Annotated in this window: 50 protein-coding genes (2 of these 50 running past the window's edge); 36 read left to right on the top strand and 14 right to left on the bottom strand. The window is 63.1% G+C overall.

The window, feature by feature from the left end:
• A protein-coding gene (gene katG / locus F8197_RS16685; RefSeq protein ID WP_152882773.1) for a catalase/peroxidase HPI crosses the window boundary here: on the bottom strand, positions 1-373 show its start. The gene continues 1,871 nt to the left of window position 1, outside the view; the window shows 373 of its 2,244 coding nt (coding positions 1-373); the start codon lies at positions 371-373; the stop codon falls past the left edge of the window.
• A 187-nt stretch (positions 374-560) separates the two neighbouring features.
• On the opposite strand from katG, the gene F8197_RS16680 reads away from it, so the two are divergent.
• The gene (locus tag F8197_RS16680) at positions 561-1,067 is read left to right on the top strand and encodes a hypothetical protein (protein ID WP_152882772.1); all 507 of its coding nucleotides are present in this window, start codon (positions 561-563) and stop codon (positions 1,065-1,067) included.
• Positions 1,039-2,064 carry a L,D-transpeptidase family protein gene (locus F8197_RS16675; protein ID WP_227012280.1) on the top strand — a complete coding sequence of 342 codons (1,026 nt, stop codon included), beginning with the start codon at positions 1,039-1,041 and terminating at the stop codon, positions 2,062-2,064. Before F8197_RS16680 ends, F8197_RS16675 begins: the two co-directional genes overlap by 29 nt.
• Positions 2,065-2,116: 52 nt before the next feature.
• Here F8197_RS16675 and F8197_RS16670 read toward each other — a convergent pair whose 3' ends face one another.
• Positions 2,117-4,555 (bottom strand): mechanosensitive ion channel family protein, encoded by a 2,439-nt coding sequence (locus F8197_RS16670; protein ID WP_193333449.1) that lies wholly within the window; start codon positions 4,553-4,555, stop codon positions 2,117-2,119.
• A 245-nt stretch (positions 4,556-4,800) separates the two neighbouring features.
• On the opposite strand from F8197_RS16670, the gene F8197_RS16665 reads away from it, so the two are divergent.
• The gene (locus F8197_RS16665) at positions 4,801-5,151 is read left to right on the top strand and encodes an Arc family DNA-binding protein (protein ID WP_152882769.1); all 351 of its coding nucleotides are present in this window, start codon (positions 4,801-4,803) and stop codon (positions 5,149-5,151) included.
• 26 nt (positions 5,152-5,177) lie between these two features.
• On the opposite strand, the gene F8197_RS16660 is transcribed toward F8197_RS16665, so the two are convergent.
• Together F8197_RS16660 and F8197_RS16655 are read right to left on the bottom strand one after the other, a co-directional pair.
• Complete coding sequence (locus F8197_RS16660) at positions 5,178-5,645, bottom strand: DUF1854 domain-containing protein (RefSeq protein WP_152882768.1); 468 nt, start codon at positions 5,643-5,645, stop codon at positions 5,178-5,180.
• A gap of 5 nt (positions 5,646-5,650) precedes the next feature.
• Positions 5,651-7,927 carry an ABC transporter ATP-binding protein gene (locus F8197_RS16655; RefSeq protein WP_152882767.1) on the bottom strand — a complete coding sequence of 759 codons (2,277 nt, stop codon included), beginning with the start codon at positions 7,925-7,927 and terminating at the stop codon, positions 5,651-5,653.
• Between the two features lie 349 nt (positions 7,928-8,276).
• Between F8197_RS16655 and cphA (F8197_RS16650) the strand changes: the two genes are divergently transcribed.
• From cphA (F8197_RS16650) to F8197_RS16635, 4 genes are all read left to right on the top strand, one after another.
• On the top strand, positions 8,277-10,454 hold the full coding sequence (gene cphA / locus F8197_RS16650) for a cyanophycin synthetase (RefSeq protein WP_152882766.1): 2,178 nt from the start codon (positions 8,277-8,279) through the stop codon (positions 10,452-10,454).
• Positions 10,455-10,475: 21 nt separating this feature from the next.
• Complete coding sequence (cphA, locus tag F8197_RS16645; protein ID WP_152882765.1) at positions 10,476-13,040, top strand: cyanophycin synthetase; 2,565 nt, start codon at positions 10,476-10,478, stop codon at positions 13,038-13,040.
• A gap of 157 nt (positions 13,041-13,197) precedes the next feature.
• The gene (locus F8197_RS16640) at positions 13,198-14,661 is read left to right on the top strand and encodes a catalase (RefSeq protein WP_152882764.1); all 1,464 of its coding nucleotides are present in this window, start codon (positions 13,198-13,200) and stop codon (positions 14,659-14,661) included.
• 42 nt (positions 14,662-14,703) lie between these two features.
• Positions 14,704-15,819 (top strand): patatin-like phospholipase family protein, encoded by a 1,116-nt coding sequence (locus F8197_RS16635; protein ID WP_152882763.1) that lies wholly within the window; start codon positions 14,704-14,706, stop codon positions 15,817-15,819.
• On the opposite strand, the gene F8197_RS16630 is transcribed toward F8197_RS16635, so the two are convergent.
• Positions 15,816-16,706 carry a LysR substrate-binding domain-containing protein gene (locus F8197_RS16630; protein WP_152882762.1) on the bottom strand — a complete coding sequence of 297 codons (891 nt, stop codon included), beginning with the start codon at positions 16,704-16,706 and terminating at the stop codon, positions 15,816-15,818. The two genes, F8197_RS16635 and F8197_RS16630, sit on opposite strands and share 4 nt — an antisense overlap.
• Before the next feature lie 94 nt (positions 16,707-16,800).
• On the opposite strand from F8197_RS16630, the gene F8197_RS16625 reads away from it, so the two are divergent.
• The 3 genes from F8197_RS16625 to F8197_RS16615 are packed head-to-tail and all read left to right on the top strand — an operon-like array spanning position 16,801 to position 19,918.
• Positions 16,801-18,294 (top strand): acetyl-CoA hydrolase/transferase family protein, encoded by a 1,494-nt coding sequence (locus F8197_RS16625; RefSeq protein ID WP_152882761.1) that lies wholly within the window; start codon positions 16,801-16,803, stop codon positions 18,292-18,294.
• Between the two features lie 29 nt (positions 18,295-18,323).
• A complete protein-coding gene (locus F8197_RS16620; RefSeq protein WP_056143278.1) occupies positions 18,324-19,451 on the top strand; it encodes a M14-type cytosolic carboxypeptidase in 1,128 nt (375 codons plus the stop codon).
• Positions 19,452-19,453: 2 nt separating this feature from the next.
• Positions 19,454-19,918, top strand: a complete 465-nt coding sequence (locus F8197_RS16615) for a CYTH domain-containing protein (RefSeq protein ID WP_152882760.1) — start codon at positions 19,454-19,456, stop codon at positions 19,916-19,918.
• Between the two features lie 42 nt (positions 19,919-19,960).
• Here the strand turns inward: F8197_RS16615 and F8197_RS16610 are convergent, their stop codons facing one another.
• The 5 genes from F8197_RS16610 to F8197_RS16590 all read right to left on the bottom strand — a co-directional run bounded on the left by F8197_RS16610 (position 19,961) and on the right by F8197_RS16590 (position 26,940).
• Positions 19,961-21,226: a DUF2863 family protein gene (locus F8197_RS16610; protein ID WP_152882759.1), complete on the bottom strand. Its 1,266-nt coding sequence runs from the start codon at positions 21,224-21,226 to the stop codon at positions 19,961-19,963.
• Between the two features lie 264 nt (positions 21,227-21,490).
• The gene (gene acnA, locus F8197_RS16605) at positions 21,491-24,199 is read right to left on the bottom strand and encodes an aconitate hydratase AcnA (protein WP_056143291.1); all 2,709 of its coding nucleotides are present in this window, start codon (positions 24,197-24,199) and stop codon (positions 21,491-21,493) included.
• A gap of 84 nt (positions 24,200-24,283) precedes the next feature.
• Complete coding sequence (locus F8197_RS16600) at positions 24,284-24,805, bottom strand: hypothetical protein (protein WP_152882758.1); 522 nt, start codon at positions 24,803-24,805, stop codon at positions 24,284-24,286.
• Positions 24,805-25,812: a CoA ester lyase gene (locus F8197_RS16595; protein WP_152882757.1), complete on the bottom strand. Its 1,008-nt coding sequence runs from the start codon at positions 25,810-25,812 to the stop codon at positions 24,805-24,807. Before F8197_RS16595 ends, F8197_RS16600 begins: the two co-directional genes overlap by 1 nt.
• A 138-nt stretch (positions 25,813-25,950) precedes the next feature.
• A complete protein-coding gene (locus F8197_RS16590; RefSeq protein WP_026637038.1) occupies positions 25,951-26,940 on the bottom strand; it encodes a malate dehydrogenase in 990 nt (329 codons plus the stop codon).
• 207 nt (positions 26,941-27,147) lie between these two features.
• Between F8197_RS16590 and F8197_RS16585 the strand changes: the two genes are divergently transcribed.
• The 9 genes from F8197_RS16585 to F8197_RS16545 all read left to right on the top strand — a co-directional run bounded on the left by F8197_RS16585 (position 27,148) and on the right by F8197_RS16545 (position 34,122).
• Entirely contained in the window at positions 27,148-27,975 is an 828-nt protein-coding gene (locus tag F8197_RS16585) for a GntR family transcriptional regulator (protein WP_152882756.1), read from the top strand.
• 313 nt (positions 27,976-28,288) lie between these two features.
• The gene (sdhC, locus tag F8197_RS16580) at positions 28,289-28,711 is read left to right on the top strand and encodes a succinate dehydrogenase, cytochrome b556 subunit (protein ID WP_152882755.1); all 423 of its coding nucleotides are present in this window, start codon (positions 28,289-28,291) and stop codon (positions 28,709-28,711) included.
• Between the two features lies 1 nt (position 28,712).
• Positions 28,713-29,087: a succinate dehydrogenase, hydrophobic membrane anchor protein gene (gene sdhD, locus F8197_RS16575; RefSeq protein ID WP_152882754.1), complete on the top strand. Its 375-nt coding sequence runs from the start codon at positions 28,713-28,715 to the stop codon at positions 29,085-29,087.
• A gap of 2 nt (positions 29,088-29,089) precedes the next feature.
• Complete coding sequence (gene sdhA / locus F8197_RS16570) at positions 29,090-30,868, top strand: succinate dehydrogenase flavoprotein subunit (protein WP_373996895.1); 1,779 nt, start codon at positions 29,090-29,092, stop codon at positions 30,866-30,868.
• A gap of 9 nt (positions 30,869-30,877) precedes the next feature.
• Entirely contained in the window at positions 30,878-31,588 is a 711-nt protein-coding gene (locus F8197_RS16565; protein WP_070251569.1) for a succinate dehydrogenase iron-sulfur subunit, read from the top strand.
• A 91-nt stretch (positions 31,589-31,679) separates the two neighbouring features.
• Entirely contained in the window at positions 31,680-31,961 is a 282-nt protein-coding gene (locus tag F8197_RS16560; RefSeq protein WP_152882753.1) for a succinate dehydrogenase assembly factor 2, read from the top strand.
• 69 nt (positions 31,962-32,030) lie between these two features.
• Positions 32,031-33,332 (top strand): citrate synthase, encoded by a 1,302-nt coding sequence (gene gltA, locus F8197_RS16555; RefSeq protein ID WP_056143319.1) that lies wholly within the window; start codon positions 32,031-32,033, stop codon positions 33,330-33,332.
• Between the two features lie 179 nt (positions 33,333-33,511).
• Positions 33,512-33,715, top strand: coding sequence for a hypothetical protein (locus F8197_RS16550; protein ID WP_152882752.1), 204 nt, complete (start codon positions 33,512-33,514; stop codon positions 33,713-33,715).
• Entirely contained in the window at positions 33,712-34,122 is a 411-nt protein-coding gene (locus F8197_RS16545) for a YrzE family protein (protein WP_152882751.1), read from the top strand. The genes F8197_RS16550 and F8197_RS16545 overlap by 4 nt, the downstream gene beginning before the upstream one ends.
• 2 nt (positions 34,123-34,124) lie before the next feature.
• On the opposite strand, the gene F8197_RS16540 is transcribed toward F8197_RS16545, so the two are convergent.
• From F8197_RS16540 to F8197_RS16525, 4 genes are all read right to left on the bottom strand, one after another.
• Positions 34,125-34,577, bottom strand: coding sequence for a hypothetical protein (locus F8197_RS16540; RefSeq protein WP_152882750.1), 453 nt, complete (start codon positions 34,575-34,577; stop codon positions 34,125-34,127).
• A 122-nt stretch (positions 34,578-34,699) separates the two neighbouring features.
• On the bottom strand, positions 34,700-35,077 hold the full coding sequence (locus F8197_RS16535; protein WP_152882749.1) for a BlaI/MecI/CopY family transcriptional regulator: 378 nt from the start codon (positions 35,075-35,077) through the stop codon (positions 34,700-34,702).
• 32 nt (positions 35,078-35,109) lie between these two features.
• Complete coding sequence (locus F8197_RS16530; RefSeq protein ID WP_152882748.1) at positions 35,110-36,423, bottom strand: leucine-rich repeat-containing protein kinase family protein; 1,314 nt, start codon at positions 36,421-36,423, stop codon at positions 35,110-35,112.
• Positions 36,424-36,503: 80 nt separating this feature from the next.
• Complete coding sequence (locus F8197_RS16525) at positions 36,504-37,373, bottom strand: MBL fold metallo-hydrolase (RefSeq protein WP_152882747.1); 870 nt, start codon at positions 37,371-37,373, stop codon at positions 36,504-36,506.
• 100 nt (positions 37,374-37,473) lie between these two features.
• Here F8197_RS16525 and F8197_RS16520 point away from each other — a divergent pair, with 100 nt between their 5' ends.
• The 17 genes from F8197_RS16520 to F8197_RS16440 form a co-directional block, all read left to right on the top strand.
• Positions 37,474-38,394, top strand: coding sequence for a LysR family transcriptional regulator (locus F8197_RS16520; protein ID WP_152882746.1), 921 nt, complete (start codon positions 37,474-37,476; stop codon positions 38,392-38,394).
• A gap of 300 nt (positions 38,395-38,694) precedes the next feature.
• Positions 38,695-41,547, top strand: a complete 2,853-nt coding sequence (locus tag F8197_RS16515; protein WP_056143373.1) for a 2-oxoglutarate dehydrogenase E1 component — start codon at positions 38,695-38,697, stop codon at positions 41,545-41,547.
• A 126-nt stretch (positions 41,548-41,673) separates the two neighbouring features.
• A complete protein-coding gene (gene odhB / locus F8197_RS16510) occupies positions 41,674-42,924 on the top strand; it encodes a 2-oxoglutarate dehydrogenase complex dihydrolipoyllysine-residue succinyltransferase (protein WP_056143376.1) in 1,251 nt (416 codons plus the stop codon).
• A gap of 77 nt (positions 42,925-43,001) precedes the next feature.
• A complete protein-coding gene (locus F8197_RS16505) occupies positions 43,002-43,337 on the top strand; it encodes a PspC domain-containing protein (RefSeq protein WP_056143380.1) in 336 nt (111 codons plus the stop codon).
• The gene (gene lpdA, locus F8197_RS16500) at positions 43,330-44,760 is read left to right on the top strand and encodes a dihydrolipoyl dehydrogenase (protein ID WP_152882745.1); all 1,431 of its coding nucleotides are present in this window, start codon (positions 43,330-43,332) and stop codon (positions 44,758-44,760) included. The genes F8197_RS16505 and lpdA overlap by 8 nt, the downstream gene beginning before the upstream one ends.
• A 158-nt stretch (positions 44,761-44,918) precedes the next feature.
• Positions 44,919-46,016 carry a cell division protein ZapE gene (gene zapE, locus F8197_RS16495; RefSeq protein WP_056143385.1) on the top strand — a complete coding sequence of 366 codons (1,098 nt, stop codon included), beginning with the start codon at positions 44,919-44,921 and terminating at the stop codon, positions 46,014-46,016.
• A gap of 14 nt (positions 46,017-46,030) precedes the next feature.
• Positions 46,031-46,735: a hypothetical protein gene (locus tag F8197_RS16490; RefSeq protein WP_152882744.1), complete on the top strand. Its 705-nt coding sequence runs from the start codon at positions 46,031-46,033 to the stop codon at positions 46,733-46,735.
• Positions 46,736-46,810: 75 nt separating this feature from the next.
• Positions 46,811-47,011 (top strand): YdcH family protein, encoded by a 201-nt coding sequence (locus F8197_RS16485; protein WP_008450659.1) that lies wholly within the window; start codon positions 46,811-46,813, stop codon positions 47,009-47,011.
• A 146-nt stretch (positions 47,012-47,157) separates the two neighbouring features.
• Entirely contained in the window at positions 47,158-49,164 is a 2,007-nt protein-coding gene (locus F8197_RS16480) for an ATP-dependent DNA helicase (RefSeq protein WP_056144637.1), read from the top strand.
• A gap of 224 nt (positions 49,165-49,388) precedes the next feature.
• Positions 49,389-49,994 carry a toll/interleukin-1 receptor domain-containing protein gene (locus F8197_RS16475; protein ID WP_056143390.1) on the top strand — a complete coding sequence of 202 codons (606 nt, stop codon included), beginning with the start codon at positions 49,389-49,391 and terminating at the stop codon, positions 49,992-49,994.
• A gap of 20 nt (positions 49,995-50,014) precedes the next feature.
• The gene (locus F8197_RS16470) at positions 50,015-52,000 is read left to right on the top strand and encodes a KGGVGR-motif variant AAA ATPase (protein WP_056143394.1); all 1,986 of its coding nucleotides are present in this window, start codon (positions 50,015-50,017) and stop codon (positions 51,998-52,000) included.
• A gap of 85 nt (positions 52,001-52,085) precedes the next feature.
• Complete coding sequence (gene surE / locus F8197_RS16465; protein WP_019920474.1) at positions 52,086-52,823, top strand: 5'/3'-nucleotidase SurE; 738 nt, start codon at positions 52,086-52,088, stop codon at positions 52,821-52,823.
• Entirely contained in the window at positions 52,820-53,683 is an 864-nt protein-coding gene (locus tag F8197_RS16460) for a protein-L-isoaspartate(D-aspartate) O-methyltransferase (RefSeq protein WP_056143397.1), read from the top strand. The genes surE and F8197_RS16460 overlap by 4 nt, the downstream gene beginning before the upstream one ends.
• A 67-nt stretch (positions 53,684-53,750) precedes the next feature.
• Positions 53,751-54,716: a peptidoglycan DD-metalloendopeptidase family protein gene (locus F8197_RS16455; protein ID WP_152882944.1), complete on the top strand. Its 966-nt coding sequence runs from the start codon at positions 53,751-53,753 to the stop codon at positions 54,714-54,716.
• Between the two features lie 39 nt (positions 54,717-54,755).
• On the top strand, positions 54,756-55,760 hold the full coding sequence (gene rpoS, locus F8197_RS16450) for an RNA polymerase sigma factor RpoS (protein WP_056143403.1): 1,005 nt from the start codon (positions 54,756-54,758) through the stop codon (positions 55,758-55,760).
• Between the two features lie 90 nt (positions 55,761-55,850).
• Positions 55,851-57,191 (top strand): 23S rRNA (uracil(1939)-C(5))-methyltransferase RlmD, encoded by a 1,341-nt coding sequence (gene rlmD / locus F8197_RS16445; protein WP_056143407.1) that lies wholly within the window; start codon positions 55,851-55,853, stop codon positions 57,189-57,191.
• Positions 57,192-57,257: 66 nt separating this feature from the next.
• A protein-coding gene (locus F8197_RS16440; protein ID WP_152882742.1) for an alpha-2-macroglobulin crosses the window boundary here: on the top strand, positions 57,258-57,671 show its 5' portion. 5,394 nt of this gene lie beyond the right edge of the window; the window shows 414 of its 5,808 coding nt (coding positions 1-414); it begins with the start codon at positions 57,258-57,260; the stop codon falls past the right edge of the window.

The following is a 57,671-nucleotide window of genomic DNA, read 5'->3' as shown; positions in this document are numbered from 1 at the left end:
TGTCGGGCCAGCTGTTGAGCGGTGCGAAGCGCTGCTGGCCACGACGTGCGCCGCCACGGCCGTCGCCGGTGCGGTAGGTGCCCGCGCTGTGCCAGGCCATGCGGATGAACAGTCCTCCGTAGTGGCCGAAATCGGCCGGCCACCAGTCCTGCGAGTCGGTCATCAGGGCGGCCAGGTCGCGCTTGACGGCTGCCAGGTCGAGGCTCTCGAACTCCTTGCGATAGTCGAAGTCGGCGCCCATCGGGTCCGACTTGGCGGAGTGCTGGTGCAGCAGGTCGAGACGCAGCTGGTCGGGCCACCAGTCGCGGTTGGTGGTGCCGGCGTTGTTGGCCTGGCTGAACGGGCATTTCGATGCGCTATGGTCATTGCTCATGGTTGATCCTTGGTTGAAGAACGGACGGTTTCGTCGGTGGGCCTCATGGCACAGCAGTCTTATGATAGCTGAACGCGAAGGCGTTGCCTTCACCAGAAAGATGGGCATACCGTCAGTGATAAAAAATGCAACCGGTGGTTTATACTCGCCCGATAAGTCCGTATCCCTTCACCCAAGGAGACACCCGATGAACACAGCACCAAGCCTGCTCCTGCCGCTGATCCTGGCCTTGGCTACATCCACAGCCCACGCCCAGGACCGCCAACGGGACGACCGCGATGATCACGGCCCCGATCTGCAACTGGTCTGTTACGGCGGCGCCGAGAAAACCACCGCCGAAGTCCACTCGGGCTACGAGTGGGACCCGCAGCAGCACAAGTACGTGCCCAAGCAAAGCGTGGAAACCGGCAAAGCCGATTTTCAGGCCACCATCACTGTCTCCATTCACGCCGATCGCGGCGATATCCAGTTACCCAAAAGCCTGATTCCGCCGCTGCATGGCGACAACCGCGATGGCTGGTGGCGCATCGATGACCTGCTCGTGGGGCACGACGAGATTCGCGGCAAATTCCGCCTCAATGCACTGAACCAGCCGCGCCTGTCGATCAACCGCCGCAGCGGCGCCATCACCATCGATGGCATGATCAAGTTCAATGGCCGCTGCGATGCAGACGATGGCCATCGAAGGTTCTAGAAGCATGGCGCGTGTATCGTTCAAGCTGGCGACTCTCGTATTCGGCGCGCTGCTGGCCGGCGTCGTTTTGGCGCAAGGCGCGAAGGTGTCGTCGCCGGTGGAACTGGCGCGGCGCGCGGATGCGCTCAAGCCGGGGCAGTGGGTATGGGCGCCGCGCATTGCGCCCTCCGGGCCGGTGCTGGTGTACGTGGATTTGTCGCGCCAGGTCGCGACGATTTATCGCAACGGTGTGCGCATCGGCGTATCGACTGTCTCCACGGGAAAACCGGGGCACGCCACACCCACCGGCGTCTTCACCATCCTGGAAAAGAATGTGGAACATCACTCCAACGCCTACAACAACGCCAGCATGCCGTACCAGCAGCGCCTGACCTGGGATGGCGTGGCCTTGCACGCGGGCGGTCTGCCCGGCTACCCGGAAAGCCACGGCTGCGTGCATTTGCCGTATGCGTTTGCGCGCGAACTGTTCGACGCCACCCGGCGCGGCACCACCGTGGTGGTGACCGGCGATGCCAGCCACGCGGTGACCACCGACAGCGCAGATGTGTTGGCGCCGTCAGCCGTCGTCGGCGAACAGGCCGGGGAGTTTTGGGCGCCGGAGCGCGCTGCATCGGGGCCGGTGACGATCGTCATTTCGCGCAGTGACCAGGCGGTGGTGGTGCTGAGGAATGGCGTGGAAATCGGCCGCGCCCGCGCCGCCCTGCCGGCCGACAGCGATGCCACCCATGTGCTCACGCTGGGGACGGGGGCCACCGGCGCACCGGCATGGTTCTACGTTGGCGTAGCCGGACATGCCAACGAATCCGGCAGGCCGGTAGATGAGGCGGTGCGCAACCGGGTGCAGGTGGCGCCGGATTTTTATGCAAAAGTGGCGCCGCTGCTGCTGCCCGGAACCACCTTGCTGGTGACCGCCGAACCGCTGTCGCAGGGCGATGCTGGCACGCCGCTGACCGTACTCAATGGCCGCGAGGACGCGCCGCGTTCCGGAGAGAGATAAAGCATAGGTGTCGTCGCCAGTGATAGCGGCATACCATGGGCTCGCGGCGGGCTTATGCGGGCTGGTCTCCAGTCGGTTTGCGCAGATGGATATTGAGCTGTTGATACGGGATCTCGATGCCGGCTGCCTGCAAGGCAGCGAGGATTTTTTCCAGCAGGTCGCCGCGCACGTGCATCCAGCGGCCCACGTCGGTGGTCCATGCGCGCACGGAGAAATTGATGCCGTTGTCGCCGGCGCCGGTCAACAGCACCACCGGCGCCGGATCGGCCGCCACGCCGGCGGTGGCGCTGGTGGTCGCGTTCAGGATCGCGGTCACTTGCGACGGATCGGTGCCATACGCCACGTTGATCGTGATCTCGAAACGGCGGCTGCGGTCGTACATGGTCCAGTTGGTGAGGTTGCCGCTCAGGAGCAGTCCATTCGGCACGACCGAGTCTGCACCTTCGAAGGTGCGGATGGTGGTGGCGCGCAGGCTGATTTCGCGGACGGTGCCGGAGACGCCGGCGGCGTCGATCATGTCGCCGGGCTGGATTGGGCGCTCGAACATCAGCACCACGCCCGAGACAAAATTGTTGACCACGTTTTGCAGGCCGAAGCCGATGCCCACGCCCAGCGCGCCGAAAATAAACATCAACTGGCTGACCTTGAAGCCGGCAGCCGACAGCGCAAACAGAATCCCCAGCAACAGCACACCGTAGTAGCTGAGCGAAGCGATGCTGTTGCCCACGCCGCGCGGCAGCCTGCTGTGGCCAGGGAGTTCCTCGCGCAGCAGGCGCCGTACCGCTTGCGCAATCCACATCGCCAGCCACGTCGAGAACACGAACACCAGCACGTCGCCCAGATGGATCGATACTTCACCGACCTCGATGCCCAGGGCCAGCACCGAGCTGCCGGCGCTGTGCAATGGCCGCAGCAGGCGGAAACGGTGCAGGCTGTAGAGCAGCCAGCCGATCAGCGCGGCCAGCATCAGCAGGCGGTCCAGGGCCGCTTGCAGGGCGGGGCCCTGGCGGTGCACCAGCGAACGGCCGGCCAATCGTGATTGGCTCAGCACCACCCGCAGCAATCCCTGGCAGGCCGTGACGCTGGCGTATAGCAGCAGCGCCATGTAGCCGCTCTCGATCACGCCACTGGTCAGGGTTTCGGCCAGCGAGATGTTGCCGGCCACATTGCAGATGGCCGCCACCGCCAGGATCAGCAGCACGCTCCACTCCAGCGGGCGGCGGGCGCTTTTCAGTGCCTTGAAGCGGCCGATCGGCGGCGACCAGGGCCGGCGCAGCATCCACAGCGTCAGGCCCAGCGCCAGCAGGTTGAGCACCAGCGTAAACAACCGGTAGATGCCGACGTCGGCAACCAACGCCACGCCCAGGCGGTCGATCGCGTACAGGCCCACGGCGATGGCGGGCCGCATGCCGAGCCAGGCGGCAGTATCCCCGGGCAGCAAGCGCAGCACCGGGACCAGGGCCAGCACCAGTGCGAACTCCTGCACCAGTAATGGCGCGTCGGGTTCGAACACCAGCACCGCCAGCATGGCCAGCAGCAGCCAGACTGAGATCGGCCGTCGCAAGGCGCCGGTGTTGTTGCCCGTCCCGGCATCGGCGGTTTCACCGTGGCGCCGGCTGCGCAGCGCCAGGGCCAGGATCAGCGGCAGCAGCAGGATCTGCACCACGCGCAGCGCCTGCTGGTTGCCAGTGCCGGCGGCGTTGTAATCGCGCGCAAAGCGGGTTTCGATTTCCAGGCCGCGCTGCACCGCGCCTTGCGCGCCGGCGCCGATGCTCAAATCCTGCCACAGCGGCGGCACATCGATTTTCAGCAGGCGGCGGTCGATATCGTCGATGGCAGCGGCAACATCGTTTTTGCCGCTGCGGATGCGCGCCTTGATGGTGCTGGCGCGCTGGGTCAGTTCGAACTGGGCGGCCAGGGCCGCACCCAGCGCCGCCTCGCACTCGTCGATCTGCGCCAGCACGGCATCGACGCGGGTGGACATTACCGGTGGCAGGCCATCGAGCACGCCGGCACTGCGCGCCGCCGACCACGCCAGGCGCCGCTGCGCCAGTTGCATGGCGCTTTCCTCGTAAGGGGCGAAGGCCGCGCGGGACTCGGCTTCCCACCGCGCATAGCGGCGGGCGTCGAACTCCCAGTGCCGGTCGAGGCTCTCGAGCCGCATGATGGGCAACTCGCGCAGCGCGGCGCCCTGGGTGGTCAGCAGCTTGGCGTTGACCGGCTCGGCGATGGCGTCGAGGGCGCCGCGCAGGCGGTTGAACGGTGACGGTGCGGCCAGCAGCTGGCGGGAAAAATCGACCAGTTGCTGGTCTTCGTCGGCTTGCTTGAGGATGTCCTGGACGGCGATGGGGGCGGTTAGTGTGCCTCGGGCCGCAGGCTGCAGTGGCGCCGCTATTGCGGCCGGCAACCCGGCAATGGTCAGTGCCAGCAGCCAGATCGTCGCGGCGAGTAAACGTGCGGACGAGGTCACGACACGGACCAGCGTTTGCATGCAAGCCTTTCCCATGGGCAGGCGCCGGGTGCCGCCCGGCCGGAAGCGTCAGGCAGCGACGCTTCGGCTATGATACAGAGAGAAGTGCCGAATTGGTAAGATTCTTCTGCTGACCAGGACAGCCTTTGGATAGCGGCGGAAAGTGTCGCTGCAAGGCCGTCTTTTTGCAATTCCAAACCGTTTTGTCACTATTTTGAGAATTTCAGGCACTAGCGGGTTTGCCGCGTTGATGCCAAGATAGCGTCATGACAAACATCTATCGTAGTCAATTCCGCATGCCGTTTTCGCTGTTCGAAAAGTTGAAGGCAGAAGCTGGCAAGGCCGGCCGCAGCGTCAACGCCGAACTGGTGGGGCGGCTGGAGCGGAGCCTGACGGACAGCTCCAACGACATCGATATGCGCATCATTTTCGAGGCGCTCGAACGGCTGTCCCAGCGCAACCCCGAATTGCGCTACAGCTTTGGCGTCAACCTCGGTAACCAGCGCGACGTGCGTCCGTCCGAAATCGAAAGCGGCAACTGGACCCTGGCCGCCGATCCGGACAACCCGGTGGCAGACCTGCTGGCGAAAAAACAGGCCGGGGTGCCGGCCAAGTAAGCGCTGAACCCGGGCGCTGAATCGTCTTACAGGAAGCGATCCAGTAACTTCTTGCTGTGCTTGTCCAACTCGCGCACGTCGCGCACCAGGAAGTGAATCCCGTGGATGTCCGAGATCAGGAGCGTATCGGCCGTCAGCCGGCGGATGTCTTCTTCGCCGCGCAGCACGAATTCGGTGTCGCCCCGGTCGGTATTGACGGTCCAGGTGCAAGGCGTGGCAAAGCTGGTCACGGCCACGATGCGGCTGATCTCGGGCATGAATTCGCGCCCGCTCAATTCTTCGCGCACCAGCGCGCCCACCGCTGCCGGCAAATCCTCGATGCGGTCGATCCAGGCCACTTCCTTGCCGTCGTGATTGACCAGCGCGATGCCATCTTCCGGCGCCTGCACCGGGAAGGCGCGCACCGCTGCCACGCCTTCGTGGACCACGCCATCAAGCGTGGTCAGTACCAGTTTGCCGAAGGGGTTGCGTATCAGTTCAAAGTTAATGCTCATCTGCTTCAATCCTTGCTGCCACGGTCGTCGAGGTCCGTGTCCACGTTGCGGGCTTGCGCCTGTACCAGGCGGTAGTACGCGCCTTCCTTGGCCATCAGTTCATCATGGGCGCCTTCTTCCACCACCACGCCGCGATCCATCACCACCAGGCGGTCCGCTTTGGCCAGCGTGGACAGGCGGTGGGCAATCGCGATCGTGGTGCGGCCTTTGACGAGGTTTTCCAGCGCGCGCTGGATTTCTTTTTCGGTCTCCGAATCGACCGAGGCGGTAGCTTCGTCGAGGATCAGGATCTTCGGATCGATCAGCAGCGCACGCGCGATCGAGATGCGCTGGCGCTCGCCGCCGGACAGGCCCTGGCCGCGTTCACCGACCATCGAATCGTAGCCCTGCGGCAGGCGCAGGATGAATTCGTGGGCGTGTGCGGCGCGGGCGGCGGCCATGATCTCGGCGCGGGTGGCGTCCGGTTTGCCGTAGGCGAGGTTTTCGGCGATGGTGCCGAAGAACAGGAACGGCTCCTGCAGCACCAGGCCGATCTGGCGGCGGTAATCGGAAATCGCCAGCGAGCGGATATCGACGCCGTCGAGCATGATGGCGCCTTCGGCCACGTCATAAAAGCGGCAGATCAGGTTCACCAGCGTCGATTTGCCCGAACCCGAATGGCCGACCAGGCCCACCATTTCGCCGGCCTTGATATCGAGGTTGATGCCGCGATTGACCGCGCGGTTACCGTAGCGGAAGCCCACGTCGCGCAAGGTGATATTGCCTTCCACCTTGGCCAGCTTGACCGGGTTGACCGGATCGGGCACCGACGACACGTGGTCGAGGATATCGAAAATACGCTTGGCAGCCGACGCCGATTTTTGCGTGACCGACACGATGCGGCTCATTGAATCAAGGCGGCCGTAGAAGCGGCTCGAGTACGCGATAAACGCGGACAGCACACCGACCGTGATATTGCCCTTCGAGACCTGGTAGATACCGAACACCCAGATCACCAGCAGTCCCAGTTCGGTCAGGAACGACACAGTGGGCGAGAACAGCGACCAGATTTTATTCAGTTTGTCGTTGACTGCCAGGTTGTGCTTGTTGGCGGTGCGGAAGCGCGCCGCTTCGCGCGTCTCCTGGGCGAACGCTTTGACGACGCGGATACCGGGAATGGTATCGGCCAGCACGTTGGTCACTTCGCCCCACACGCGGTCGATCTTTTCAAAACCAGTGCGCAGGCGGTCGCGCACCAGGTGGATCAGCCAGGCGATGAACGGCAGCGGCGCCAGCGCGAAGATGGCGAGATACGGATCGATCGAGAACAGGATCACGCCGGTCATGATGATCATCAGGCAGTCGGACGCGAAGTCGAGCAAATGCAGCGACAGGAACACGCAAATGCGGTCGCTCTCGCTGCCGATGCGCGACATCAGGTCACCGGTGCGCTTGCCGCCGAAGTATTCGAGCGAGAGGCGCAGCAGGTGGTCATAAGTCTCGGTACGCAGGTCGGCGCCGATGCGCTCGGAGACCAGTGCCAGCACATAGGTCTTGGCCCAGCCGAAAATCCACGCCAGCACCGCCGCGCCCACCAGGCCGGACATGTACAGCGCCACCAGGCTCGAATCGACCGGCGTGCCGTTCTGGTACGGGATCAGCACCTTGTCCATCAGCGGAATGGTCAGATACGGCGGGATCATGTGGGCGCCGGTGGATAGCAGCATCAGCAGGAAGCCCAGGCCCAGTTGCAGTTTATAGGGGCGGGCAAAGCGCCACAGGCGGAACAGGGTCCAGGTGGACGGCGGCGTGTACACCACCTTGGTGCAGACCGGGCATTCTTCCTGGTCCGGTTCCAGCGGCGCCTTGCAGCTGGGGCAGACGTTGGTGTCGTCGCTGATGACCGGCTCGCCGCTGGAGTGGCTGTCGCGCTGGGCGGCAAAGTGCTCGACCAGGCGGATTGCCTGCAGGTTCTGGCCCAGCGTAAAACGCCAGGCAGCCAGGCGGCCGCGCGCGGACACCAGTTCCAGGTGGCCCACGCCAGCGTGATCGTGGTGTTCCAGCGACAGATCGAACGAGAACGGCCATGCCTGCCATTGCTCCTGGCCCGGCGCGCGCGCCAGCAGGCGGGTGTTGGTAATCACGACTACACCCTTGGCGAAACGAAGTTGCTGATCCAGGTCAACCTCCAGGGCACTTACAACGTTTTCCCCTTGGGAAAGTTGTGCCTGTATATCGGAACGCCAGCGGTCGGGCAGCTCGCCGCCGACGCTCGATATGGTGGAAAGTTGTTGGCTTGTCATTGTGTGGCGTACTCCGGATTCGGGAAAAAAGCGTTGTGTGCTTGGGTGCGTGGTTAAGTGCTTACTTACATGGCAGCGACAGTGCAGGAATTCAATCGTGCATTGTCTCTGGTAAAAGTAATGAATTACGGTATTCTGTCGCTAATAAATTGACAGAAGTTAAGTCAGTACTGACTTATTTGTTGTAGCGGCAAGTATAACGCACGGACAAAAACGCTGGTACTGCTTGATGAACTTGATCAGGACATGGGTGATGCCAAATGTGATTTGGCGACAGCGATATTACAGGGTTTAAAATACGGCGCGCGGCCACGGCCCGAGCCGATAACGAAGTTATAAAGTTCGAAACATGATCAAGAAGAAAAGCATAGAAATCCTCCGCGTCACCCATTTGCGCGGCCCCAATATCTGGACCTATCGCCCGGTGATCGAGGCGTGGCTGGACATTGGCGAGCTGGAACAATACCCGTCCAACCTGCTGCCGGGCCTGTACGAGCGCCTGACCACGATCCTGCCGGGCCTGCTCGAGCACCGCTGCGGCGTGGGCGAGGTGGGCGGCTTCCTCGAGCGCCTGCGCGACGGCACCTACGCCGGCCACGTGCTCGAGCACGTGGTGCTGGAACTGCAAAACCTGGCCGGCATGAAAACCGGCTTCGGCAAAACCCGCCAGATCGGCACGGACACCGGCTACTACAAGATGGCGTTCCGCACCCGCCAGGAACAGGTCGGCCGCGCCGCCCTGGCCGCCGGCCGCGACCTGCTGATGGCAATGATCGAGGATCAGCCGTACGACCTGGCCGCCACCGTGGCCGAACTGACCGACCTGGTCGAAACGCTGTGCCTGGGCCCGAGCACCGGCAACATCGTCGATGCCGCCACCGACCGCGCGATTCCGTCGATCCGCCTCACCGACGGCAACCTGGTGCAACTGGGCCACGGCGCCGCCCAGCGCCGCATCTGGACCGCCGAAACCGAGCAGACCAGCGCGATTGCCGAAGGCATCGCCAGCGACAAGGATTTGACCAAGTCGCTGCTGTCGTCGTGCGGCGTGCCGGTGCCCGAAGGTGAGCTGGTGACCAGCGCTGAAGCTGCGTGGGAAACCGCGCAGGACATCGGCCTGCCGGTCGTGGTCAAGCCGTACAACGGCAACCATGGCCGTGGCGTGTCGCTGAATCTGATGACCGAAGCCGACATCACCGCCGCCTATGCGCTGGCCTCCGACGAAGGCTACAGCTCGAGCGTGATCGTCGAGCGCTTCATCGTCGGTAACGAACACCGCCTGCTGGTCGTCGGCAAGCGCATGATCGCCGCCGCCGCCGGCGAAGCCTTGTGGATCACCGGCGACGGCGTCCACACCATCCAGCAGCTGGTCGATCTGCACATTAATATCGATCCGCGCCGTGGCGAGGAAGAAGATTTTCCCCTCAGCCTGATCAAGCCGGCGGAAGCCGGCGAAACCATCCTGGAACTCAAGCGCCAGGGCATGGACGCGTTTTCCGTGCCGCTGGACGGCCAGAAGGTGCTGATCCAGGCCAACGGCAACGTCACCACCGACGTCACCGACAAGGTGCACCCGGAAGTCGCCGCCATGGCCACGCTGGCCGCGCGCGTGGTGGGCCTGGACATTGCCGGTATCGACCTGGTGGCGTCCGACATTACCCGTCCGCTGCACGAGCAGGGCGGCGCCATCATTGAAGTGAACGCCAGCCCCGGCTTGCTGATGCACCTGAAACCCGAACACGGCGAGCCGCGCAACGTCGGCGCCGCCATCGTCGGCCAGCTTTTCAAAGAGGAAGAGACGGGCCGCATCCCGGTGGTGGGCATCACCGGCAAGCATGGCACTACCATGGCCGCGCGCCTGATCGCCTGGCTGCTGCAAGTGGGCGGCAAAAAGGTCGGCGTCAGCTGCGCCGACGGCCTGTACGTGAACAGCCGCCTGCTGTCGCGCGATGGCCTGTCCGACTGGGAAACCGGCGAGCGCCTGCTGCTCAACAAGAACGTGGAAGCGGCGGTGTTCGAATCGAGCGCGCGCATGATCCTCACCGAAGGCCTGGCCTACGACAAGTGCACGGTGGGCGTGGTGACCGATGTCGCCGGCCTGGAAGACGTGGCCGAGTTCCATATCGACACCGACGACAAACTGTATAACGTGCTGCGCACCCAGGTGGACGTGGTGCTGGCCAGCGGCGCCGCCGTGCTCAACGCCGCCGATCCGCAAGTGGTGGAGATGGCAGATTTGTGCGACGGCGAAGTGATTTTCTACGGCGTTGACGAGCACCTGCCGGCTATCGTCCAGCACCGCCAGGACAGCGCGCGCGTGGTCTTCCAGCGCACCCAGGGCGACCAGCGCACCATCGTGCTGGGTCAGGGCTACGTGGACATGGTCAGCCTGCCGCTGTCGCCCCTGGTGCCGCCCGAGGCCGTGCTGGCCGCGATTGCCGCCGGCTGGGCACTGGGCCTGACGCCGGAACTGATCGCCGCCGGTTTGCGCACCTTCGATGCGAATCCGAAGCGCATCCATCACTGATACGAAAGAACAAGCAGATTTATGGAAGTCATCCGCACCCGCGCCCTTCGTGGCCCGAATCTCTGGAGCCACCACACCGCCATGGAAGTGGTTGTATCGTGCCCGCCCGACCAGCGCGCCATCGCGCAATTGCCCGGTTTCGAGCAGCGCCTGCACGCTCGCTTCCCGGCGGTCGGCGCCTTGCACGCCACCGGTGAAACCATCTCGCTGGCCAATGTGCTCGAAGCCGCTGCCCTGAGCCTGCAGGCGCAAGCCGGCTGCCCGGTCACCTTCAGCCGCACCACCGTCACGCCGGAAGAAGGCGTGTACCAGACCGTGGTGGAATACTCGGAAGAAGCCGTCGGCCGCCTGGCCGTCACCATGGCCGAGAACCTGATCAACGCCGCGCTGAACGACACCGCCTTCGACCTCGACGCCGCCTTGAGCGAACTGCGCGACCTCGACGAAGACGTGCGCCTGGGCCCGAGCACCGGTTCCATCGTCAACGCCGCGCTGGCGCGCGACATCCCGATCCGCCGCCTGACCGAAGGCAGCATGGTGATGTTCGGCTGGGGTTCGAAGCAGCGCCGCATCCAGGCTGCCGAAATGGACACCACCAGCGCCATCGGCGAATCGATCGCCCAGGACAAGGAACTGACCAAGAAGCTGCTGCACGCGGCCGGCGTGCCGGTCCCGTACGGCCGCACCGTGGAAGACGAGGCGGACGCCTGGCAAGCCGCGCAGGACATCGGCATGCCGGTCGTGGTCAAGCCGAAGGACGGCAACCAGGGCAAGGGCGTGACGGTCAACGTCAATTCGAAAGAGCACCTGGAACAGGCGTTCCGCACCGCCAAGGAATTCCGCGACGACGTGATGGTCGAGCGCTATTTGCCCGGACACGATTTCCGCCTGCTCGTCATCGGCAACAAGCTGATCGCCGCTGCCCGTCGCGATCCGCCGCAAGTGGTTGGCGACGGCGTGCACACGGTGCGCCAGCTGGTGGACCTGGTCAATGCCGACCCGCGCCGTGGCAGCGGCCACTCGACGTCGCTCACCAAGATCCGGTTCGACGACATCGCCCTGGCGCGCCTGGCGCTGCAAGACCTGGAAGCGGACTCCGTGCCAGGCAAAGGTCAGCGCGTGATCCTGCGTAACAATGCCAACCTGTCCACCGGCGGCACCGCCACCGACGTGACCGACGACGTGCACCCGGAAGTGGCGGCGCGCGCGGTGGAAGCGGCGCAGATGATCGGCCTCGATATCTGCGGCGTGGACGTGGTGTGCGAAGGCGTGCTCGAACCGTTCGACGACCGACGCGGCGGCGTGGTGGAAGTCAACGCCGCCCCCGGCCTGCGCATGCACATCGCGCCGTCGTACGGCAAGGGCCGCGCCGTGGGCGAGGCCATCGTCAACACCATGTTCGCGCCGGGAGAAAACGGCCGCATCCCGGTCGTTGCCGTCACCGGCACCAACGGCAAGACCACCACCGTGCGCCTGATCGCGCACCTGCTCACGGCCAGCGGCCTGCGCACCGGCATGACCAACACCGACGGCGTGTACATCGAAGGCCGCCAGACCGACAGCGGCGACTGCAGCGGCCCGCGCAGCGCCCGCAACGTGCTGCTGCACCCGGACGTGGACGCGGCGGTATTCGAAAGCGCCCGGGGCGGCATCCTGCGCGAAGGCCTGGCCTTCGACCGCTGCCAGGTTGCGGTAGTGACCAACATCGGCGCCGGCGACCACCTGGGCCTGAACTACATCACCACCGTGGAAGACCTGGCGGTCTTGAAGCGCGTGATCGTGCAGAACGTCGCGGCAGACGGCTACGCGGTGCTGAACGCGGTCGATCCGATTGTCGCCGCCATGGCCGCCAACTGCAAGGGCAAGATCATCTACTTCGGCGCGGACGCCGGCCATCCCGTCATCGCCACCCACCTGGCGCAGGGCTGCCGCACCGTGTACGTCGCGGACGGCCACCTGGTGGCTGCCGAAGGCAAGCAGCAGGTACGGATTCCGCTGTCGGAAGTGCCGATCACCCGCAACGGCGCCATCGGCTTCCAGGTCGAGAACGTGATGGCGTCGGTCGCTGCCGCGTGGGGCGTGGGTATCAGCTGGGAGTCGATCCGCCTGGGCCTGAAAACCTTCGCCAACGATTCCGACAATGCGCCGGGCCGTTTCAACGTGTTCGACTACAAGGGCGCGACCGTGATCGCCGACTACGGCCACAATCCGGACGCCATCCTGGCGCTGGTGCAGGCCGTGGAAACCATGCCGGCCAAGCGCCGTGGCGTGGTGATCTCGGGCGCCGGCGATCGCCGCGATGAAGACATCCGCCAGCAGACCGAAATCCTCGGCCGCGCGTTCGACGACGTGCTGCTGTACGAAGACGCGTGCCAGCGCGGCCGCGTCGATGGCGAAGTGGTGGCGCTGCTGCGCTCCGGCCTGCAGGGCGCGCCGCGCACGTCGCACGTGCAGGAGATTTACGGCGAGTTCCTGGCCATCGATACGGCGCTGGGTCGCTTGCAGGAAGGGGACTTGTGCCTGATCCTGATCGACCAGGTGGAAGACGCGCTGGCGCATATCCGCAAGCGTATCGCCGAAGTCTGATCGTCGGAGCAAGCAATGAAACCGGGGCGCGTCCCCGGTTTTTTATTGTCGGTAGCTATTGGCGTTACCTATGAAAGCCATAGATATTTATAGTTTTTATATATCTTACCCAGCGTTTAAAATAGCCTCAGTCTATTAAACAACGAGGAGCCATAGCATGAGCCAGCCACCAATCACCACCGCCTCCGGCATCCCGGTTGCCGACAACCAGAATTCGCTGTCTGCCGGCCCGCGCGGCCCGCTGCTGCTGCAAGACTTCCACCTGCTCGAGAAACTCCAGCACTTCAACCGCGAGCGCATTCCGGAGCGCGTGGTCCATGCCAAGGGTTCGGGCGCTTACGGCACCTTCACTGTCACCCACGACATCACCCGGTTCACCAAGGCCAAACTGTTTGCCGGCATCGGCAAGCAGACCGAGACCTTCGTGCGCTTCTCCACCGTGGGCGGCGAAAAGGGCAGTGCCGATACCGAACGCGATCCGCGCGGCTTCGCCATGCGCTTCTACACGGAGGACGGCAACTGGGACCTGGTCGGTAACAACACGCCAATGTTCTTCATCAAGGACGGCATCAAGTTCCCCGACTTTATTCATACCCAGAAGCGCGATCCGCAAACCAACCTGAAGTCGCCGACCATGATGTTCGATTTCTGGAGCAAGACGCCGGAAAGCCTGCACCAGGTGACGATGCTGTTCTCGGATCGCGGCACGCCGGACGGCTACCGCCACATGGACGGTTTCGGCAGCCACACCTTCAGCCTGATCAACGAGGCGGGTGAGCGCGTGTACTGCAAGTGGCACCTGAAGACGCAGCAGGGCATCAAGAATTTGCCGGCTGCCGTGGCCACCCGCATCGCCGGCGAAGATCCCGATTATGCACAGCGCGACCTGTTCGGCGCGATTGCGGCCGGCGACTTCCCGCGCTGGGACGTGCGCCTGCAAGTGGCCACCGAGGCGGAGCTGGCGGCATGGGAGCAGCGCACCGGCTGGAACCCGTTCGACCTGACCAAGGTGTGGCCGCATGCGGACTTCCCGCTGATTCCTGTCGGCGTGTTCGAACTCAATCGCAATCCCGTCAACTACCACGCCGAGGTGGAGCAGGCCGCATTGTCGCCATCGAACGTGGTGCCGGGCCTGGGCTACTCGCCGGACAAGATGCTGCAGGCGCGCCTGTTCGCCTACCACGACGCCCAGCTGTACCGCGTGGGTGTGAATCACCAGCACCTGCCGGTGAACGCGCCACGCTGCCCGTTCCACAACCAGCAGCGCGACGGCGCCATGGCGATCGCCAACGGCGGCGCGGCGCAGAACTACCAGCCGGTCGATAGCAACGGCAGCAACCCGCAAGGCATGGGCCACGGCGAACCGGGGCTGGCGCTGCACGGCGCGGCAGGGCGCTACGACGGTCGTGGCAAGGAAGACGATTACACGCAAGCGGGTAACCTGTTCCGCCTGCTGCCGGCGCAAGAGCAGCAGAACCTGTTCGACAATATCGCCGGTCCGTTGTCGCAGGTGAGCGCCGAGATCATCGCCCGTCAATTGAGCCACTTCGACCAGGCCGATCCGGCTTACGGCGCCGGCGTGCGCGCCGCGCTCAAGGTGCGTGGTGTGGAAGTCGCTTAACTGCACTACAATCTCCACGTTGCCACCAACGTGGAGTGTCGTTTGAACCGCACCCCCGCATCCGTTTCAAACTCTGCCCAGCTTGGCCAGGTCGTCCTGGTCCTGCAGGGCGGCGGCGCTTTGGGCGCTTACCAGCTGGGCGTCTATCAAGCCATGCACGAGGCGGGGCTGGAACCCGACTGGGTGATCGGCACGTCGATCGGCGCCATCAACGGCGCCATCATCGCCGGCAATCCACCGGAGCGGCGCCTCGAGCGCCTGCGCCAGTTCTGGCAACGCATGGAGCGCAATGCGCTCGGCGTGACGTCCCTGCCGCGCAGCGTGGCCAATGCCCTCACGGTGGGGCAGGGCATTCCCGCCTTTTTCGAGCCCAACCTGTCGGCCTGGTGGAATCCGGACGCGAAAGTCGGCGTGGAACACGCGTCGTTCTACCAGACCGCGCCGCTGCGCGCCACGCTCGAGCAACTGATCGACTACGACTACCTCAATCATCAGCAACCGCGCTTCACGGTCGGCGCGGTCAACGCCCGCACCGGCGCCATGCGCTACTTCGACAGCAGCCGCGACGTGCTCACCGCCGACCACGTGATGGCCTCGGGCGCGTTGCCGCCGGCCTTTCCCGCCGTGCGCATCGATGGCGAACCGTACTGGGATGGCGGCATCTATTCCAACACGCCGATCGAAGCGGTGCTCGACGACGAGCCGCGCCGCAGTTCGGTGATCTTCTCGGTGCAGGTGTGGAACCCGGACGGTACCGAGCCGCAAAGCATCCTCGACGTGCTCGACAAGCAGAAGGAGATCCAGTACGCGAGCCGCTCCAGCAATATCGAGCAGCAGCGCAAGCTGCACCGGTTGCGTCACGTGATTCGCGAACTGAGCCTGCACCTGCCGCCCGACGTGGCTGAACTGCCCGAAGTGCGCGACCTGTCGTGCTGGGGCTGCGGCACCACCATGCACGTGCTGTCGCTGGTAGCGCCGCGCATCGGCGGCGAGGACCATACCAAGGATATCGATTTTTCCTCGAGCGGCATCAACGCGCGCTGGCAGGCCGGCTATGAAGAGGCGCAGCGCATGATCGCCCTGAGGCCGTGGGAATCGAAGGTGGATCTGATCGAAGGCGTGGCGCTGCACACGCTGCCACCATTGCCACCGGCTTAGCCCGCAGCGGCCCCCAGCACTTCCTCGCACACGTCGAGCCACGCGCGCGCCGCGTGCGACAGGTAGCCGCCTTGCCACACGTGGGCCGGCTGCCATGGCAGCGCCGGTTCCACCAGCCGTACCGCATCCAGCGGTCCGGACGCCAGCCGGCCGATGAACGGTTCCGGCAGCAGCGCCACGCCCATGCCGGCTGACGCCATTGCGACCAGCCAGTCCCATTGCCCGCTTTGCGCCGCCACCTGCGGCTCAAATCCGGCTGCGCCGAACGCCGCGCGCAGGCTGCGCGTGAGCGCGAAGTCGTCGGTGAGCATCACCAGCGGCAATCCGTCCAGCGCCTTGAACGGCAACGTGGCGCGGCCCTTGCGGAACGTGCCTTGCGCGGCCAGCGCCCACAACGGGTAGCTGGCGATGGTGGCCGTTTGCAGTGCCAGAGCCGGGTCGGCCGGCAGCACGGTCAGGCCGATTTCCACTTCGCCGTTGGCGACCTTGCGTTCGATGGCCTGGCCCGTGTCTTCCAGCAGCGTGAGGGCGATTTGCGGATGGCGTTCGCGGAATGCCTTCAACACGGGCGTAAACAGCAGGTTGATCATGGGCGGGATGCCGACCGTGAGCTGGCCGCGTTCCACGGTTTGCGTGTCGTGCACTTCCTGCGCCAGGCGCCGCATCGAGGCCAGCATGTCTTCGCCGCGCGCGTACACCACGCGGCCGATGTCGGTCAGCGCCAGTTTGCGGCCGTCGCGTATCAACAACTGCGCGCCGGCTTCCTGTTCCAGCTGGCGCACCATCTTGCTGATGGTGGACTGGGTGACGTGCAGCGACTCCGCCGCCTGGGTAAAACTGTTGAGGCGCACGGTTTCGACGAAATAGCGCAGCGAGCGGAGGTCCATGAATAAAGCGACTGGTGAGCAGGAATTTAAGTCATAAAGCGACTGACTCGGCAATTCTATACTGAAACTCTATAAGAAGATCGAGGAGCACACCATGTATGAAGACCGCATTCGCCTTGCAACGCTGATGGACAAGGTGATGACCGCCGACCGCGCCGCCGCGCTGTTCAGGGACGGCATGACCGTCGGCATGAGCGGTTTTACCCGCGCTGGCGACGCCAAAGCGCTGCCGCTGGCGCTGGTCGAGCGCGCGCGCCGGGCGCCCTTGCACCTGACCCTGCTCACCGGCGCCTCGCTTGGCAACGACAGCGACGGCCTGATGGCCAATGCCGGCGTGGTCGCACGGCGCATGCCGTTCCAGGCCGACGCCGCGCTGCGCCGCAAGATCAACACGGGCGAGGTGATGTTCATCGACCAGCACCTGTCCGAGACCGCCGAGCAGCTGCGCTCGGGCGATCTGAAAGCCGTCGATATCGCCGTGATCGAAGCGGTGGCCATCACCGAAGACGGCAGCATCATCCCCACCATGTCGGTCGGGAACACGGCCAGCTTCGCCCAGCAGGCGGCGCAGGTGATCATCGAGATCAACCTGGCCGCGCCGCTGGCGCTGGAAGGCTTTCATGACATCTACGTGCCGCAGGCACGGCCCGAACGCGCTCCGATTCCGTTGACGTCGCCGCTGCAGCGCATCGGCGCCACCGCGATCGCCATCGACCCCGCGCGCATTGCCGCCATCGTCATCACCGACAGCGCCGACAGCCCGTCCAACGCGCTGCCGCCCGATACCGAGACCGACGCCATTGCGCGCCACGTGGTGACGTTCCTGGAGGGCGAAGTGGCGGCAGGGCGCATGGGACCGCAACTGCTGCCGCTGCAGGCCGGTATCGGCACGATTGCCAACGCCGTGCTGCATGGCCTGTCCGCCTCGTCGTTCCGCGACATGACCATGTATTCGGAGGTGCTGCAGGACAGCGCCATCGCGCTGCTCGACTCGGGCCACCTGGCCGTGGCCTCGGCCTCGTCGATCACCCTGACGGCCGCCACCCACGAGCGCTTCATCGCCAACCTGGAGCAGTACCGCGACCGCATCGTGCTGCGCCCGCAGGAGATCAGCAACCACCCGGAAATCGTGCGCCGGCTCGGCATCATCGCGCTCAACACGGCGCTGGAGTTCGACATCTACGGCAATGTCAACTCCACCCACGTGGGCGGCACGCACATGATGAACGGGATCGGCGGCTCGGGCGACTTCGCCCGCAATGGCCAGCTGTCGATTTTCGTCAGCAAGTCGGTGGCCAAGGACGGCGCCATTTCGAGCGTGGTGCCGTTTGCCGCGCACGTGGACCACACCGAGCACGATGTCGATGTGCTGGTGACCGAATGGGGCCTGGCCGACTTGCGTGGCCTGGCCCCGCGCGAGCGCGCGCCGCTGATCATCGAGCAGTGCGGCCACCCCGACTATCGGCCGCAGTTGCGCGCGTATGTAGAACAGGCGCTGGCCGGCGGCGGCCAGACGCCGCACGTGCTGGAACAGGCGCTGGCATGGCATGCCCGCTATAAACGCGAAGGGACCATGCTGGTAAAATAGCGCGATCGATAATCATCTATTGGATCGACATGACCATCAAAATCAGCCAGAATTTCGACTCCGGCGCCATCGAAGTCGTGCGCGCGGAGACCGCCGACGCCATCGACCTCAAGCTGCGCAAGGACTCGCACGCGGACATCCATCAATGGTTCCACTTCCGCCTGCAAGGCGCGGCGGGGCAGGCGGTGCGCATGCGCTTCCTGAACGCCGGTGAAGCCACCTACGCCAAGGGCTACGAGAACTACAACGCCGTGGCCAGCTACGATGGCGAAACCTGGTTCCGCGTGCCCACCACGTTTGACGGCGCGGTCATGACCATCAAGCACACGCCCGATACCGACAGCATCTACTACGCCTACTTCGAGCCATACTCGTTCGAGCGTCACCTGCGCCTGCTGGGCGAGGTGGGCGAACACCCGCTGGCCAAGGTACAAGACCTGGGCAGCACGGTCGATGGCCGCGACATGAACCTGGTGGTGATCGGCCAGCCCGATGCGCCGAAAAAAATCTGGTTTATCGCGCGCCAGCACCCGGGCGAATCGATGGCCGAATGGTTCGTCGAAGGCCTGATCGACTCGCTGCTCGACGACGCCAATCCGATCGCGCGCAAGCTGCTGCAAAGCTGCGTGTTCTACATCGTGCCGAACATGAATCCGGACGGCTCGGTACGCGGCAACCTGCGCACCAACGCGGCCGGCGCCAACCTCAATCGCGAGTGGATGACGCCAACCGTGGAGCGCAGCCCCGAAGTGCTGGTCGTAAAACAGAAGATGCACGAGACGGGCATCGACATGTTCTTCGACATCCACGGCGACGAGGCGCTGCCGTACAACTTCGTGGCCGGTAACGAGATGCTGGAAAACTTCAGCGACGAACGCCGCGCCAAGCAGCAAGCCTTCATCGATCGCTATAAAAACGCCAGCCCGGACTTCCAGGACAAGTTCGGCTACGCGGCCAGCAAGTACAAGGAAGACATGCTCACGCTGGCCTCCAAGTACGTGGGCCACCACTTCGGCTGCCTGGCGCTTACGCTGGAAATGCCGTTCAAGGACAACGCCGATCTGCCCGACGTGCGCGTGGGCTGGAATGGCGCACGCTCCGCTGCGCTCGGCGCCGCCATCCTGCAACCGATCCTGCTGTCGCTGGACGACTACTGATCATGGGCGTCGAAATCGAGCGCAAGTTCCTGGTGCAGGGCGACGCCTGGAAGACGCTGGGCGAACCGGTATTCTTCCGCCAAGGCTACCTGTCGTCGCAGAAGGAGCGCACGGTGCGAGTACGCATCGAGGGCGACCGCGCGGTGATCACCATCAAGGGCAAGAGCGTGGGCGCTGTGCGCGGCGAATGGGAGTATCCGATTCCCGTGCAGGACGCGGCGGAACTGCTCGACGGCCTGTGCGAGCAGCCGCTGATCGAAAAGTACCGGCGCAAGATCACCAATGGCGCGCACGTGTGGGAAGTCGATGAGTTCCTCGGTGCGAATGCGGGGCTGGTGGTGGCCGAGATCGAGCTTGGTGCCGAGGATGAGGTGTTCGACAAACCCGAGTGGGTTGCGGACGAGGTGACCGACGATGCGCGGTACTACAACTCCAACCTGATCAGGCACCCGTTCTCGAACTGGTAAGGCAGAAAAAAAGGCCCCGACGATGATCGGGGCCTTTTTTTATCAGTGGAAGTGCTCGGTGCCGCTAGGCGTATCTTCCGGCATTTCGGCATGCGCCAATTCTCCGACCGGATCGGCAAACAGCGGCGCGCCGCAGTCGTCGCAGAACTCCACCACGTAACGCTCGGCATGGCGCTTGATCTGGGTGATGCCCGCCTCGTTCAGGTGGTTGACGATGTCGTCCATCGGCGTGACCGGCTTTTGCGTGGCCGGCAAAATCGCGGCCGGGCCTTCCGGTGGCGTGCCTTCTTCGTCTTCCTGGCCATACAGCGGCCACACCACGCCGTAGATCACGTCCGGCGACGAACGGCGCGTGAACGCCACGCGGTATTCGTCGATCTGGCCTTCGCCATTTTCTTCGCCAAAACCGGCGATCACGGCGCGCAGTTCCGACGGTTCGATCGACAGCGTGTGCGTCAGATAATGCACGGCAGCGCGGATCGAGACCGGGCGGATTTGCTTGTCCGCTTCGCGGCAGGCCATGTAATACGCTTCGGGCAGCAGCAGTTCCACGCCGCAGCCGGGCAGCAGGCGGTTGACGGTAGGCGTGGCCTGGGCGCGCCATTGTTCGAGCACGTTGGCGCGCTCGGTGGCGAAGTTGGCCTGGTGCGCCGGCATCTGCCAGCGGAACAGCGGGGCGCCGGCCGGCGCCACCACGGCCACCATCAGGTAGCGGGTGTCGGCCAGGAATGGCGCGGTTTCCGGCACCTTGGTGTCGGCCTTGAGCACGGTGCCCTTGAGGGCGGCCTGCGCCAGCTTGTGCACCTTGCCCCAGGTTTCCACGTGGCTGCGCGGCAGCTGGTCGATCGAGAACAGCGTGGGCGACATGGCCATCTGCGTGCCATCGGCCAGCAGGTGGGCCGAGAAGTGGGCCGACAGCGTATTCAAAATATCGGCCGGAATCGGGCCCGAGGCGATGGCAAAGCGGGTCCAGGCCAGGATCGGCGCGGCTACCAGCAGCACGTCGTAGGGCTTGGAGACGCCGTCGGCGGTTTCCAGAACGATGGAGCTCGATTCGCTGGCCGCTTCCACGCCGTCCATCAGGACGTCGTAGGCGTTGAGGTCTTCGCGGAACAGGGCGTTGAGGGTGGCGTCGATGGTGTCCTGGTGGCCGGTCTTGAGCAGCTTTTGCAGCTGCGCATCGAGGCTGCGCTCCCAGGCCCGCTCTTCGAGGCGGCTGGCAGCTTGCCCGACTGCCTGCGCATGGCTGACCAGGCGCTGGCTCTCGGCGGACAATTTTTGGGATGAATCTTTAGATGGACGACGCATAGCGCTATAAAGGTCTCAGGTAAGGGAAAGCAGATAAAAAAACGGATCGGTCATGCAGATCATAACCCTTATGCACCATATTGTAGATGAAACCCGCAAAACAAGGTCGCCGATGGTGCAGCCATAAAAAAAGCGCCGGACGAGTCCGGCGCTTTCCAATCACGAGGTTGTTTAAAAATGATCGCAGCGAGGCGCAGCGCCGCAGACAGTGCGCCTACACGGCAAGGCGCTGCAACGACGCTGCGATCTTTTTTTAAACGACCGTTACGCGGCCAGCAGCTGGCGCAGCACGAACGGCAGGATGCCGCCATGCTTGTAGTAGTCGACTTCGATCGGGGTATCGATACGCAGCAGCACTTTTACTTCGGTGCTCGAACCGTCGGCGCGGTGGATCACCAGGGTGGCGGTTTGCTGCGGCTTGATGTCGCCTTCGAGGCCTTTCAGGTCGTAGGTTTCCTTGCCGGTGATGCCCAGGGTTTCGACGCTGTCGTTGCCGAGGAATTGCAGCGGCAGCACGCCCATGCCCACCAGGTTCGAGCGGTGGATACGCTCGAACGAGCGCACGATCACGGCCTTGACGCCCAGCAGCTGGGTGCCCTTGGCCGCCCAGTCGCGCGACGAGCCGGTGCCGTATTCTTCGCCGCCGAAGATCATGGTTGGCGTGCCTTCGGCCACGTACTTCATGGCGGCGTCGTAGATCGACAGCTGTTCGCCCGATGGCTGGTGGATCGTGATGCCGCCTTCGACTGCCGAACCGTCCGGCTTGGCCGGGATCATGCGGTTCTTGATACGCACGTTGGCGAACGTACCGCGCATCATGATCTCGTGGTTGCCGCGGCGCGAGCCGTACGAGTTGAAGTCGGCTTTCAGTACGCCGTTGGCCAGCAGCCATTTACCGGCAGGACCGTCTTCCTTGATCGAACCGGCCGGCGAGATGTGGTCGGTGGTGATCGAGTCGCCGAACACGCCCAGCGCGCGCGCGTTGGTGATGCCCGCTTCGGTGACCACCGGCTCCATCGTGAAGCCGTCGAAGAACGGCGGCTCGGCGATGTAGGTCGATTCCGGCCAGTTGTACACCTGGCCTTCGGTGGTGGACACGTGTTCCCACAGCTTGCCCGGGTTGCCCTTGACGTCGGCGTAGTTGGTCTTGAACACTTTCGAGTTCATCGCGAACTTCATCAGCTTGGCGATCTCCTGCGAGGTCGGCCAGATGTCGCCCAGGTACACGTCGCGGCCGTCCTTGCCCTTGCCGACCGGCTGGGTCATCAGGTCCACGGTCATGTTGCCGGCGATAGCGTAGGCGACCACCAGCGGTGGCGAAGCGAGGAAGTTCGAACGGATGTTCGGGTGGATCCGCGCTTCGAAGTTGCGGTTACCGGACAGCACGGCCGAGGCGACGATGTCGTTCTGGGTGATGGCGGCGTTCAGTTCGGCGGTCAGGTCGCCGGCGTTACCGATACAGGTGGTGCAACCGTACGCAGTCACGCCGAAGCCCAGTTGCTCCAGGTACGGCAGCAGGCCGGCAGCGGTCAGGTACTCGGTGACCACGCGCGAGCCGGGGGCCAGCGACGACTTGATGTGCGGGGCCACGGTCAACCCGGCTTCCACGGCTTTTTTCGCCAGCAGGCCGGCGGCCAGCAGCACGCTCGGGTTCGAGGTGTTGGTGCACGAGGTGATTGCCGCGATCAGCACGTCGCCGTTTTTCACGTGCACGCCGTCGGTCGTAGTGTAGGTTTTTTGCAGGTCGTCCGGGTTCTTGTTGAAGCCGTTTTCGGTGGTGGGCTTGGAGAACAGCTCGGTGAAGTTGGCCTTGACGTTGCCGATTTCGATACGGTCCTGTGGACGCTTCGGACCGGCCAGCGAAGGCGTCACGGTGGTCAGGTTCAGCTCGACCACGCGGGTGTAGTCGATGTCGCCGGCTTTCGAGACGCCGTACATGCCCTGCGCCTTGAAGTAGGCGGCAAACGCGTCGATCTCGGCCTTGGTGCGGCCCGTGCCTTCGAAGTATTCGATGGTGGCGTCGTCAACCGGGAAGAAGCCCATGGTGGCGCCGTATTCCGGCGCCATGTTGGCAATGGTGGCGCGGTCGGTGACCGACAGCGTCTCGGTGCCTTCGCCGAAGAACTCGACGAACTTGCCCACGACTTTCTCTTTGCGCAGCAGTTCGGTGATGGTCAGCACCAGGTCGGTGGCGGTGCAGCCTTCGCGCAGCACGCCGGTCAGGTTGACGCCGATGACGTCCGGGGTCAGGAAGTAGACCGGCTGGCCGAGCATGCCCGCTTCGGCCTCGATGCCGCCCACGCCCCAGCCGACTACGCCGATACCGTTGATCATGGTGGTGTGCGAGTCGGTGCCGACCAGCGAATCAGGGTAGTACACGCCTTCGTTGTCCTTGTGGACGCCGCGCGCCAGGTATTCCAGGTTGACCTGGTGGACGATGCCGAAGCCCGGTGGCACCACGCCGAAGGTGTCGAACGCCTGCATGCCCCATTTCATGAACTGGTAGCGCTCGTTATTGCGCGAGAATTCCAGCTTCATGTTCAGGTCCAGCGCGCCCGGCTCGCGGAAGTGGTCGATGGTGACCGAGTGATCGACCACCAGGTCCACCGGCACCAGCGGCTCGATTTTCTTGGCGTTGATGCCCATCTTGTAGGCGACGTTGCGCATCGCGGCCAGGTCGGCCAGCAGCGGCACGCCGGTAAAGTCCTGCAGCACCACGCGGGCCACGACGAATGGAATTTCGTCGGTGCGCTCGGCGGTGGCGCCCCAGTTGGCCAGTTGCTTGACGTGTTCTTCGGTGACTTTTTTACCGTCGCAGTTGCGCAGCACGGACTCCAGCACCACGCGGATCGATACCGGCAGGCGGGAGATTTTGGTGCCCAGGCTCTTCTCCAGTGCGGGCAGCGAGTAGAACTTCGCCTTCTTGCCCGAAATGTTGAATTCCTTGAGCGTGTTCAAAGTGTTACGGGACATGACATCTCCTTCAGTGGGTATCGTCAAATGATGAACTAAATCGGTGCCGACCGTGCGCAAGCGTGCGCGGCCGGCCAAAACGCGTTACTGGACTGCAGTTGCTGGTGCTTCCGGCGCCTTTTCCGTGATGGCGACCGGCTGCAATTGTTCGGGGTTGCGGCACTCGTTGGCCAGCTGGCGATTGAGTTTCGAATCAAGCAGCATGCTCTTGGCCGGAATGCCGATCCAGATCAGGCCATACAGCTTGTTCTCGAAGCGCTGGGCGCCGGTGGTGGTGCCCACGCGCGTCAGGCGGTGCAGGCGCTTTTTCCAGCGCAGCGCGATGTGTTCGTCGTCGCCCACGTTCTGGTAGATCGCGACCTTGTTGCCCAGTTCGCAGTCGAATTCGGTGACGCTCGAATCGGTGATGACCGGCTCGTCTTCTTCCGGGTTCGGTTCTTTCGGCACGACCGGCTTTTCCACGGCCTTCTTGGCTTTGGCGGTGGCTTTCTTGACGGGTTTCTTGGCAGCCGGCTTGGTTTCGACGGCAGCAGCTGCCGGCGCGGTCGCCAGGCTCAGCGAGCCGAGGGCGAGTCCGCAGGCCAGCAGGATTTTGGAGATGGACATCAGTTTGGTTCCAGAGGGTGAACGGGAGTAGGCAGCATCAATGCGGCAGCCGACTCGGGCAGGGTAAGCCCCGCGAGTCTGGCGCGCTGCAAGATGGTCCAATAATATCGGTAGCTGGCGCGGTCGTGCAAGCGCCCATTTTGGGAGATGGGGCCCCATTGGACGTTCGCTGCTTCGTGCAGGATGGCAGCGGCCTCGTTCACCTCGGACAGGCGCGGCGTAAAGGTCTTGACGATGGGCTTGATCTGGCCAGGGTGGATGCTCCACATGCGCGTGTAGCCGAATTCGGCGGCAGCGCGCTGGGCGTCGTTGGCGGCCACGGCCGGATCCTTGATCTCGGTGGTGACGTTATGCGACGGCACCTTGCCGTGGGCGTGGCAGGCCGCTGCCATCTCGAGCTTGGCGCGCACCACCAGCGGGTGCGTAAACTGGCCCGGTGTGCGCATGGCCGCGCCGGGAATCGCGCCATAGTGGCTCGAGACAAAATCCATGATGCCGAATGACAGGCACTGGACCTGGGGCAGGGCGGCGATGTCGTAGGCGTCGCGCAGGGCGCCGTGGGTTTCGATCAGCACGTGTACCGGAAGGTCGCTGCGGCCGGCCTTGCCGGCATGGCCGTTGATGAAGGCGATCGCTTCTATCACTTCGGCCACGCTGTTGACCTTGGGCAGGGCGATGTAGGCCAGCGCTTCGGCGCCGGCGCCGCCGGCGATGATCTCCACGTCGCGGGCAAAGTGCGGGCTGTGCACATCGTGGATGCGGGCGCCGATGCGGTGGTGGCGGTTGTCGCTGGACGCCAGCAGTTCGGCCACCAGGTGGGCGTGCGCCTCCTCGTTGCCGGCGCTGGCGCCGTCTTCGCAGTCGAGCGTGATGTCGAAGACGGGACCAAGTTCTTGTTGCAGGACGATCGATTTGCGCATCAGCTTTTCGGAGCCGGCGTAGTGGTCGCAAGCTGGCAGCAAGAGCGGCTGGCGATTACCCTGGAATAAAACCTCGGATGGATGCATGCAGGAAATGGATGTAGTGGTGGGAGGGGAGAGAGTACCAGGAGCGGAAACGCAAACCGCGCTGCTCCTGGCAGCGCGGTGCTTGCTGCGGATCGGTGTATTAACCGGTTCCACGAGCATTCATGAAGAGCAAACCGATTATGGCAGCAGGTGCTTGACGCCTTCGCGCTCTTCGGTCAGTTCTTTCAGGGTCAGGTTGATGCGCTCTTGCGAGAATTCATCGATTTCCAGGCCTTGAACGATGGTGTATTCGCCGTTTTCGGTCGTGACCGGGAAGCCGAACACGGTGCCTTCAGGGATGCCGTACGAACCGTCCGATGGCACGCCCATGGTGGTCCACTTGCCGTTGGTGCCCAGCATCCAGTCGTGGATGTGGTCGATGGCGGCGTTGGCTGCCGAGGCTGCCGACGACAGGCCGCGTGCTTCGATGATGGCCGCGCCGCGCTTGCCGACGGTTGGCAGGAAGGTGTTGGCGTTCCATTCCTGGTCGTTGATCAGGTCCTTGACTGCTTTGCCGCCGGTGGTGGCGAAGCGGTAGTCGGCGTACATGGTTGGCGAGTGGTTGCCCCACACGGTCAGCTTCTCGATGTCCTTGACGGCGGTGCCGGTCTTGGCAGCAACTTGCGACAGCGCGCGGTTGTGGTCCAGGCGCAGCATGGCGGTGAAGTTTTTCGCTGGCAGCGATGGTGCCGATTTCATGGCGATGTAAGCGTTGGTGTTGGCTGGGTTGCCTACGACCAGTACTTTGACGTTGCGCGAAGCGACGGCGTCGAGCGCCTTGCCTTGCACGGTGAAGATCTGCGCATTGGCTTCGAGCAGGTCTTTACGCTCCATGCCAGGACCGCGTGGACGGGCGCCAACCAGCACGGCGACGTCAACATCCTTGAAGGCGGTCAGTGGATCGGAGTGGGCGGTCATCTCGGTCAGCAGCGGGAACGCGCAGTCGTCGATTTCCATCATCACGCCCTTCAGCGCTTTCTGGGCTTTTTCGTCGGCGATTTCCAGCAGTTGCAGGATGACTGGCTGGTCTTTGCCCAGCATGTCGCCGTTAGCGATACGGAACAGCAGAGCGTAACCGATTTGACCGGCTGCACCGGTAACAGCAACACGCATTGGGGTTTTTGCCATGATGAATCTCCAAAGTAGGTATAGAACAGAGTCGAACACAGTCCAACATCATACTGCAATTTTGAGCACTCGCTACGCAGCGCATGGCCGGGGAGTGTAGGCCTGTGTCCGGCTTCTGTCAATTGTATCTTATGTCTTATATAAGACATAGAAGTTAGGGAGGTTTTTGCTGGACGCCAAGGGGTATTTGTGGTGAAATCTCGGTCTATGAATCCCGTCCCGCCCAATTCGAACAGCAACAGCCCAGCATCAGGTGCCGGTGGCGCTGCCGGTTCGTCCACGGCAGCGACGGGGGTGCCAGCGACCTCGCCGACGACCTCGCCGACGTTCTCCCCACTGTATCAGCAAATCAAGGCGCTGATCACGCAAAGCCTGCAAAGCGGCGAGTGGAAACCGGGCGAGCTGATACCTAGCGAGGTCGAGCTGGCCAACCGCTTCAAGGTCAGCCAGGGCACGGTGCGCAAGGCCATCGACGAGCTGGCCGCTGAAAACCTGGTGATGCGCAAGCAGGGCAAGGGCACGTTCGTGTCCACCCACCACGAAGCGCGCGCGCATTTCCGCTTCTTGCGCCTGATGCCCGACGAGGGCGTTCCCCATTACCCTGAAAGTAAGTTCATCGAAGTCAAGCGCCTGCGCGCGCCCGCCGATGTGGCGCGCCTGCTCGACCTCAAATCCGGCGATGCCGTGGTGTTCATCAAGCGCGTGCAGTCGTTCGACGGCGTGCCTACCATCGTCGAGGAACTGTGGCTGCCCGGCGCCACCTTCAAGGGGCTCACCGCCGAGCGGCTGGTCGAGTACAAGGGGCCGATGTACGGCCTGTTCGAGTCCGAATTCGGCACCCGCATGATACGGGCGACCGAAAAAATCCGCGCGGTGTGTGCCGACGATGGCGCCGCCGCCTTGCTGCAGATCGCCGCGAACACGCCGCTGCTGGCGTCGGAGCGGGTGTCGTTCACCTACGGCGACAAGCCGGTGGAATTGCGCCGCGGCTTGTATCTGACCGAGCAGCATCATTATCACAACGAATTAAGTTAAGCGGGAGCCTGTTGCGGGAGCGCGCAGGGTCCGGGCGGTGAACCGTCCTTGAACCGAACTCATGGAGTGGAGCAGGAGACTCTTGCAGTGCACAAAAACTGCAAGAGGCGCACAATGTCGGGGCTGTCACACGCTGGTAGCATTGTTGCGCTGATAATACGTTGAGCTACGGAAAGTGGCCGTTGGAGTGTGTTGCAAAACACTATTTTGGTTATATGTAACAATAGATATTGGTTGTATGAGGGTAAATAGGCGAAAATCGATGTTTCATCCGATTTCACCCAATTTTTGTCAAAGTTTAGGAGGTCTTGTTATGTCAGAAGCCGTACGGGTCGCACCCAAAAAAGAACGGCCGGAGTTCCGTAATATCCACGTTACCGAACTTATGAATTACCGTCAGCCGCTGGCTGCCATCGTGTCGATTTTGCACCGCATCAGCGGCGTTCTGATCTTCGCCTTGCTGCCTTTCGTACTCTACCTGCTGCAAGAGAGCCTGCGCTCCGAGATCTCCTTCGCGCACTACCAGGGCTTCGTCACCTACCCGCTGGTCAAGCTGTTCATCCTCGCCCTGGTCTGGGCCATTCTGCACCACATGTTCGCTGGCGTACGCCACCTGGTGATGGACCTGCATGTCGGTCTGGACAAGGATTCGGCCCGTAAATCGTCGGCTGCCGTGCTGGCGCTGAGCCTGACCCTGACCGTGCTGGTGGCACTGAAACTGTTTGGAGTGTTCTGAGATGGCAAATAACGTCAACAACAACGTCGGCCCGAAACGCCTGGTCGTCGGCGCCCATTACGGCATGCGCGACTGGCTGGCACAACGCGTGACCGCCGTCGTCATGGTGGCCTACACCGCCACGCTCTTGATCACCTTCCTGACCGGCCAGAACTTCACGTACGAAGGCTGGGCTGGCATGTTCTCGCAACAGTGGTTCAAGCTGATTTCCGCTGTCACCCTGTTCGCACTGTTCTACCACGCCTGGGTAGGCATGCGCGACGTGTGGATGGACTACGTTAAACCGGTCGGCCTTCGCCTGACCCTGCAAGCAGCCACCATCCTGTGGCTGATCGCATGTGCCGCCTGGTCGGTACAGATAATCTGGAGTGTGTAATCGTGGCAGCAATCAAATCTGCAATCCCTACCCGCCGCTTTGACGCGGTAATCGTTGGCGCCGGCGGTTCCGGCATGCGCGCATCCCTGCAGCTGGCTGAAGCCGGTCTGAACGTGGCGGTGCTGTCGAAAGTTTTCCCGACCCGTTCGCACACCGTTGCTGCCCAGGGCGGCATCGGCGCGTCGCTCGGCAACATGGCCGAAGACAGCTGGTTCTGGCACATGTTCGACACCGTCAAAGGTGGCGACTACCTGGGCGACCAGGATGCGATCGAATTCATGTGCCGCGAAGCACCGAAGGTCGTGTACGAACTGGAACACTTCGGCATGCCGTTCGACCGTAATCCAGACGGCACGATTTACCAGCGTCCGTTCGGCGGCCACACCGCCAACTTCGGCGAAAAAGCCGTGCAGCGCGCTTGCGCCGCGGCCGACCGTACCGGTCACGCCCTGCTGCACACGCTGTACCAGCGTAACGTCCGTGCCCGTACACACTTCTTCGTCGAATGGATGGCGCTGGACCTGGTGCGCGACGCCGAAGGCGACGTGGTTGGCGTGGTTGCGCTGGAAATGGAAACCGGCGACGTCATGATCCTGGAAGCGAAAACCACGATGTTTGCCACCGGTGGCGCCGGCCGTATCTTCGCCGCCTCGACCAACGCGTTCATCAATACCGGCGACGGCATGGGCATGGCGGCACGCGCCGGCCTGCCGCTGCAAGACATGGAATTCTGGCAGTTCCACCCGACCGGCGTGGCCGGCGCGGGCGTCTTGATTACCGAAGGTGTGCGCGGTGAAGGCGGTATCCTGATCAACTCCGAAGGCGAACGTTTCATGGAGCGTTATGCTCCAACGCTGAAAGACCTGGCGCCACGCGACTTCGTCTCGCGTTCGATGGACCAGGAAATCAAGGAAGGCCGCGGCTGCGGTCCGAACAAGGACCACGTGATGCTGGACCTGCGCCACATCGGCAAGGACACCATCGAGAAGCGCCTGCCATCGATCCTGGAAATCGGCCACAAGTTCGCCAACGTCGATGCGACCAAGGAACCGATCCCGGTCGTGCCAACCATTCACTACCAGATGGGCGGTATTCCGACCAACATCCACGGTCAAGTGGTGGTGCCTGGCGCCGACGGCAGCCAGAAGATCGTCAACGGCCTGTACGCCATCGGCGAATGCGCCTGCGTCTCGGTGCACGGCGCCAACCGCCTGGGCACCAACTCGCTGCTCGACCTGGTGGTGTTCGGCCGCGCGGCCGGCAACCACGTGGTGGCCTCGAACCTCAAGCAAAAAGAGAACAAGCCGCTGCCGAAAGACGCGTCTGACTTTGCCATGAACCGCCTGAACAAGCTGGAAACGTCCACCGGTTCGGAAAAAGTGCAGGGCGTCGCCAACGACATCCGCGCCACGATGCAGAAGTACTGCGGCGTGTTCCGTACCGACGAGATGCTGAACCAGGGCGTCAAGGAAATCATGGTACTGGACGAGCGTCGCAAGCACGTCTCGTTCAAGGACAAGTCGAAAGTGTTCAACACCGCGCGCGTTGAAGCGCTGGAACTGGACAACCTGATCGAAACCGCGAAAGCGACCATCGTCTCGGCAGCGGCGCGCAAGGAATCGCGCGGCGCCCACGCCCAGGACGATTACCCGCACCGCGACGACGACAACTGGATGAAGCACACCCTCTGGTTCTCGGAAGGCAACCGCCTGGATTACAAGGCAGTCGTGACCAAGCCACTGACGGTCGGCACCTTCAAACCGAAACCACGTACTTTCTAAGGCTAGAACATGGCACGCACTATCAAACTGAAAATCTACCGCTACGATCCGGACCAGGATGCGAAGCCGTACATGCAGGACATCACCGTCGAGTTGAAAGACACCGACAAGATGCTGCTCGACGCCCTGCAACGCATCAAGTCCGACGTGGACGATTCGCTGGCACTGCGCCGCTCGTGCCGCGAAGGCGTGTGCGGTTCCGACGCGATGAACATCAACGGCAAGAACGGCCTGGCCTGCACCACCAACCTGAACGAGCTGAGCGAGCCTATCGTGCTGCGTCCGCTGCCAGGCCTGCCGGTGATCCGCGACCTGATCGTGGACATGACCCAGTTCTTCAAGCAGTACGATTCGGTCAAGCCGTACCTGATCAACGACTCGATCCGTCCTGAAAAAGAACGCCTGCAAACGCCGACCGAACGCGAAGAACTCGATGGCCTGTACGAGTGCATCCTGTGCGCGTGCTGCTCGACGTCGTGCCCGTCGTTCTGGTGGAATCCGGACAAGTTCGTCGGTCCTGCCGGCCTGCTGCAAGCCTACCGCTTCATCGCCGACTCGCGCGACGAAGCCACCGGCGAGCGCCTGGACAACCTGGAAGACCCGTACCGCCTGTTCCGCTGCCACTCGATCATGAATTGCGTGGACGTGTGCCCGAAAGGCCTGAATCCGAACAAGGCGATCGGTAAAATCAAGGAATTGATGGTACGCCGCGCGATCTAACAGCGCAGTGGCGGGCGGCGGCAACGTCGCCCGTTTCATTTAGAAGTAGCGCTCCAGCATGATCGGCGCGCGCAGTGTAAAGTAGTGACCCATGACTGAACCGAACCAATCTGCACATCAGTCGGACCCAGCCAACAGAGCGCGCCTGCGTTGGCGCTCGCGCCGGGGTCTTCTGGAAAACGACATCATTCTCACCCGTTTTCTCGATGCGCATGAAACCGAATTGACTGACGGGGAAGTGGACGCGTTCACGCGGCTCCTCGACTTGTCGGACAATGACCTGATGGATCTGGTACTGGCCCGCAAGGAGCCGGACGGCGAAATCGACCTGCCGCACGTGCATGCGTTGCTGCAGCGGTTGCGCCACGCCTGAAGCCACAAGCCGCAGGCCGCCAGGCACCAGAACTTTTTTCGCACCATCTCCCTAAAAAAGGAAGAGTCCATGAACACCTCTGATAACAAAGCCACCCTGTCGTTCTCCGATGGCAGCCAGCCCATCGAATTCCCGATCTACAAGGGCACCATCGGTCCCGACGTCATCGACATTCGCAAGCTGTACGCCGGCACCGGCAAGTTCACCTACGATCCGGGCTTCATGTCCACCGCGTCGTGCAACTCGTCGATCACGTACATCGACGGCGACAAGGGCGAACTGCTGTACCGCGGCTATCCGATCGAACAGTTGGCCGTCAACGCCGACTTCATGGAATCGTGCTACCTGCTGCTGAACGGCGAACTGCCTAATAACGTTCAGAAGCAGGAGTTCGTTGACACCGTCACCAAGCACACGATGGTGCACGAGCAGATGCAGTTCTTCTTCCGTGGCTTCCGCCGCGACGCGCACCCGATGTCGGTACTGGTTGGTACCGTTGGCGCGCTGGCCTCGTTCTACCACGACTCGCTCGACATCAATGATGCCAAGCAGCGCGAAATCTCGGCCATCCGCCTGATCGCCAAGATGCCGACCCTGGTTGCCATGGCGTACAAGTACTCGATGGGCCAGCCGTTCATGTACCCGCGCAACGACCTGTCGTACAGCGCCAACTTCATGCGCATGATGTTCGGTAACCCGTGCGAAGAGTACAAGGTCAACGACGTGCTGGTGCGCGCCCTGGACCGCATTCTGATCCTGCACGCGGACCACGAGCAAAACGCCTCGACCTCCACCGTCCGCCTGGCCGGTTCGTCGGGCGCCAATCCGTTCGCCTGTATCGCTGCCGGTATCGCCTGCCTGTGGGGCCCTGCCCACGGCGGCGCCAACGAAGCCGCGCTGACCATGCTGAAAGAAATCGGTTCGGTTGACAACATCCCGGCCTTCATCGAGCAGGTCAAGGACAAGAACTCGGGCGTCAAGCTGATGGGCTTTGGTCACCGCGTGTACAAGAACTTCGACCCGCGCGCCAAGCTGATGCGCGAAACCTGCTACGAAGTGCTGGAAGAGCTGGGCCTGCAAGACGACCCGCTGTTCAAGCTGGCGATGGAACTGGAAAAGATTGCACTGAACGACGAATACTTCGTCTCGCGCAAACTGTACCCGAACGTCGACTTCTACTCGGGCATCGTGCAATCGGCGCTGGGCATTCCAGTGTCGCTGTTCACCGGTATCTTCGCCATGGCCCGCACCATCGGCTGGATCGCCCAGTGGAACGAAATGATCGCCGATCCAGAACAGAAAATCGGCCGTCCACGCCAACTGTTCGTCGGCTCGACCGCCCGCGACGTCAAGCCGCTGGATCAGCGTTAATCGACGCACAAGCAATGTGAGCATGGGCTGCGGCCCATGCCAAAGAAGCCGCCCGGTGCAAGCTAGGCGGCTTTTTTCATTTTGAGCGTCGCTGCGCGTGCGGAAAACGCAACGCTTATCAGTAATGAACTCTGCTAAATTGTATGTGAATGGAGCCGCATATCGCGAGGGAGGTTGTCATGAAGCTATTCAAGGGAATTGCTGTCGCAAAGCTGATCGCCGTGAAACGAGAGATTCTGTCGCCCAAGCAATTTATCGAGCTCAGCCGTAGCCGGCCAGCCGATATCAAGCGCGCCACCTACGTTATCCCCACCATCGGCAAGCCTGGCTTCGGTGCCTTCGAAGTTGAATACCATGCACCCAGGCTGGTGCATGAAAAATGACCGCCCCGGATCTCCCAGACGTTCCGAAGAGTAACCAGGAGGCGCTGCTGCGGATGGTGCAGGCAATTGCGGAGAGCCAGGCCAAGGAAGTTGAACTGAAGCGGCAGGAGCTCGATATCCGGTCGCAGGAAATAGCGTCGAACGAGCGTATTGCAATGAAGGCGATCGAGGCGCAGGAGCGCTTCCACATCGACGGGCGGGTGCAGTACAACAAGCACTCGATGCATCGCTATATTTACATCATCCTCACCGTCCTGCTGGTTTGCGCATTCACGCTGATCATGGTCATGAACGGCGGTAAAGAGGTCATCATCGAAGTGCTGAAAATGGCATTGGCGGCCGCTACCGGAGCATTTGGCGGGTACCACGCGGGCAAGCGCAAAAAAGACAATTCAGACGAGGAATGATGTCACGGCTTGTCTTCCGGCTCCAGCACGTCATCGTCCTCTTCGCGCATGACCGGTGCGCGGCGGTCGGGGCGGATGACCAGTATCCACCAGCCCAACACACCTAAGGTTACTTGCGGCAGGTTGAACAGGAACTTGGCGACGGTGGCGTCGCGTCGCTGGGGCCACAGGGCGTCCGCCGTCTCCGCCATGATGTTGGTGTGGTAGAAGCAAGCGGCCAGCATCAATAGCGAAGCCACCGCCCACAGCAGCACGACATTGGTAATCCGGTGGCGCAGCAGCGCTGCGAACGGGTACGCCAGCACGCACGCGAAGCAGTAGGCGAACAGGTTGGCGGCCAGGTTGGCGAGGTCGAAGTGCGGCAGTATCACCGGCACCGCGCAGATGGCGACGCCAAGCATGACGGCAATGACGGGATGGGGCAGGGCGGGCCAGGAGTCGAAGCGGTGGTTCATCGGTGTGGCGTAAAGTCGGGTGGGGCACCATTGTAGTGGCATTTGGTGATGCCCACCGGGCTGCCCGGCGACATTTCCGGGACGGTGCCCGGGAACTGGCGTGCTTGCGTTGCCGGTGACGCTTACGACTTTTCTTGGTCCAGCAGCGCCTGGATCTCGGCGCGCTCTTTCTTGCTGACATGCCCGCCGCGCAGTGCGGCCAGGACCAGCGCCTTGCCGGAGCCGGAAAAAGCTTTCTGGATCAGCTCTTTGAGCAAATTGGTCTGGATCGCATCCTGCTCCTGCAGCGGCGCGTACACGTGGGCGCGCTGGCTTTCGTCGCGCTTGAGCAGGCCCTTGGTGTGCATCACTTGCAGCAGGCGCAGCACGGTGGCGTAATTCATGTCCGGCCGGGTGTCGAGCGCGGCGGCGTGCACCTGCTTGGCCGTGGCCGGGCCCAGCGCGAACAGCAGGCGCAGCATCTCGAGCTCGGCAGCGGTAGGTTTGGGAGTGGTCGTCATCGATCTAGAATAAAATATCTAGATCGATTTGTCTAGGCCTGTTTCAGCGCATGCAGCTGCGAGACGACGTGGTTGAACAGCGGGCGTGCCGCCACCTCTGGCTGGGTGCACGCTGCATGCAATGTTGCCAGCTGCGCGCGCAACGCCGGTGGCGCGTCGCTACGATCCAGCAGTTCTTCCAGCAGCAAGCCGAACGCGCGCGTCTCGAGCTGCTGCAACCGCGCGGCAATTGGCCCGGCCAGATCGTAAAACGCCGCCGCACCGAAGTCGCTCAGCACGCAGCGGCCAAGATTGTCGTGCAGGATGTTGTGGGCGTACAGGTCGCCGTGCAGGATGCCGCGTTCATGCAGCTGGGCCGTGGCTGCCGCCACTTCGTGGGCGATGGCCAGCATGGCCGGCCAGTCAAGCTGCTTGTCGTCTTCATAGATGTCGCGCGTGCAGCTGGCCAGGCTCGGCGGACCGGCCAGGTTGACGAAGGCGGGATCGAGCAGCGCCATCACCAGTCCCTGTGCCTGCTCCGGGTGGCCGGCAATGCGGCCCAGCACCGGGATCAGGTGCGGATGCAGGCCGGCCGCCACGCAGGCCGCCATTTCGTTGAGCGGCGAACCGTCGCTGGTCATCTCGCCCTTGTAGAGCTTGACCGCCACCGGCGTGCTGCCGCCGTCATGCTGCCAGTCGGCGCGGTGGATCACGCCCGAGGCGCCTTCGCCCAGTTGCTGTTGCAACGCTAACTGGCCCCAGTCTATGAGCGGGGCGGGTGCCGCACTCATTGCTTGCGCGCGTACTGCGCCCCACGGATTACCGGCGCACGCGAGCCAGGCCAGGCGCGGCAGCTTGGTCAGCCAGGCGGGCAGCGCCTCGAAGGCGTTGGCGGCCAGGCGCAGCAATTCCAGCTGGTGCAGGTTGGCCATGGTGTCCGGCAGCGTCTTCAAACGATTGCCCGACAGCATCAGCTTTTGCATGGCCGGGCGGCGGCCCAGTTCGTCGGGCAGGTGTTCGATGCGGTTGTCGGTCAGCACCAGCCAGCGCAGCGCCGGTGGCAGCGCCGAGGCCGGCACCGAGGCGATCTGGTTGGCCTTGAAGCCGACCATGGTCAGCGCCGGCATGCTCCCCAGCATGGCGGGCAGTTCCGTAAAACGGTTGTTGGAGCAGAACAGGATGCGCAGCTTGTGCAGGCGCGGCAGGTCGTCGGGCAGAGCGGCGAGGGCGTTGCCGGTCAGGTCGAGGATTTCCAGCGTGTCGGCCAGGTTGAAGATTTCGCGCGGGAATTCGGTGAGGCCGGCACGTAATTGCAGGCGCGTGATGCCCTGCAATGCGCCGGCGCGCAACTGCTCAAGTGTGTGCATGGGAAGTGACGGATATGCTAAAGCCGGCAGTCTAGCATTCGCCGCTCCCCATCACCTGCTTTCACCTGTTTATCACCCCATTACCACTTCATTTCGCCCTTGGCGACCTTGGCGCTGGTCTCGAGCGCGGCAGGCAGGCCGGCGGTCGGGTACAGCTGCTTCATGCGGGTGATCAGGGCCGCGCTGTCGGCTGCCTTGGCGGTCTCGGCCTCGAAGTGCACCAGGTAGTCGCGGGTAAAGCTCACGGCGGCTGGCGTCAGCGGCGCACCGGGCTTGAAATGGCCGGGCACCACGGTAACCGGTTTCAGCGCGTCGATGCCGGCCAGCGTGGTCAGCCAGTTCTTGCGCGATTCGGCGGTTTGCGTGTCGGCCACCCAGACGTGCAGATCGTTGAATACCACCACGCCACCGACGACTGCCTTGATCGATGGAATCCAAACGTAGCTACGGTTCGGCGTCGGGCCTGTCAACCCTTCGATTTTCAGGCTCTGGCCTTCCAGGGTGATGGTGTCACCCTTCAACACTTGCGGCACGATCACGGTTTTTGGCGCATTGTCTTTCAGGATAGGGCCCCAGTACGCAACCTTGGCATCTTTTTTCTTTTCGATGCCGGCCACGGTTGGCGCGGTGGCGACGATTTTGGCAGCGGGGAACGCGGCGTGGATCACGTCGAGGCCAAAGTAGAAATCGGGGTCGCTGTGGCTGATATACACGGTGGTCAGCTTTTTGCCGCTGGCGCGGATTTTCTCGACCAGCTTGACGGCTTCGCCGCGCGAGAACTGGGCATCGACCAGCACCGCATCCTTGTCGCCCGTCACCAGTACGGAAGCGACCGGGAAGATCGCTGCTTCACCCGGGTTGAAGACTTCAAGTTTCAGTGGCGTGGCAAAGGCAGGGGCGGTAACGACAGCGGCAGCCAGCGTGGCGGACAAGAAGGTGTGCTTGATCATGAGGGTCTCGTATTGGTTAAAGGTGCCCCATCTTAAATTGCTTGATACGATAGAAAAATCGGGTAATCTGCGCATCTCAATTGCATAATCCGGACGAATCATGGACCGCATCACGGCCGCACAAGTGTTTGTCAGCATTGCCGAGCGCGGCAGCATGATCGCGGCGGCCGAGGCGCAGGGCATGTCGCGCGCCATGGTCACGCGCTACCTGGCGGAAATGGAGGAGTGGGCTGGCGCGCGCCTGCTGCACCGGAGCACCCGGCGCCTGAGCCTGACCGACGCCGGCGACGCTACGCTGGCGCGCTGCCGCGCCATGCTCGAACTGGCCGGCGCCATGCCGGTGGCAGCCGACGATGTCGCCTCGCCGCAAGGCCTGTTGCGCATCGCCTGCTCGCAGTCGCTGGCCCAGGCCACGCTGGCGCCTGCCATCACGGCGTTCCTGCGCCGGTACCCGCGCGTGACTGTCGATGTGCAGGTGGACAGCCGCGCGGTGAACCTGGTCGAGCAGCGCATCGACCTGGCGCTGCGCATTACCAATGCGCTCGAACCGAACCTGATCGCGCGCAGCCTGGCCGTGTGCGAGTCGGTCGCTTGCGCGGCGCCGGCCTACCTGGCCGCGCACGGCACACCGTTGCGCCCGCAAGACCTGGCTGGCCATAACTGCCTGACGTACACGTATTTCGGCAAGAGCCTGTGGCAATTTACCGATGCCGATGGCGAGGCTGTCTCGGTGCCGGTGGGCGGCAACCTGTCGGCCAACGAGGATACGGTGCTATTGCGGGCAGCAGTGGCCGGCGCCGGCGTAGTGATGCAGCCAATGTACAGCGTGGCCAGGCTGATCGCCGACGGCCAGCTGGTGCCTTTGTTGCCAACATACGTTCCGCAAAGCATGGGCATTCACGGAATTTATACCTCCAGACAACACATGGCGCCGGCGTTGCGCGCCATGCTCGATTTTTTGCTGGACTGGTTCGCAAACGACCCCACATGGTTAAGTGTGAGCAACGTTCGGGCTAAATAATCCGAAATGCCGTTAAAAATGAGAAAACATTGCCCGCCGAGGTAGGTAGTATGCGGCTTAAGTGAAAATTAACCTTGAAAGATTTAGTCGAAAATAAATCACAAACGCGAGCACAGGCGGTTGTTACGCTACAATACGGGTGCTATGCTAAGTGGCTGTTTTTTGATGCAGACGTTTGAACTGAATTTTTAGCCCTTCCCCACAACTTGATGTGCAATCCGCTAACCGGTCAGGCCGTGTCGCGGAAGGTTAGACTAACCCGCTAATTCCTCGCGAAACGCGAAGAAAGGTGAGCAACAAATGCAACAATCCTCGTCCAATTCCTACCTGTTTGGTGGGAACGCACCGTACGTTGAAGAACTGTACGAAGCGTATCTCAACAATCCAGGCTCTGTACCAGACAACTGGCGCGCCTACTTCGACGCCATGCAGCACGTACCGGCCGTCGATGGCACCAACAAGCCCGACGTCGCCCATGCTTCCGTCATCGCCTCGTTTGCCGAGCGCGCAAAATCGGGTCCGATCCGTACCGTGGTTGCTTCCGCCGACGCTGAAATGGGCCGCAAGCGTGTTGCTGCAACCCAACTGATCGCTGCCTACCGCTACCTCGGTTCGCGCTGGGCCAACCTGGACCCGCTGCAGCGCCAGGAGCGTCCGTCGATCAATGAACTGGAGCCAAGCTTCTACGGCTTCACCGATGCTGACATGGACACCGTGTTCAACATCAGCAACACTTATTTTGGCCCGGAAACCGCGACCCTGCGCGACCTGCTGAACTACCTGCGCGACACCTACACCCGTTCGATCGGCGCAGAGTATATGTACATCTCCGATCCGGCTGAAAAGCGCTGGTTGCAGGAGCGCCTGGAATCGATCCGTTCCACCCCGAACTTCACCGCAGAAAAGAAAAAGCACATCCTCGAGCGCCTGACCGCTGCCGAAGGCCTGGAGCGCTATCTGCACACCAAGTACGTCGGCCAGAAGCGTTTCTCGCTCGAAGGCGGCGAAACCTTCATCGCGTCGATCGATGAAATCATCCAGCGCGCCGGCGAAAAAGGCGTGCAGGAAATCGTCATCGGCATGGCCCACCGTGGCCGCCTGAACGTCCTGGTCAACACTCTGGGCAAGGCACCAAAAGACCTTTTCGAAGAATTCGAAGGCAAGCACGGCGACGACCTGCCAGCCGGCGACGTCAAATACCACCAAGGTTTCTCGTCGGACATCTCCACCGCAGGCGGCCCGGTCCACCTGTCGCTGGCGTTCAACCCGTCGCACCTGGAAATCGTCAATCCGGTGGTTGAAGGTTCCGTGAAAGCCCGTATGGATCGCCGTGGCGACCACCTGGGCAAGCAAGTGCTGCCGATCCTGGTGCACGGCGATGCTGCATTCGCCGGCCAGGGCGTGGTCATGGAAACGCTCAATCTCGCGCAAACCCGTGGCTACGGTACCGGCGGTACCGTGCACATCGTCATCAACAACCAGATCGGTTTCACCACCTCCGATCCGCGCGATGCCCGTTCCACCATCTACTGCTCGGACGTGGTCAAGATGATCGAAGCGCCGGTGCTGCACGTGAACGCCGACGATCCTGAAGCCGTGGTGCTGGCCTCGCAAATCGCGATGGACTACCGCCTGCAGTTCCAGAAAGACATCGTTGTCGATATCATCTGCTACCGCAAACTCGGTCACAACGAACAGGATACGCCAGCGCTGACCCAGCCGCTGATGTACAAGAAAATCGGCCAGCACCCAGGCACCCGCAAGCTGTACGCGGACAAACTGGTCGCGCAAACCGTGATCGCAGCCGATGGCGGCGAACAAATGCAAGCTGCGTTCCGCGATGCGATGGACGCCGGCAAGCACACTGTCGATCCAGTCATCTCCAACTTCAAGAACAAGTTCGCGGTCGACTGGCTGCCGTTCCTGAACAAGAAATGGACCGACTCGGCCGACACCGCCGTGCCGATGACTGAACTGAAACGCCTGGCCACCCGCATCACCACCGTGCCGGAAGACTTCAAGGTCCACTCGCTGGTTGAAAAAGTACTGGGTGACCGCAGCACCATGGGCCGTGGCGAAATGAACCTGGACTGGGGCATGGGCGAACACCTGGCCTACGCGTCGCTGGTGGCTTCCGGCTACGCCGTGCGCCTGACCGGCCAGGACGCCGGCCGCGGTACCTTCGTGCACCGTCACGCCGTACTGCACGACCAGAAGCGCGAGCGCTGGGATTCGGGCACCTACGTGCCGCTGCAAAACATTGCCGAAGGCCAGGCACCGTTCACCGTGATCGACTCCGTGCTGTCCGAAGAAGCAGTGTTGGGCTTCGAATACGGTTACTCGACCGCAGAACCGAACACCCTGACGATCTGGGAAGCCCAGTTCGGCGACTTCGTCAACGGCGCGCAAGTGGTAATCGACCAGTTCATCAGCTCCGGCGAAGTGAAATGGGGGCGCGCTTCGGGTCTGGTGATGATGCTGCCACACGGCTACGAAGGCCAGGGTCCTGAGCACTCGTCCGCGCGGCCTGAGCGTTTCCTGCAACTGTGCGCCGACAACAACATGCAAGTTGTGCAGCCGACCACGGCATCGCAGATCTTCCACGTGCTGCGTCGCCAGATGGTGCGCCAGTTCCGCAAGCCGCTGGTCATCCTCACGCCGAAATCGCTGTTGCGTAACAAGGATGCGGGCTCGCCGCTGACCGACCTGGCCAAGGGCGCCTTCCAGACCGTGATCGGCGAAGTCGATCAGGCCATCGAAGCGGACAAGGTCAAGCGCGTGATCGCCTGCTCGGGCAAGGTTTACTACGACCTGATCAACGCACGCAAAACGCGCGGCCAGACCGATACTGCCATCATCCGTGTCGAACAGCTGTATCCGTTCCCGCACAAGGCTTTCGCTGCCGAACTGAAGAAGTTCCCGAAACTGGCCGAAGTGGTATGGGCGCAGGACGAGCCGCAGAATCAGGGCCCATGGTTCCAGATTCAGCACAACATCTTCGAGAGCATGGACGCCGGCCAGCGCCTGGCCTACGCCGGTCGTCCGGCATCGGCTTCGCCGGCTGTCGGTTACTACGACAAGCACTACGCCCAGCAAAAAGACCTGCTGGAAACGGCGTTCTCGAAGCTCAAAGGCTTCATCCTGACGAAATAAGTTCTCGGCGCCGCGCGGCTGGTTCGCTGGCGCCGACCCCGGTTCATCACACTTTTTGACGGAGCGCCGCCTTGCAAGGGTAACCCTGGGGGTGGCGCCGCAATAACAAAATATACGGAGTTTTTCATGGCACAAATCGAAGTTAAAGTACCCCAATTGTCGGAATCGGTTGCAGAAGCCACCATGCTGACCTGGCATAAAAAAGTCGGCGACGCTGTTGCGCGCGACGAAAACCTGATCGACATCGAAACCGACAAGGTCGTACTGGAACTGCCAGCACCAGCCGCCGGCGTACTGGTGAAAATCATCAAGGGCGACGGCACCACCGTGGTCGCTGACGAAATCATCGCCGTGATCGACACCGACGGCGTCGCTGCTGCTGCCGCTCCTGCCGCTGAAGCTGCTCCAGCTCCTGCCGCCGCTCCAGCACCTGCTGCTGCCGCTGCAACCGGTGGCAGCAAGGGCGATGTCGCCATGCCAGCCGCTGCAAAAATCCTGTCGGAAAAAGGTCTGAACGCTGGCGACGTCGCCGGTTCGGGCAAAGACGGCCGCGTGACCAAGGGCGACGCCCTGGCAGCATCGGCTCCAAGCGCCACCCCGGCCATCGCACCACTGGCTGCTCCTGCCGCCAAGGCTTCGCTGCCACAAGTGTCGTCGTCGCCAGCCAGCCTGGGTGACCGTCCTGAAGAGCGCGTGCCGATGAGCCGCCTGCGCGCCCGTATCGCCGAGCGCCTGCTGCAATCGCAATCGACCAACGCCATTCTGACCACGTTCAACGAAGTGAACATGGCCCCAGTCATGGAACTGCGCAACAAGTACAAGGACAAGTTCGAGAAAGAGCACGGCGTCAAGCTGGGCTTCATGTCGTTCTTCGTCAAGGCAGCCGTTGCAGCCCTGAAAAAATACCCGATCATCAACGCTTCGGTGGACGGCAACGACATCGTGTACCACGGCTACTTCGACATCGGTATCGCTGTCGGTTCGCCACGCGGCCTGGTCGTACCGATCCTGCGCAACGCCGACCAGATGTCGATCGCTGAAATCGAAAAGAAAATCGGTGAATTCGGCGCCAAGGCCAAAGAAGGCAAGCTGACCCTGGACGACCTGACCGGCGGTACCTTCTCGATCTCGAACGGCGGCACCTTCGGTTCCATGCTGTCCACCCCGATCATCAACCCGCCACAATCGGCCATCCTGGGCGTGCACGCCACCAAGGAACGCGCCGTGGTTGAAAACGGCCAGATCGTGATCCGCCCAATGAACTACCTGGCAATGTCCTACGACCACCGCATCATCGACGGCCGCGAAGCCGTGCTGGGCCTGGTCGCCATGAAAGACGCGCTGGAAGATCCAGCCCGCCTGCTGCTGGACCTGTAAGGTATCAGCCTTTAATAGGCGGTTCACCAGCCCGCCCCGGCAAGCTTGAGCTTGTCGGGGTCACTCCGAGGAAAACCATGAGCATCGCGGAAGAAATCCAGCGCCTGCACGACCTGCACAAAGCGGGCGCCCTGACTGCGGACGAGTTCGCCGAAGCCAAGCTGCGCCTGCTCAGCCAGGAAGCGCACCGTCCGCGCGAGGACAACGTGGGCAGCCTGCGCCGTTCGCGCGACGACCGCTGGCTCGGTGGCATCTGTGGCGGCCTGGGCCGTATCTCCGGCATCGAGTCGTGGATCTGGCGCGTGCTGCTGGTGCTGCTGGTGCTGACCTTTGGCACGGGCCTGGTGATTTATCTTTTGCTGTGGATCTTCGTTCCAGAAGAAGAAACTGATTGGAAATATAAAAATGAGTAAACAATTTGACGTAGTAGTCATCGGCGCCGGTCCTGGCGGTTACATCGCTGCCATCCGCGCTGCACAACTGGGTTTTTCGGTCGCTTGCGTCGATGCCTGGGAAAATGAAAAAGGTGGCCCGGCTCCTGGCGGCACCTGCACCAACGTCGGTTGCATCCCGTCGAAAGCACTGCTGCAATCGTCCGAGCATTTCGAGCACGCCGGTCACGCGTTCAAGGAACACGGCATCGACGTCGCCGGCCTGTCGCTGAACCTGGGCCAGATGCTCAAGCGCAAAGACGGCGTGGTCAAGCAGAACAACGACGGCATCCTGTACCTGTTCAAGAAAAACAAGGTGACCTTCTTCCACGGCCGCGCAGCGTTTGCCGGCGCCGCCGGTGCTGATGGTTACCCGCTGGCCATCACCGGCCCGGCCAACGAAACCATCACCGCCAAGCAAGTCATCATCGCGACCGGTTCGAACGCCCGTCAACTGCCAGGCGCCGAATTCGACGAGAAACTGATCCTGTCGAACACCGGCGCACTGGCCATCGAAGGCGTACCAGCCAAGCTGGGCGTGATCGGTGCTGGCGTGATCGGACTGGAAATGGGTTCCGTGTGGCGTCGCCTGGGTTCGGACGTGACCGTGCTGGAAGGCCTGCCGGTATTCCTGGGCGCGGTCGATGAGCAGATCGCCAAGGAAGCCAACAAGCTGTTCACCAAGCAAGGCCTGAAGATCAACCTGGGCTGCAAGATCGGCACCATCACCAAGGGTGACAACAGCGTTTCCGTGGCGTACGAAAACGCCAAGGGCGAAGCCATCACCGCCGAGTTCGACAAGCTGATCATCTCGATCGGCCGCACCCCGAACACCAACGGCCTCGGCGCTAACCAGGTTGGCCTGGCGCTGGACGAGCGCGGCTTCATCGCCGTGGACGACGACTGCAAAACCAACCTGCCAGGCGTGTGGGCAGTTGGCGACGTGGTGCGCGGGCCGATGCTGGCGCACAAAGCCGAAGAAGAAGGCGTTGCCGTGGCCGAGCGTATCGCCGGCCAGCACGGTCACACCAACTTCAACACGATTCCCTGGGTGATCTACACCTCGCCGGAAATCGCGTGGGTCGGCCGCACCGAGCAGCAACTGAAGGCTGACGGCGTTGCCTACAAAGCCGGCACCTTCCCGTTCCTGGCCAACGGCCGCGCCCGTGCGCTGGGCGACACGTCGGGCATGGTCAAGTTCCTGGCCGATGCAACCACCGACGAAATCCTGGGCGTGCACATCATCGGCCCGATGGCCTCCGAGCTGATCTCGGAAGCCGTGGTAGCGATGGAGTTCAAGGCGTCGGCCGAAGACATCGCCCGCATCTGCCACGCGCACCCGTCGCTGTCGGAAGCCACCAAGGAAGCCGCTCTCGCTATCGACAAGCGCACCCTGAACTTTTAAGTCGGTCGCTTAAAACCGCGCGCAGCTTCGTTGCGGCGCCCAGCTGGGACTGTACATTCGTACTGTCTTCGGCGCCGCGCCTCGCTGCGCACGGTTTGAAGCAACCTTGGCGGGCTTCGGCCCGCTTTTTCATTTGCGTCCAGCGCACAAGCGAACCCATGAACGTCGAAGAGTTTTACCAGAAGGCGCTGCTCGAGCGCGATTTCAAGGCCGATGCCGCCCAGCGCCGCGCGGTGGACCGCCTCCAGCAATGCTATGACGACTGGGTCCAGTACAAGGCCCAGCGCTCGAGCACCTTCAAGCGCCTGATCAACCGGCCGCAAGTGCCGAAGGGCGTGTACATGTGGGGTGGGGTGGGGCGCGGCAAGTCCTTCTTGATGGACAGTTTTTACTCGGTGGTGCCGGTGGTGCGCAAGACGCGCCTGCACTTCCACGAATTCATGCGCGGCGTGCACCGCCAGCTCGATGAGTTGAAAGGCGTGGCCGATCCGCTCGACGAGGTAGCCAAGCGCGTCGCCAAGAAATACCGGCTGATCTGCTTCGACGAGTTCCACATCTCGGACGTGGCCGACGCCATGATCATGTACAACCTGTTGAAGGCGCTGTTCGACAATGGCGTGTCGTTCATCATGACGTCCAACTACGATCCGCAACTGCTGTACCCGGACGGCCTGCACCGCGACCGCATCTTGCCAACCATCGACCTGCTGTACGAAAAGCTCGACGTGATGAATATCGACGCCGGCATCGACTACCGCAGCCGCGCGCTGGAACAGGTGGAGTCGTATTACACGCCGCTGGGCGCCACCGCCGACGCCGCGCTGCGCGACGCCTACGCGCGCCTGGCCGAAAGCGCCGACGAAGACCCGGTGGTGCGCATCGAGGCGCGCGAGATCCGCGCGCTGCGCCGTACCGGTTCGATGATCTGGTTCGATTTCCATACGCTGTGCGGCGGTCCCCGTTCGCAGAACGATTACCTGGAAATCGCCAGCCGCTTCCACACCGTGATATTGTCGGAAATCCCGCGCATGTCGGCGTCGATGTCGTCGGAAGCGCGCCGTTTCACGTGGCTGATCGACGTCTTCTACGACCAGGGCGTAAAATTGCTGATGTCGGCCGAAGTGGAACCGGAAGAGCTGTACACGACCGGCACCCTGGCCAACGAATTCCACCGCACGGTGTCGCGCATCGTGGAAATGCAATCGCAGGAATACATGGACCGCGAGCAGCGCACCGCCGCCGGCTCGCTGGCGTAGGCTACAGGATACGTATGAAACTGAATGTGAAATCGATGATGGCCGCTGCGTTCGGCGTACTCACCATGGCAACCGTGGCGGCCCGGGCCGAGTCCACCGGGGCGGCGCCGGTCGTCACCCCGACGCAGTCGGTGGCCCAGGCCGACGCCACGCTCGAGCGCGTCACGCGCGAACGCGCCGTGGTGGCCAGCACCTTTGCCGCCGAAGAAACCGTATGCAACGACAAGTTCTTTGTCAACAATTGCCTGGACAAGGCCAAGGAAAAGCGCCGCGTGGCGCTGGCCCAGTTGCGCGCCGAGGAAGTGGAAGCCGAGCACTTCAAGCGCGCCGCGTCGGTCGCCAAGCGCGACGCCGACCTGGCCGAACGCGCCCGCAAGGATGCCGAGGAATTCGCCCGCCGCGAAGCCCAGCCGTCCAAGCCGGCCCGTACCGAAGAAGAACTGGCGCCACCCGCCGCACCCAGGAGCGGAAAAAGCGTAGCCGAGCGCGAAGCCGAGCACGCCGAGCGCCTGCGCCGCGATGCTGCCAGGACCGCAACGCAGGCCGACAAGCGCGCCGCCAATGTCGCCGCGTACGAAAAGCGGCAGGCCGATGCCGCCCGGCGCCAGGAGCAGGTGGCCAAGCGCTTGGCGGAGCGCCAGGCCAAGGCCGAGGCGCGCGCGGCCGACGAGAAGAAGAAGGCGGATGCAGCGGCAGCGGCGGCTGCCAAAAAGCAATAAGGTTGTTGGCAAGCCCCCGGTAGATTAAACTATGCACCGTGCCGTATCCCGTGAACCTTCCAGTGACTGAGAAACATGACTGATGTACAAGATATCCAGCGTCGTCTGATTGAACTCGACGTCGAACACCGCGACCTGGACGCGGTCATCGACATGCTCACACTGGATGGCCACCACGACCAGCTGCAACTGCGCCGTCTCAAAAAACGCAAGCTGCAGCTGAAAGACCATATCACTTTGCTGAAAATGCAACTCGTGCCCGACGTTCCCGCCTGATTTCGCCCGAACCTCGCGCCTTACCTAAGTACACATTGACCGAAGCCCTGCCCACGCCAGCTGGTTCGCCCGCGCCGGCCAGCCGTCCGATCCTCAAGCGTCCCGTCGAACCTGCCACCGAGACGCCGGGCCTTCCTGCGCCTGCGGTGATTGGCGAGACGCCCGAACACGCACCGGGCATCCACGATGCCGAAGTCGAGCAGTTGTTCGGCGCCGGCGGTCCGCTGGGTCCGGCAGTGGGCGACTTCCGTCCGCGCCGCTCGCAAACCGAGATGGCGAAAGCAGTGGCCGATGCCATCGCCAACCAGACCACCCTGATCGCCGAAGCCGGCACCGGCACCGGCAAGACCTTCGCCTACCTGGTGCCGGCGCTGCTGTGGGGCGGCAAGACCATCGTCTCGACCGGCACCAAGAACTTGCAGGACCAGCTGTTCCTGCGCGATATTCCGAACGTCCGTGCGGCTTTGAAAGCGCCGGTGTCGATTGCGCTGCTCAAGGGCCGCTCGAACTACGTGTGCCACTACCACCTGGAACGCACGCTGCAAAACGGCCGCATGACCTCGCGCGACGACGTGGGCCACTTGCGCGAAATTTCGCGCTTCCTCAAGATGACCAGCTCCGGCGACAAGGCCGAGCTGGCGCGCGTGCCCGAGAACGCGCTGGTCTGGAACCTGGTCACGTCCACCCGCGAAAACTGCATGGGCCAGGAGTGCCAGTACTACCAGGACTGCTTCGTGATGAAGGCGCGCAAGGAAGCCCAGCAGGCCGACGTGGTGGTGGTCAACCACCACCTGTTCTTTGCCGACGTGGCCCTGAAGGATTCCGGCGTGGCTGAGCTGCTGCCGTCGGCCAACACCATCATTTTCGATGAAGCGCACCAGTTGCCGGACACCGCCACGCTGTTTTTCGGCGATACGTTTTCGACCTCGCACATTCTTGAGCTGTGCCGCGACGTGCTGGCCGAAGGCTTGTCCAATGCCCGCGACGGCGCCGACTGGGGCAAGACCGTCACCGTGGTGGAAAAGGCCGCGCGCGACCTGCGCCTGACTTTCCCGCAAGACATCGTGCGCCTGTCGCTGCCGCAAATTGCGCCATCGAGCGAGTTTTTCCCGGCGCTGCAACACCTCAAAGACGAACTGGATGGCATGCTGGCCGTGCTGGAAACCCAGGCCATGCGCGCCGAAACGCTGGAGCAGTGCCGCCAGCGCGGCCTGGAACTGGCGGAAAAGCTGGCGGCCTGGAAGTTCGACCCGAAAGCCAAGGTGAACAAGGGTGAGGAAGCGGTGTACTGGGTGGAAGCTTATGCCTCGTCGCTGCAGTTGCATAAAACCCCGCTGTCGATCGCACCGATCTTTTCCGGCCAGCGCGAAGGCGTGCCGCGCAGCTGGATTTTCACGTCGGCCACCCTGGCCGTCAAAAACGATTTCAGTCACTTTTCGGAACAGATGGGCCTGGCCAACGAGCCGTCGCGCACCTGGCCCAGCCCGTTCAATTACGAAGAGCAGGGCATTTTATATGTGCCGCAAGGCTTGCCGGACCCCAATTCCATGGGCTACACCGACGCCGTGCTGGACCTGGCCTTGCCGGTCATCGAGGCGGCTGGCGGCAAGACTTTCCTGCTTTGCACCACCTTGCGTGCCGTCAAACGCGCGGCCGAACGGTTGCGCGACGAGTTCGAAAAGCGTGGCCTGAACTACCCGTTGTTCATCCAGGGCGACCGCGGCCGCACCGAATTGCTCGACCAGTTCCGCAAGGCCGGCAACGGCGTGCTGGTCGGCAGCCAGAGTTTCTGGGAAGGCGTTGACGTGCGCGGCGACGCCTTGTCGCTGGTGATCATCGACAAGCTGCCGTTCGCGCCGCCCGACGATCCGGTGCTGGCCGCCCGCATCGAGGTCATGGAAAAACAGGGCAAGAACGGCTTCATGCACCACACCTTGCCCGAGGCGATCATTAACCTCAAGCAGGGCGCCGGCCGCCTGATCCGCGACGTCAACGACAAGGGCGTGCTGATGCTGTGCGACCCGCGCGTGATCTCCAAGCCTTACGGCCGCCGCATCTGGCAAAGCTTGCCGTCGTTTAAACGCACGCGCGAAGCAGCCGAAGTGCTGGACTTCTTCAAAAAACTGAACCAACCGCCGCTCGAAGACCAGTAACTTCCGGTTTTCCTGCCGAGCGCGCCGTCCGGTGCGCTCGATTTCCTTTCTTTTCGCTTACACCTTTCTTCACCGCATTTTCTCGTGGTAATCAAGCCAAATTCTGGTGCGTTGACGCCATTTTTGGGCTTGGTTGCCGTTTGCGCATGCGCAAAGCCGGTGCCGGGGGGATGTTTAGAGTTGGTTAAATGCTGCTGCCTTGTGGAGCAGGAACGGAGGATGTCATGACGATCCGCCACGGTTGTTTTTTCAGCTATGCCCACGGCAAGCATGCGCACATGAAGAAGTTCAAGGACGACCTGGTCGAGGCCATGAAGTGCTACCTGGAGCCGCACTTCGACAACGAGGACGAGTTGTTCGTGGACAGCGAACAGCTGGGCGGCGGCGACGACCTCGATGGCAAAATTGCCCGCGCGCTGTGCGAGAGCGTGTGCATGATCGTCATCTACACGCCCAAGTACGAAGCCCATGCCTACACCCGGCGCGAGTTTGCGGCGATGCAATTGATCGAGGCCGAGCGGCGGCAGTGGTACGACCTGCCCAGCCACCTGATCATCCCGGTCATCATGACGCGCCACCCATTGAACCTGCCGCCGCAAATTTCCGGGCCCGGCATGTATGTCGATTTTTCCACCTACACGCTGGCCAGTGGCGACCTCAAGAATAATCCCGACTACCTGCCGGAAATTGCCAGGATCGTCGATCGCATTGCCGCGCACTACCATCATCTGAAACGCTGCACACCGCCGGGGCATGACTGTGGTCGATTTGTCATGCCGGACATCCCACCGGAATGGCGCGCCATTCCGCCGCCACACTTCCCTCGTTAGGGTTTAAAAAAGGGTTTGCCATGGAAAACGTTTCCTTGTCCTTAACGCCGCTCAGCGATAGCGGTGAAGTTGTCACTTTCTACTCATACAAGGGCGGCACCGGGCGCACCATGGCCCTGTCCAACCTGGCGGTGCTGCTGGCGCGCCAGCACAACTCCACGTCGCCCGTATTGATGATCGACTGGGACATGGAGGCACCGGGCCTGCACCATTATTTCGACCTGCACGAGGAGCGGCCCGGCGTGCTCGAACTGTTCGAGGCATGCCGCGAACAGCTGCTGAGCCGGTACCGGCCGCAATCCGAAGGCGACACCGTCGCATCCGGCGGCGCGACGCAAGACAGCGCGGCGCCCGACAGCGAAGCGCTGGCCAACGAAGTGCTGGCGGCAGTCGGCTGGCAGCAATACGTGAGCCGGGTGGACCAGAGCAGCCAGTTATACCTGATGCGCGCCGGCCGCTTCGATCATACCTACGGCGAACGGCTGGCCGCGATGCACTGGGACGACCTGTTCGACCGTTGCCCGGCGCTGTTCCGCTGCTTTGCCGATCAGATGGCGCGCCATTTCCGCTACGTGCTGGTCGATTCGCGCACGGGCCGCACCGACAGCGCCGGCATCTGCACCACGCTGTTGCCGCGCAAGCTCGTGGTGGTGTTTACCCCGAATCGCCAGAGCCTCGAGGGTGTCGAGGCGCTGGTGTCCCGCGCCGCCGCCTACCGCAGCAGCCACGAAGACGAGCAACGGCCGCTGCTGGTGTACCCGCTGCCGTCGCGCATCGAGATGGGCGACAGCATCCAGCGCGCGCAGTGGCGGCGCGGCGCGCCCGAGCAGCACATCATCGGCTACCAGCCCATCTTCGAGCGCCTGATGCGCGACTGCTACGGCTTGCCGCACGTTTCGCTCGACTCGTATTTCGACGAAGTGCAGCTGCAGCAGACCCGCACCTTTGCCTACGGCGAGCAACTGGCGGTGCGCATGGACCAGGGCGGCGACCGCTTTTCGCTCACCCGCACCTTCGAAGCGTTTCTCGACTGGCTGGGTCCCGGCTACTTTCCCTGGCAGTCGGCGCGCGAAATTCACCTGCTGTCCGCCGTGGCGGACACCCGCCACGCCCTCGAACAAGGCGGTGGCGAAGCCGGCATCGGCGCCCGCGCGCTGTCGCAGCCGCTGGCGCGCGACCTCAACCTGCTGGGCGAGATGTACCGGCAGGAGGGCCGGCTGCGCCAGGCCGCCGCGTGTTTCGAAGAAAGCCTGGCGCTGCGCCAGCGCGCCATGGGCGACGACCACCTCGACACGCTCACCAGCAAGGGCAACCTGGCCGGCGTGCTGCGTCTGCAGGGCCAGCTCGATGAGGCGCAATTCCTGGAAGAGGGCGTGATCGCCGCGCGCGAGCGCATGCTGGGGCCCGAACACCCGGATACCCTGGCCGCGCGCGCCAACCTGGCCGCCACGCTGGCCCAGCAGCACCGCACCGCCGAGGCGCTCAACATCCAGGACAACGTGCTCGACGCCTACCTGCGCCAGCTCGGCCCCGAACATTTGCTGACGCTGGCGTGCCAGGCCGCGCGCGCGGAATTGCTGTTCCAGCGCGGTGACATCGAACACGCGCGCCATGCCCAGGAGCAAGTGCTGGCCGCCCGCAAGCGCACCCTGGGCGCCGAGCACGCCGACACCCTGCGCAGCAAGACCGCGCTGGCGCGCACGCTGGTGGTAGCGCGCGACCTCGACGGTGCCCGCCGCCTTCTCGACGAGGTGGTGCGGGCGCAAGCGGGGCGGTTGGGCGCCGAGCACCCGGACACCCGGCGCACCCAGGCTTTGCTTGACGGCGTGGTGCAGCAGGCGGCGTTACTGCCGACGGCTGCAGAATTGCACCAGGATGCCGCGATGGACGATTACGGCGACGCGCTGGCCCGTCCGCCCCATTTGCGTGCGCTGACGCCGTACCAGCCAGGCGCGGACTGGACATCGTCCAGCGGCATGGCATACGTTGCTCATAAGGCAGGGTAATCGCCAAGCTCACAAGCAATTATTTGTTGCTTGCAAAGCGGGCGTGATGCGCAGTTGTGGCGTTGCTTCAGGTAAAATCTACGCCATGAGAATCCTGATCAGCAATGACGACGGCTACCTGGCACCGGGCATCAACGCCCTGGCCAAGGCCCTGGCACCGGTGGCCGACATCGTGGTGGTCGCGCCCGACAGCAACCGCTCCGGGGCGTCCAACTCCCTGTCGCTGGACCGGCCGTTGTCGGTGCAGCGCGCCGACAATGGTTTCTATTTTATCAATGGTACCCCCACCGACTGTGTCCACATCGCGCTGACCGGCATCCTCGACTACCGGCCCGACCTGGTGGTCTCCGGGATCAACAATGGCCCCAATATGGGCGACGACACGCTGTATTCCGGCACCGTGGCGGCTGCCACCGAAGGCTACCTGTTCGGCATCCCGGCCATCGCGTTCTCGCAAGGCGCGTGGGGCTGGGAGCATATCGACGATGCCGCGTTGCATGCGCGCGATATCGTGATGCGGTACTCCGAAACCCTGCCGCGCCCGTATCTGCTCAACGTCAATATTCCGAACTTGCCTTACGGGCAACTGGGCCAGGTGGCTGCCACCCGGCTTGGCCGTCGCCACCAGGCCGAACCCGTGATACGCTCGCAGGATCCGCGCGGGCGCGAAATTTTCTGGATCGGCCCGCCCGGCGCCTGCAAGGACGCGGGCGAGGGCACCGATTTTTACGCGGTCACCCACGGCAAGACGTCGATCACGCCGCTGCAAATCGACCTGACCCATAAAACGCAACTCGCCGCACTCGAAAAAGGCCTGGCATGAGCGACAAACCCCGCAGCTTTCCTTTGCCTCTCTCGTCCGTTGTTGACAAGGGCGCCAGGAAGGCGCCGGTGTTTGCCCCCGTTGCCACGCCCCAAACCGCCACCCAGAATGCTGCCCGCCATGTGCCTGTGCCGGGCCAGCAGCGGCCCGCCGCCGTGGCCACGCCATCGAAGTCGCATGGCTATGCGCAGGAGCGGGCGCAGCCCATCGTCAGCCGCGACCGGCCGCTGGTGTCCGATGCGATCCGTCACGCCATGGCGCAGCGGGTGGCCAGGCAGGGCGTGCGCGATCAGGTGGTGCTGAACGCGTTGGCCACCGTGCCGCGCCACATGTTCATGGACCAGGGACTGGTGTCGCAAGCGTATATCGACGCTTCGCTGCCGATCGGCCACCAGCAAACCATTTCGCAGCCGTACATCGTGGCGCGCATGATCGAGGTGCTGCGCAACGGCGGCCAGCTCAAGCGCGTGCTGGAGATTGGCACCGGCTGCGGCTACCAGGCGGCGGTGCTGGCGTGCGTGGCGCAGGAGGTTTATTCGATCGAGCGCATCAAGCCTTTGCACGAACTGGCCAAGACCAACCTGCGCCCCCTGCGCGTGCCGAATCTGCGCTTGCATTACGGAGATGGTATGCTTGGGCTCCCGCAAGCGGCGCCGTTCGATGGCATCATCCTGGCTGCTGCCGGTTTGCAGGTGCCGCAGCCCCTGCTCGACCAGCTCGCCATCGGCGGCCGGCTGGTGGCGCCGGTGGGCGACAGGACGCAGCAACTGGTGCTGATCACACGCACCGGCAAAGCGCAATGGACCAGCGAAACGCTGGAGGATTGCCATTTTGTGCCGCTGCGCGCGGGCACTGCCTGAGCAGCCGCACACCGCATGTTGCACGGTACACGCCGCACACTGCACCACAATTGAATTTAAGATGAGAATGATTAATAAAAGCAATCTGCTCGTATTGAGCCTGGCGCTGGCTTTCCTCAGCGCTTGCAGCACCGCCCCGAGTCAAGCCCCGGTCATCGACCGCCCCGTCGCACGGCCGGCCGTGAAACCTTCCACGCCGAGCCAGACCGCGCAAGTGTCGCGCGACGAGCGTGGCCTGTACACGGTTCGCAAGGGCGACACCCTGATCCGCATTGCGCTCGAATACGGCCAGAACTACCGCGACCTGGTCACCTGGAACAACCTCAACGACCCCAACGACATCAAGGTGGACCAGGTACTGCGCGTGCTGCCACCCGAGGCCGGCAACGCAGCCCCGAACAGCAGCGGGGTGGAAACCGCCGCCATCATCATGCCGCCGAGCGACAAGGCCACCGCGCCGGCCGTGGTCGCGCGCAAGACCGGACCAAAAGGCGAGAAGCGTCCGTACACCGACGCCACCCTGGCCGAGCTGCAACGCCCGGACGGCGACGCGCCGGCGACGGCAGCCACCACCAGGCCCGCGACGCCGCCTGCCACCACCACCACGCCGCCAGCCGCGCGGCCGCCGGTAACGGCACCGGGGGCGGGCCTGAGCGCCGAAGACGAAAAACTCTCGTGGATGTGGCCGGCCGAAGGACGCGTGATCGCCACCTTCGACGAAGGTAAAAACAAGGGCGTGGACATCGCCGGAAAGGCCGGCCAGCACGTCGTCGCGGCCGGGGCCGGAAAAGTCATGTTTGCCGGCAGCGGCATCCGTGGTTATGGTAATCTGGTGATTGTGAAGCACAGTAATACGCTGTTGTCCGCGTATGCGCACAACCGCACCATCCTGGTCAAGGAAGGGCAGAGCGTGACCAAGGGACAGTTGATCGCCGAGATGGGCGACTCCGATACCGACTCGGTCAAGCTGCACTTCGAGATCCGCCAGCAGGGCAAACCGGTGGATCCGTCGAAGTTCCTGCCGGCCCGTTGACCGCCGTCCGACGAGCGTTGAAATGATCCGAGCCGAGCCATGACAAACACGCCCCACGATCCGCTCGATGACGATGTCCCGGAAGACTTCCGCGACAACGATGCAGTCGATGACGAAGACCTTGCGGAAGATGGGGCGGCAGCAATCGGCATCGGCGCCAGCGTGCTCGAACCCGTCGATGAACTGAAAAAAGTGCTGGCGGCGGAACTGTCCACCGACACCACCCAGCACTACCTGAACCAGATCGGCACCCGGCCGCTGCTCACCGCGCCGCAGGAAGTGCATTACGCCACCCTGGCCAAGGCCGGTGATTTTTCCGCCCGGCAGACCATGATCGAGCACAATCTGCGCCTCGTGGTCTCAATCGCCAAGCACTACATCAACCGCGGCGTGGTGCTGCTCGACCTGATCGAAGAAGGCAACATCGGCCTGATGCGCGCGATCGACAAGTTCGAGCCGGAGCGCGGTTTCCGCTTTTCCACGTACGCCACCTGGTGGATCCGCCAGAGCATCGAGCGCGCCATCATGAACCAGGCGCGCACGGTGCGGCTGCCGGTGCACATGGTGCGCGAGTTGAACCAGATCTTGCGCGGCAAATACCACCTGGAAGCGCAGCAGCACGATGGCAAGGACGCCACCGCCGAGGACATCGCCGCGCTGGTCGGCCGCCCGGTGGAAGAGGTGCAGGACATTCTCGCCTTGTCCGAGCACGCCACCTCGCTCGACGCCCCGCTCGACAACGATCCGCAATCGTCGCTGATGGACTTGCTGCCCGGCGACAGCGACGACAGTCCCGACGCCCGCGCCGAGCATCACGAAATGACGGTGCTGATGCGCGACTGGCTCACCAAGCTGCCCGACAAGCAGCGCATCGTGATCATGCGCCGCTTCGGCCTCGATAACGACGATCCGGCCACGCTGGAAACCCTGGCCGAGGAAATGGGCGTTACCCGCGAGCGCGTGCGCCAGATCCAGCAGGAAGCCCTCATCAAGCTCAAGCGGGCGATGGCGGCGCGTGGCGTGGTCCGCGATTCGCTGCTGTAGTTCCCCCTTCTGCTATCATACTGCCCCTGTGCCACCACCGCCCCCGGCGTGCCCGGACGGGCCGGCGTCCTTCTACTCATTTTGAATTTTATGCAAGATACCATTCTCGAGATTAAATCGCTCAGCATGGACGCCAACGGCGTCGGCCACCTGGAAAACGAAGACGGTTCGCAAGGCAAGGTGGTGTTTGTCGAGGGTGCGCTGCCCGGTGAGCGCGTCAGCTTCACCACCTTTAAGAAAAAGAAGAACTGGGAAATGGCTCGCATGACCACGCTGCACCGCGAATCGTCGATGCGCGTGCAACCCAAGTGCCCGCACTTCAATATGTGCGGCGGCTGCTCGATGCAGCACCTGGAACCGACCGCGCAGGTGGCGATCAAGCAGCGCGTGCTCGAAGATAACCTGTGGCACATCGGCAAAGTGAAACCGCTGACCGTGATGCGGCCGATGTACGGCCCCACCTGGGAATACCGCTACCGCGCGCGCCTGTCGGTGCGCCACGTGGTCAAGAAGGACACGGTGCTGGTCGGCTTCCACGAAAAGCATTCGGCATTCGTGGCCGACATCCAGAGCTGCGAAATCCTGCCGCGCCATGTTTCCGACCTGCTGCTGCCGCTGCGCGCGCTGATCGGTTCGCTCTCCCTGTACAACCAGATTCCGCAAATCGAAGTGGCGATCGGCGAGGGCGTCACCGCGCTGGTGTTGCGCATCATGGCGCCGATGACGGCCGACGATGAAGTCAAGGTCAAGGCGTTCGCCGACCAGCATGGCATCCAGTTCTGGCTGCAAACCAAGGGCCCGGAAACCGCCGCGCCGTACTACCCGCTGGGCCCGGACCTGCACTACCTGCTGCCGGAATTCGGCATCAAGATGCCGTTCAAGCCAGTCGATTTTACGCAGGTCAATCACTACATCAACCGCGTGCTGGTCGCCAAGGCACTGCGCCTGCTGGAAGTGCAGCCGCAAGACCGCGTGGCCGACCTGTTCTGCGGCCTCGGCAACTTCACGCTGCCGCTGGCCACCCAGGCGCGTGAAGTGGTCGGTATCGAAGGCAGCACCACGTTGTCCGAGCGCGCGCTCGACAACGCCAAGGCCAACGGCCTGTCCGATAAAACCACGTTCTACACCCGCAACCTGTTCCTGGTGACGGCCGAGCACCTGGTCGAACTGGGCAAGTTCGACCGCATGCTGATCGACCCGCCCCGCGACGGCGCTGCCGCCCTGTGCGAAGCGCTGGTGGAACTGAGCCAGACCCGCGCCGACCTGTTGCCGCAGCGGCTGGTGTACGTGTCGTGCAGTCCCTCGACGCTGGCGCGCGACGCCGGCATCCTGGTCGGTGCCGGCTATGTGCTCGACAAGGCGGGCGTGGTCAACATGTTCCCGCATACGTCGCACGTGGAATCGATGGCGGTGTTTAATCTCGCGCAGTAAATCAGATTGACTTTGCAGGGGGCGTTTGCAACACTGGGCTCATAATAATTGAGCAACGGAGCTTGCATGCGTTCCCTGTTTCGCTTCCTCTGCGCCGCCGCGTTCTGCGGCCTGCCACTCCTGGCACTGGCGCAAACCACCATCACCGCATTTTCGCCCACCGGCACCGTCAAGGGCGTGCGCCAGGTGACCGCGCGTTTCAGCGGCCAGATGGTGCCGCTCGGCGACATGCGCCTGGGCGACCCGTTCACGGTCGATTGCGCCGAACCGGGCAAGGGCCGCTGGATCGACGGCAGCAACTGGAGCTACGACTTCGAGCGCGACTTGCCGGCCGGCGTGGCGTGCAGCTTTACGGTCAAACCGGATGCGCGCGACCTGGCCGGCCAGCCGGTGGCGGGCGAGCGCCGCTTCGGTTTTGACACCGGCGGTCCGGCCGTGGTGGAGATGCTGCCGTACCAAGGGTCGCAAATCGACGAGCGG

The organism is Duganella sp. FT27W (genome assembly GCF_009295655.1).
Classification (GTDB): Bacteria; Pseudomonadota; Gammaproteobacteria; order Burkholderiales; family Burkholderiaceae_D; genus Rugamonas; species Rugamonas zoogloeoides.
This window is presented reverse-complemented; position numbering and strand designations above follow the sequence as displayed.

Excerpts from the sequence above, each read along its gene's own strand:
- acnA (WP_056143291.1), bottom strand. The coding sequence starts at position 24,199 with ATGTCCCGTAACACTTTGAACACGCTCAAGGAATTCAACATTTCGGGC.
- F8197_RS16540 (WP_152882750.1), bottom strand. The coding sequence starts at position 34,577 with ATGAACCACCGCTTCGACTCCTGGCCCGCCCTGCCCCATCCCGTCATT.
- F8197_RS16515 (WP_056143373.1), top strand. The coding sequence starts at position 38,695 with ATGCAACAATCCTCGTCCAATTCCTACCTGTTTGGTGGGAACGCACCG.
- F8197_RS16520 (WP_152882746.1), top strand. The coding sequence starts at position 37,474 with ATGGACCGCATCACGGCCGCACAAGTGTTTGTCAGCATTGCCGAGCGC.
- F8197_RS16590 (WP_026637038.1), bottom strand. The coding sequence starts at position 26,940 with ATGGCAAAAACCCCAATGCGTGTTGCTGTTACCGGTGCAGCCGGTCAA.
- F8197_RS16600 (WP_152882758.1), bottom strand. The coding sequence starts at position 24,805 with ATGTCCATCTCCAAAATCCTGCTGGCCTGCGGACTCGCCCTCGGCTCG.
- F8197_RS16505 (WP_056143380.1), top strand. The coding sequence starts at position 43,002 with ATGAGCATCGCGGAAGAAATCCAGCGCCTGCACGACCTGCACAAAGCG.
- F8197_RS16485 (WP_008450659.1), top strand. The coding sequence starts at position 46,811 with ATGACTGATGTACAAGATATCCAGCGTCGTCTGATTGAACTCGACGTC.
- F8197_RS16475 (WP_056143390.1), top strand. The coding sequence starts at position 49,389 with ATGACGATCCGCCACGGTTGTTTTTTCAGCTATGCCCACGGCAAGCAT.
- sdhC (WP_152882755.1), top strand. The coding sequence starts at position 28,289 with ATGTCAGAAGCCGTACGGGTCGCACCCAAAAAAGAACGGCCGGAGTTC.
- surE (WP_019920474.1), top strand. The coding sequence starts at position 52,086 with ATGAGAATCCTGATCAGCAATGACGACGGCTACCTGGCACCGGGCATC.
- F8197_RS16595 (WP_152882757.1), bottom strand. The coding sequence starts at position 25,812 with ATGCATCCATCCGAGGTTTTATTCCAGGGTAATCGCCAGCCGCTCTTG.
- F8197_RS16680 (WP_152882772.1), top strand. The coding sequence starts at position 561 with ATGAACACAGCACCAAGCCTGCTCCTGCCGCTGATCCTGGCCTTGGCT.
- F8197_RS16550 (WP_152882752.1), top strand. The coding sequence starts at position 33,512 with ATGAAGCTATTCAAGGGAATTGCTGTCGCAAAGCTGATCGCCGTGAAA.
- F8197_RS16490 (WP_152882744.1), top strand. The coding sequence starts at position 46,031 with ATGAAACTGAATGTGAAATCGATGATGGCCGCTGCGTTCGGCGTACTC.
- cphA (WP_152882765.1), top strand. The coding sequence starts at position 10,476 with ATGGAAGTCATCCGCACCCGCGCCCTTCGTGGCCCGAATCTCTGGAGC.
- F8197_RS16565 (WP_070251569.1), top strand. The coding sequence starts at position 30,878 with ATGGCACGCACTATCAAACTGAAAATCTACCGCTACGATCCGGACCAG.
- F8197_RS16665 (WP_152882769.1), top strand. The coding sequence starts at position 4,801 with ATGACAAACATCTATCGTAGTCAATTCCGCATGCCGTTTTCGCTGTTC.
- F8197_RS16640 (WP_152882764.1), top strand. The coding sequence starts at position 13,198 with ATGAGCCAGCCACCAATCACCACCGCCTCCGGCATCCCGGTTGCCGAC.
- F8197_RS16455 (WP_152882944.1), top strand. The coding sequence starts at position 53,751 with ATGATTAATAAAAGCAATCTGCTCGTATTGAGCCTGGCGCTGGCTTTC.
- F8197_RS16655 (WP_152882767.1), bottom strand. The coding sequence starts at position 7,927 with ATGACAAGCCAACAACTTTCCACCATATCGAGCGTCGGCGGCGAGCTG.
- F8197_RS16530 (WP_152882748.1), bottom strand. The coding sequence starts at position 36,423 with ATGCACACACTTGAGCAGTTGCGCGCCGGCGCATTGCAGGGCATCACG.
- zapE (WP_056143385.1), top strand. The coding sequence starts at position 44,919 with ATGAACGTCGAAGAGTTTTACCAGAAGGCGCTGCTCGAGCGCGATTTC.
- gltA (WP_056143319.1), top strand. The coding sequence starts at position 32,031 with ATGAACACCTCTGATAACAAAGCCACCCTGTCGTTCTCCGATGGCAGC.
- F8197_RS16525 (WP_152882747.1), bottom strand. The coding sequence starts at position 37,373 with ATGATCAAGCACACCTTCTTGTCCGCCACGCTGGCTGCCGCTGTCGTT.
- sdhD (WP_152882754.1), top strand. The coding sequence starts at position 28,713 with ATGGCAAATAACGTCAACAACAACGTCGGCCCGAAACGCCTGGTCGTC.
- F8197_RS16560 (WP_152882753.1), top strand. The coding sequence starts at position 31,680 with ATGACTGAACCGAACCAATCTGCACATCAGTCGGACCCAGCCAACAGA.
- F8197_RS16615 (WP_152882760.1), top strand. The coding sequence starts at position 19,454 with ATGGGCGTCGAAATCGAGCGCAAGTTCCTGGTGCAGGGCGACGCCTGG.
- F8197_RS16610 (WP_152882759.1), bottom strand. The coding sequence starts at position 21,226 with ATGCGTCGTCCATCTAAAGATTCATCCCAAAAATTGTCCGCCGAGAGC.
- F8197_RS16675 (WP_227012280.1), top strand. The coding sequence starts at position 1,039 with ATGCAGACGATGGCCATCGAAGGTTCTAGAAGCATGGCGCGTGTATCG.
- rlmD (WP_056143407.1), top strand. The coding sequence starts at position 55,851 with ATGCAAGATACCATTCTCGAGATTAAATCGCTCAGCATGGACGCCAAC.
- cphA (WP_152882766.1), top strand. The coding sequence starts at position 8,277 with ATGATCAAGAAGAAAAGCATAGAAATCCTCCGCGTCACCCATTTGCGC.
- rpoS (WP_056143403.1), top strand. The coding sequence starts at position 54,756 with ATGACAAACACGCCCCACGATCCGCTCGATGACGATGTCCCGGAAGAC.
- F8197_RS16620 (WP_056143278.1), top strand. The coding sequence starts at position 18,324 with ATGACCATCAAAATCAGCCAGAATTTCGACTCCGGCGCCATCGAAGTC.
- F8197_RS16585 (WP_152882756.1), top strand. The coding sequence starts at position 27,148 with ATGAATCCCGTCCCGCCCAATTCGAACAGCAACAGCCCAGCATCAGGT.
- lpdA (WP_152882745.1), top strand. The coding sequence starts at position 43,330 with ATGAGTAAACAATTTGACGTAGTAGTCATCGGCGCCGGTCCTGGCGGT.
- F8197_RS16625 (WP_152882761.1), top strand. The coding sequence starts at position 16,801 with ATGTATGAAGACCGCATTCGCCTTGCAACGCTGATGGACAAGGTGATG.
- F8197_RS16460 (WP_056143397.1), top strand. The coding sequence starts at position 52,820 with ATGAGCGACAAACCCCGCAGCTTTCCTTTGCCTCTCTCGTCCGTTGTT.
- F8197_RS16545 (WP_152882751.1), top strand. The coding sequence starts at position 33,712 with ATGACCGCCCCGGATCTCCCAGACGTTCCGAAGAGTAACCAGGAGGCG.
- F8197_RS16660 (WP_152882768.1), bottom strand. The coding sequence starts at position 5,645 with ATGAGCATTAACTTTGAACTGATACGCAACCCCTTCGGCAAACTGGTA.
- F8197_RS16630 (WP_152882762.1), bottom strand. The coding sequence starts at position 16,706 with ATGGACCTCCGCTCGCTGCGCTATTTCGTCGAAACCGTGCGCCTCAAC.
- F8197_RS16535 (WP_152882749.1), bottom strand. The coding sequence starts at position 35,077 with ATGACGACCACTCCCAAACCTACCGCTGCCGAGCTCGAGATGCTGCGC.
- F8197_RS16470 (WP_056143394.1), top strand. The coding sequence starts at position 50,015 with ATGGAAAACGTTTCCTTGTCCTTAACGCCGCTCAGCGATAGCGGTGAA.
- F8197_RS16670 (WP_193333449.1), bottom strand. The coding sequence starts at position 4,555 with ATGCAAACGCTGGTCCGTGTCGTGACCTCGTCCGCACGTTTACTCGCC.
- odhB (WP_056143376.1), top strand. The coding sequence starts at position 41,674 with ATGGCACAAATCGAAGTTAAAGTACCCCAATTGTCGGAATCGGTTGCA.